We start from the raw sequence: 50,333 nt of genomic DNA, 5'->3' as shown, positions 1-50,333 counted from the left end.
TGACTGGTGCAGTAAGCCTGTCCGAAGGCGTGGAAATGGTAATGCCGGGTGACAACGTGGAAATCACCGTAGAACTGATCGCTCCGATCGCTATGGAAGAAGGTCTGCGTTTCGCCATCCGTGAAGGTGGCCGTACTGTTGGCGCCGGCGTTGTTGCCAAAATCATCGCCTAATCGGAGCAGATAATATGCAAAGCCAGAAAATCCGCATCCGCCTGAAGGCCTTCGATTACAACCTGATCGATCGTTCCGCCCAGGAAATCGTTGAAACCGCCAAGCGTACCGGCGCAGTTGTGAAGGGCCCGGTTCCGCTGCCGACCAAAATCGAGCGTTTCAACGTGCTGCGTTCCCCGCACGTGAACAAGACTTCCCGCGACCAGCTGGAAATCCGTACTCACCTGCGTCTGATGGACATCGTAGATCCGACCGACAAGACTGTTGATGCTCTGATGAAGCTCGACCTGCCGGCCGGTGTGGATGTGGAAATCAAGCTGCAGTAATTGCTGGAAACTTGGTAATTGTGAGCTAAGTGCTTGCGATTGCTAAATTTCTTGTGATACATTAGCGGACTCGCAATTTTGCGAGTCCGCTTTTGTTTTTGTATGCCGGTCAATCGTAATCGGCGCCTGCAAAAGGAAATAAACATGAGTTTAGGTCTTGTCGGTCGCAAAGTCGGCATGACCCGCATTTTTGCTGAAGACGGTGCTTCCGTCCCGGTAACTGTGCTGGACATGTCTGCTAATCGCGTCACGCAAATCAAAACCGCTGAAGTTGATGGCTACTCCGCCGTTCAAGTAACCTTCGGCACCCGTAAGGCAAACCGCGTTAATAAGGCGGCTGCCGGTCACTTTGCCAAGGCTGGCGTTGAGGCAGGTCTGGGTCTGAACGAATTCGTTCTGTCCGTAGAAGCCCTCTCCACCCTGAAGCCGGGTGATGCACTTTCCGTTGAAATCTTCGCCGTAGGCCAGCTGGTTGATGTAACCGGTACCTCCAAGGGTAAGGGTTTCTCCGGTGTGATCAAGCGTCACAACTTCTCTTCCAACCGTGCTTCCCATGGTAACTCGCGTTCGCATAACACGCCGGGTTCCATTGGTCAGGCTCAGGATCCGGGTCGTATTTTCCCGGGTAAGCGCATGGCTGGTCAGTACGGCAACGTCAAGAGCACTGTTCAGTGCCTGGAAGTTGTTCGTGTTGATGCCGAGCGTCAGCTGCTTCTGGTTAAGGGTGCCGTTCCTGGCGCCAAGAACGGCGACGTAGTCGTTCGTCCTAGCGTGAAGGCAGGTGCGTGATGGAATTGAAAGTAATCAATAGCCAAGGTCAGGCTGCTGGCAGCCTGCAGGCATCCGAAACTCTGTTCGGTCGCGAATACAACGAAGCCCTGGTTCACCAGGTTGTGACTGCATTCCTGGCGAATGCACGCAGCGGTAACCGTGCCCAGCTGACTCGTGCCGAAGTGCATCATTCCACCAAGAAGCCTTTCAAGCAGAAGGGCACTGGTAATGCGCGTGCTGGTATGACCTCCACGCCGAACCGTCGTGGTGGTGGTCGTGCTTTCCCGAACAGCCCGGACGAGAATTTCTCGCAGAAGGTTAACCGCAAGATGTTCCGCGCTGGTATGGCAGCCATTCTGTCCCAGCTGGTTCGCGACGAACGTCTGGTCGTGGTTGATTCGCTGTCGGTTGAATCGCCGAAAACCAAGGAATTCGTAGGTGTGGTTAAGTCCATGGGTCTGGAACAGGCTCTGTTCATTACCCGTGAACTGGACGAAAACCTCTATCTGTCTTCGCGCAATCTGCCGAACGTGCTGGTGATCGAAGCACAACAAGCTGACCCGTACAGCCTGCTGCGTTTCAAGAAGATCGTCATCACTCGTGAGGCGGTGCAGCATCTGGAGGAGCAGTGGGCATGAATCAAGAACGTCTGTTGCAAGTAATTCTGGCCCCGGTTGTTTCCGAAAAGAGCACCATGGTTGCTGAGAAGCATCAGCAAGTTGTATTCCGTGTTGCTACCGATGCTACCAAGCCGGAGATCAAGGCTGCGGTTGAAATGCTGTTCAATATAAAAGTTGAAGGCGTATCCACCGTTAACGTCAAGGGCAAAGTCAAGCGCTTTGGCCGTACCTTTGGCCGTCGTAAAGACTGGAAAAAGGCTTACGTTAGCCTGGTTCAGGGTCAGGAAATCGATCTGACCGCCACCCCGGCCGCTGCGGAGTAAGGAGATAGAGCATGCCTATCGTTAAAGTAAAACCGACTTCCGCGGGTCGTCGTGCAGTTGTCAAGGTGGTTCACCCTGATCTGCATAAAGGCGCTCCGCACGCCGCTCTGGTAGAGAAAAAATCTTCCACTGCTGGCCGTAACAACAATGGCCGTATCACTACCCGTCACATGGGTGGTGGTCACAAGAAACATTACCGTCTGATCGACTTCCGTCGCAACAAGGATGGCATCCCGGCAAAAGTGGAACGCATCGAATACGATCCGAACCGCACTGCCCACATTGCTCTCCTGTGCTACGCCGATGGCGAACGCCGCTACATCATCGCTCCGCGCGGTGTGAAGCCGGGTGCTGTTCTGCTGTCCGGTGCCGAGGCTCCGATCAAGGCTGGTAACACTCTGCCGATCCGTAACATCCCGGTGGGTACCACTATCCACTGCGTTGAGCTGCAACCTGGCAAGGGCGCCCAGATGGTTCGTTCCGCTGGTGGTTCCGCCATGCTGCTGGCTCGCGAAGGCGTTTACGCTCAGCTGCGTCTGCGTTCCGGCGAAATCCGCCTGGTGCATGTCGATTGCCGTGCGACTGTTGGCGAAGTGAGCAACGAAGAGCATTCCCTGCGCAAGCTGGGTAAGGCTGGTGCCAGTCGCTGGCGTGGTATTCGTCCGACCGTTCGCGGTACGGCGATGAACCCGGTTGATCACCCGCATGGTGGTGGTGAAGGCCGTACTGGTGAAGGCCGTGTGCCGGTTAGCCCATGGGGCACTCCGACCAAGGGCTTCCGTACCCGTCGCAACAAGCGTACCGACAATATGATCGTACGCCGTCGCTATTCTACTAAAGGGTAATTGACAATGGCACGTTCGCAGAAAAAAGGCCCGTTCGTTGATCTGCACCTTCTGAAGAAGGTCGACGCGGCGCGTGCAACCAGTGACAAACGTCCGATCAAAACCTGGTCGCGTCGTTCGACCGTCCTGCCGGACTTCATTGGTTTGACCATCGCGGTTCACAACGGTCGCACCCATGTGCCTGTTTATGTTTCCGAAAACATGGTCGGTCATAAACTGGGCGAATTCTCGCTGACTCGTACCTTCAAAGGCCACGCGGCCGATAAGAAGGCGAAGAAGAGATAAGGTGAAGCGATGAGAGTATCTGCAAATCTGAAAAGCGTCCGCCTGTCGGCACAAAAGTGCCGCCTGGTGGCCGATCTGATCCGCGGTCAATCCGTTGGTCAGGCTTTGAATATCCTGGCCTTCTCCCCGAAGAAGGGCGCGGTTATTGTGAAGAAAGTGCTGGAATCTGCCATCGCTAACGCCGAGCACAACGAAGGCGCTGATATCGACACCCTGCGTGTCACCAGCATCTTTGTTGACAAAGGCGCTAGTCTGAAGCGTTTCACTGCCCGTGCTAAGGGTCGTGGCAATCGCATCGAAAAGCAGACCTGCCACATCTCGTTGACCGTTGGCAATTAAGGGGTAAGAAATGGGTCAGAAGATTCATCCGACGGGATTCCGTCTTGCCGTTAACAAAAACTGGTCTTCCAAGTGGTTCGCCAATTCGAAGAATTTCCCGGAAATGCTGATGCAAGACCTGGAAGTTCGCGAATACCTGAAGAAGCGCCTGGGTCATGCGGCTGTTGGTCGTGTCACCATCGAGCGTCCGGCCAAGTCGGCACGCATTACCATTCACAGCGCCCGTCCGGGTGTGGTGATCGGTAAAAAAGGTGAGGACATCGAAGTTCTGAAGCGCGAACTGCAAGCTCGTCTGGGCGTGCCGGTTCACGTGAATATCGAAGAAGTTCGCAAGCCGGAACTGGACGCGCAAATCATCGCCGACGGTATCGCTTCGCAGCTGGAAAAGCGTGTGATGTTCCGTCGCGCCATGAAGCGTTCCATGCAGAACGCCATGCGCATGGGCGCCCAGGGCATCAAGATCATGTCCTCCGGCCGTCTGAACGGTATCGATATCGCTCGTAGCGAATGGTATCGCGAAGGCCGCGTGCCGCTGCATACCCTGCGTGCCGATGTTGACTACGCTACCTCTGAAGCCAAGACCACCTACGGTATCATCGGCATCAAGGTATGGGTTTACAAAGGTGAGCTGAAGCCGGGTCAAGTAGCGCCGGCTCCGGTTGCGACCGAGAAGAAAACGAGAAAGGGCCCACGCAATGCTGCAGCCAACTAGACTCAAGTACCGTAAACAGCATAAAGGCCGCAACACTGGTATCGCTACCCGTGGCAACAAGGTGAGCTTTGGTGATTTCGGTTTGAAGGCTGTTGGTCGTGGTCGTCTGACTGCACGTCAGATCGAAGCGGCCCGTCGTGCCATGACTCGTCACATCAAGCGTGGCGGTCGTATCTGGATCCGTATTTTCCCGGACAAGCCGATCACTTCCAAGCCTGCTGAAGTCCGTATGGGTGGGGGTAAGGGTTCTCCGGAATACTACGTGGCCGAAATCCAGCCTGGCAAGATGCTGTACGAAATGGACGGTGTTAACGAGGAACTCGCTCGTGAAGCTTTCCGTCTGGCCGCAGCCAAGTTGCCGATCGCCACTGTGTTTGTAACTAGACAGGTAGGTCAGTAATGAAAGCGTCCGAACTGAAAGCCAAAACTGTTGACGAGCTGAAAGTGGAACTGCTGAGCCTCCTGAAGGCCCAGTTTGCCCTGCGCATGCAGCACGCTACTCAGCAACTCGCCAAGACCTCTGAACTGAAGAAAGTACGTCGCGATATCGCTCGTGTACGTACCGTTCTGAAAGAAAAGGCAGTTTAAGATGAGCGAAACCAAAGTTGTACGTACGCTGACCGGCACTGTCGTCAGCGACAAGATGGATAAGACTGTAACCGTTCTGGTCGAGCGCAAGGTTAAGCACCCGATCTACGGCAAGATTATCCGTCGTTCCAAGAAGTTCCACGCACACGACGAGAACAACGAGTTCAAGGCCGGTGACATCGTAGTAATCAGCGAGTCCCGTCCCCTCTCGAAGACCAAGTCGTGGGTGGTAACTGCCCTGGTCGAGAAATCTCGCCAGGTATAAGACTTGCAAGGGACGAAAGTCCCTTGTATAATGGCCATCTTCTTATCCGTGTCGGATAGGAATTCCGCCCTTACGGGGTCCAAAACTGGCCGTTTGACACGCCACAGTCTTGCTGTGGCGTTTCGTCTGTTTGGTCTTGCTCTTATGCGAGAAACCGGCAGGTGAAAGTGACGGATAAAGTTGGATTAGAAAGGTAATCATCAAATGATCCAAATGCAGACCATGCTTGAGGTCGCTGACAATACTGGTGCGCGTCACGTTATGTGCATCAAGGTATTGGGCGGTTCCAAGCGTCGCTATGCAAGCGTTGGCGACATCATCAAGGTGAGCATCAAGGATGCTGCTCCGCGCGGTCGCGTCAAAAAAGGCGACGTGTACAACGCAGTAGTAGTACGCACCGCCAAGGGCGTGCGTCGTCCGGACGGCTCGTTGATCAAGTTTGATAGCAACGCTGCCGTTCTGCTCAACAACAAGCTTGAGCCGATTGGCACTCGTATCTTCGGACCCGTGACGCGTGAACTGCGTACCGAGCGTTTCATGAAGATCGTGTCGCTTGCTCCTGAAGTGCTGTAAGGAGGTCGCATGCGCAAAATTCGTAAAGGTGATGAAGTCGTAGTAATCACCGGTAAAGACAAGGGTAAACGCGGCACCGTACTGCGTGTTCTGGAAGAGAAGCTGGTTGTTGAAGGCGTGAACATCGCCAAGAAGCACCAGAAGCCGAATCCGGTACGTGGTGTTGCTGGTGGTATCGTCGAAAAGATCATGCCTGTTGACGCTTCCAATGTCGCTATTTTCAATCCGGCTAGCCAGAAGGCTGACCGCGTGGGCTTCAAGACTCTTGAAGACGGCCGCAAGGTACGCGTGTTCAAGTCCAACGGCGAAGTTATCGGCGCGTAAGGAAAAGCAAACATGGCACGTTTCTACGATTTCTACAAAGACAGCGTAGTGCCGGAACTGATGAAACAGTTCGGCTACAAGTCGATCATGGAAGTACCGCGCATCGAGAAGATCACCGTCAACATGGGTGTGGGCGAAGCTGTTGCCGATAAAAAGGTAATGGAATTTGCCGTGGGCGATATGGAAAAGATCGCCGGCCAGAAGCCGGTTGTCACCACCGCTCGCAAATCCATCGCTGGCTTCAAGATTCGCGATGACTATCCGGTCGGCTGCAAGGTAACCCTGCGCCGTGAACGCATGTACGAATTCCTGGACCGTCTGGTGACCATCGCGTTGCCGCGTGTCCGTGACTTCCGTGGTGTTTCCGCCAAGTCTTTCGACGGCCGCGGCAACTACAACATGGGCGTCAAGGAACAGATCATCTTCCCGGAAATCGAGTACGACAAGATCGATGCTCTGCGTGGTATGAACATTACTGTTACCACTACGGCGAAGACTGACGAAGAGGCCCGCGCTCTGCTGGCTGCGTTCAAGTTCCCGTTCAAGGGTTAAGCACATGGCAAAACTTGCACTGATCAAGCGTGAAGAAAAGCGCGTTAAGGTGGCTGAAAAATTTGCCGCTAAGCGCGAAGCCCTCATCGCTACCATCAACAATCAAAGCCTCTCGGAAGAAGAACGCTTTGCCGCTCGCCTGCAACTGCAGCAGCTGCCGCGCAATGCTTCCCCGGTTCGCCAGCGTCGTCGCTGTGCCATCACCGGTCGTCCGCGTGGCGTGTTCCGTAAATTCGGTCTGGGTCGTAACAAACTCCGTGAAATCGCCATGAAGGGCGAAATTCCGGGTGTTGTTAAGGCCAGCTGGTAATAGGAGAACCATAAATGAGCATGCACGATCCTATTTCCGATATGTTGACCCGCATCCGTAACGGCCAAATGGCTTCCAAGGTGGCTGTTGCAATGCCGTCTTCCAAGCTGAAAATTGCGCTGGCACAGGTGCTGAAAGAAGAAGGCTATATTGAAGATTTCGCCGTTGCCGGCGAAGCCAAGAAGCCTGTTCTTGATATCCAGCTCAAGTACTACGCTGGCCGTCCGGTGATCGAGCGCATTGACCGCGTTTCGCGTCCTGGCCTGCGCGTATACAAGGGCTCCACCGAAATCCCGAAGGTGATGAATGGTCTGGGCGTAGCGATTCTGTCTACCTCCAAGGGCATCATGACCGATCGCAAAGCACGCGCTGCCGGTATCGGCGGTGAGCTGCTGTGCGTAGTGGCATAAGGGGGTCAAATGTCTCGCGTAGCTAAGAATCCCGTAGCCATTCCGGCTGGCGTCGAAGTGAAATTCGGTGCTGCAGAAGTGACCGTAAAGGGTGCCCTGGGCTCCCTGAGCGCCGCTCTGTGCAATGACGTTGAAATCAAGTTCGACAACAACGAACTGACTTTCGCGGCTAAAAACGACAGCAAGTTCGCACGTGCCATGTCCGGTACCCTGCGTGCTCTGCTGAACAATATGGTTATCGGTGTCTCCAAGGGCTTCGAAAAGAAGCTGCAGCTGGTAGGCGTGGGCTATCGTGCCCAGGCTCAAGGCGACATCCTGAACCTGTCTCTGGGTTTCTCTCACCCGGTAGCTCACCAGATGCCTGCTGGCATCAAGGCTGAGACTCCGACTCAGACCGAGATCCTGATCAAGGGTGCTGACAAGCAACTCGTTGGCCAGATCGCTGCCGAAATCCGCGCATACCGTTCCCCGGAACCCTACAAGGGCAAGGGCGTTCGTTACGCTGATGAGGTTGTGGTTCTGAAAGAAACCAAGAAGAAGTAACTGAGGCACTGACATGGACAAGAAACAAGCTCGACTCCGCCGTGCACGTAAAACCCGTGCTCGGATTGCGGAGCTCAAGATGGTGCGTCTCACTGTTTACCGCACCAACAGCCACATTTATGCCCAGATCATTGATGAAACTGGCAGCAAGGTACTGGCAAGCGCTTCCACTCTGGAAGCCGAAGTACGCGCTGATGTTTCCAATGGTGGCAATGTGGCCGCTGCAGCCGTAGTCGGTAAGCGCATCGCTGAAAAAGCCAAGGCAGCCGGTATTTCGACCGTGGCATTTGACCGTTCCGGTTTCAAATACCATGGCCGTATGAAGGCTGTGGCAGACGCAGCCCGTGAACACGGTCTCGTATTCTAATTCGGAGTGAAGAATGGCTAAGCACGAAATGGAAGATCGTGGCGACGGTCTGGTCGAGAAGATGATCAGCGTCAACCGCGTCACCAAAGTGGTTAAGGGCGGCCGTATCATGGCTTTCTCCGCCTTGACCGTCGTTGGTGATGGCGATGGCGGCATCGGTATGGGCAAAGGTCGTTCCAAGGAAGTTCCGGTTGCCGTACAAAAGGCAATGGAACAGGCCCGCCGCAATCTGGTAAAAATCCCGCTGCGCAACGGTACCCTGCACCACACCGTATCGGGTAAGCACGGTGCTACTACCGTCTTTATCCAGCCGGCTAAGGAAGGTACTGGCGTTAAGGCCGGTGGCCCGATGCGTGCAATTTTTGACGCAATGGGTATTCACAATGTTTCGGCCAAGATTCATGGTTCCACCAACCCGTACAACGTGGTTCGTGCAACTCTGGACGGCCTGAGCAAGATTAGCACCGCCTCTCAGGTTGCCGCCAAGCGCGGTCTGACCGTAGACGAGATCCTGGGGGTTAATCATGAGTAACGCCAACACTGTTAAGGTAACTCTGGTAAAGAGCCTGATCGGTCGTCTGGAATCCCACAAGGCTTGCGCCCGTGGCCTGGGTCTGAAAAAGATCCGCCAGACTGTGGAAGTGCTCGATACCCCTGAAAACCGTGGCATGATCAACAAGATCAGCTACTTGCTCAAATTCGAGGGCTAAGAGATGCTGCTGAACACCATTCAACCGGGTGACGGCGCCAAGCATGCGAAGCGTCGTGTAGGTCGCGGTATTGGTAGCGGCCTGGGTAAGACTGCCGGTCGTGGCCATAAGGGTCAGAAGAGCCGCGCAGGTGGTTTCCACAAGGTCGGTTTTGAAGGCGGTCAAATGCCGCTGCAACGTCGTCTGCCGAAACGTGGCTTCAAGTCGCTGACTGCTCGCTTCAATGCTGAAGTGCGTCTGTCCGAACTGAATCTGCTGCCGGTTGACGAAATCGATCTGTTGGCACTGAAGCAAGCTGGTCTGGTAGACGCACAGGCTCTGGTAGCCAAGGTCATCCTGTCCGGCAAGATCGAGCGTGCTATCAAGCTGCGTGGTATTGCAGCGACTGCCGGCGCTCGCGCTGCCATCGAAGCTGCCGGCGGCAGTATTGAATAAGGCGCACTTACGTGTCGAAACCTTCTCTAGTGGGAAATGCCAATAAATTTGGTGATTTGAAGCGCCGCATCATGTTTTTGATCGGAGCTTTGATTGTTTACCGCATCGGCGCGCATATTCCGGTGCCTGGTATCAATCCTGCCGAACTAGCGAAGTTGTTCCACACGTCGCAGACGGGCCTGCTCGACATGTTCAACATGTTCTCGGGCGGCGCCCTCTCGAGATTCACGGTATTTGCCCTGGGCATCATGCCGTACATCTCTGCTTCCATCATTCTTCAGCTGGCTTCCGAGGTATTGCCTAGCTTGAAGCAGCTGAAGAAGGAAGGCGATGCGGGACGTCGTAAGGTAACCCAGTACACACGTTATGCAACCGTATTGCTGGCCTCGTTTCAGAGCTTCAGTATCGCGGTAATGCTGTTTAAGCAGCCTAACCTGGTGGTGACTGCCCAGTGGGAGTTCTACCTGACAACCGTGGTAACCCTGGTTACCGGCACCATGTTCCTCATGTGGCTGGGTGAGCAGATTACCGAACGCGGTATCGGCAACGGTATCTCGCTGATCATCTGTGCAGGTATTGCATCAGGTGTTCCGGCTGCCATTGGCAAGACGCTCACGCTGACCAGTCAAGGCTCGCTGCCCATCCTGTTTACCATCGTGCTGTTTGTCGGTGTTGCATTGATGACCTACGTTGTCGTGTTCGCAGAACGCGGTCAGCGCAAGGTATTGGTCAACTATGCCAAGCGTCAGGTTGGTAATCGTGTCATGCAGGGCCAGAGCACGCACATGCCGCTCAAGCTCAACATGGCAGGGGTGATCCCGCCGATTTTTGCATCCAGCATCATCCTGTTTCCTGCCACCATTCTTGGCTGGCTGGGCAACAATGAAAGCCTGGGTTGGCTCAAGGGCGTGGCTGACAAGCTGCATCCCGGACAGCCCATCTATGTGCTGCTGTATGCAACGGCCATCATTTTCTTCTGTTACTTCTACACCGCTCTCGTTTTCAATCCGAAAGAGACGGCAGATAACCTGAAGAAGAGTGGTGCTTTCATCCCAGGTATCCGTCCAGGTGAGCAGACTTCGCGTTACATCGAGAAGATCATTCTGCGGCTGACACTTATCGGTGCGATCTACATTACGCTGGTTTGTCTGTTGCCGGAATTCCTCATCTTGAAGTGGAATGTACCGTTCTACTTCGGTGGTACATCACTGCTGATCATCGTGGTGGTCACCATGGATTTCATGGCTCAGGTCCAGTCCTACGTACTGTCGCATCAGTATGAGAGCTTGCTGAAGAAGGCTAACTTCAAAGGCAATGCCCTTACCCGCTGACACACGTGTTCTCGCTGGGTTATATGGCTAGGTAAGACACCATCCAGATGCAGGGTGAGATCAGGCAGTAGTACCTGGGTGCTGCTGCAGGATCAAACTTGAGAATGGACACGTAGTAATTGGGCGTAAACAGAAATGACACGGATGTTTTCATCTGTGTCCTGGCTGTTTACAAGGTTACGGTGGAACTCATTCCATCCGATTCGACCTCTGCCCGTATCGTGTTCCGTGCGAAATAACGCACTCGCTCTTTTAGAGTAACGAAAGGAACTGACATGCGAGTACAGCCTTCGGTAAAGAAGATTTGCCGTAACTGCAAAATCATCCGTCGCAATCGCGTAGTTCGCGTGATCTGCACGGACCCGCGTCACAAGCAAAAGCAAGGCTAACATTTGTTAGACCTGACTTTGCGTGTTACAATCGCAAACTTTTCAAGGTCTTAAGGCTTAAGGAAAGAGTATGGCCCGTATTGCAGGGGTAAATATCCCCAATCATGCGCATGCCGTTATCGGCCTGCAGGCAATTTTCGGCATCGGTCAGACTCGCGCCCAGCAGATTTGTGTTGCTGCCAGCGTGAATCCCTCCACCAAGGTGAAGGATCTGACGGAAGCTGAGATGGAAACTCTGCGTGAAGAAGTGGCGAAGTTCACCGTTGAAGGTGACCTGCGTCGCGAAATCACCATGAGCATCAAGCGTCTGATGGACATGGGCTGCTATCGCGGTCTGCGCCATCGTCGTGGCCTGCCGTGTCGCGGTCAGCGCACTCGCACTAACGCTCGTACCCGCAAGGGACCGCGTAAGGCGATCGCCGGCAAGAAGTAACTAAAGGAACACAGAAATGGCTAAAGCAAACACAGCTGTCCGTGTACGTAAAAAAGTGCGCAAGTCTGTTAGCGAAGGTATCGTGCACGTGCACGCTTCGTTCAACAACACCATCATCACTATCACCGACCGTCAAGGCAATGCACTGTCTTGGGCTACCTCTGGCGGCGCTGGTTTTAAGGGCTCGCGCAAAAGTACACCCTTTGCTGCTCAGGTAGCAGCAGAGCACGCTGGTAAAGTTGCCCAAGAATACGGTGTGAAGAACCTCGAAGTTCGTATCAAGGGCCCGGGTCCGGGTCGTGAATCCGCTGTTCGCGCACTCAACGCGCTGGGTTTCAAGATCACCAGCATCTCCGACGTGACGCCGGTACCGCACAACGGTTGCCGTCCGCCCAAAAAACGTCGTATTTAATTCGGAGAGTGTGAGAACATGGCACGTTATATCGGCCCGAAATGTAAGCTCGCTCGTCGTGAAGGCACCGACCTTTTCCTGAAGAGCGCGCGTCGTGCACTGGATTCCAAGTGCAAACTGGACACCCCTCCTGGCCAGCATGGCGCTCGCAAGAGCCGCCTGTCTGACTACGGTGTCCAGCTGCGTGAAAAGCAGAAAATCCGCCGTATCTATGGCGTACTCGAGCGCCAGTTCCGCAATTACTTTGCGGAAGCTGTGCGTCGTAAAGGCTCCACTGGTGAAAACCTGCTGAAGCTGCTCGAGGCGCGTCTGGACAACGTTGTATATCGCATGGGCTTTGGCTCCACTCGTGCAGAAGCACGTCAGCTGGTAAGCCACAAGGCTATCGTTGTGAACGGCCAGGTAGTTAACATTCCGTCGTTCCAGGTTAAAGCTGGTGACGTTGTGTCTGTCCGCGAAAAGGCCAAGAAACAGGCCCGTATCGTAGAAGGTCTGGCTCTGGCTGAGCAAGGTGGTTTCCCTACTTGGGTGTCGGTTGACTCCAAGAAAATGGAAGGCGTCTTCAAATCTGCTCCGGAACGTTCCGAACTGTCTAGCGATATCAACGAACAACTCGTTGTGGAATTCTACTCCAAGTAATCGCTAGCTCTTAGGGAATGACTATGCAAAACAGCGCTTCGGAATTTTTGAAACCTCGTCTGATTGACGTGCAGCCGGTCTCCGCGACCCATGCACGCGTATCGATGGAGCCGTTCGAGCGTGGGTATGCCCACACTCTGGGAAACTCGCTGCGCCGCATTCTGCTGTCGTCGATGCCGGGCTTTGCTCCTACCGAAGTGACTATCGCTGGCGTTTTGCATGAGTATTCCGCACTTGATGGCGTGCGTGAGGATGTCGTAGACATCCTCCTCAACCTCAAGGGCGTAGTGCTTAAGCTGCATGGTCGTGACAGTGTTGTGCTGACCCTGAAAAAGGAAGGCGAAGGCGCTGTCTTGGCTGGCGATATCGAGTTGCCGCATGACGTGGAAGTGATCAATCCGGAACACGTGATTGCTCATCTCTCCGTTGGTGGCAAAATCGACATGGAGATCAAGGTCGAAAAAGGCCGTGGCTATCAGCCTGTGTCTGTTCGGTCCATGCATGAAGAAAACCGTTCCATCGGTACCATTCAACTGGATGCTTCCTTCTCGCCGGTTCGCCGTGTGAGCTTTGCAGTGGAAAGCGCCCGTGTTGAGCAACGTACCGACCTCGACCGCCTGGTTCTCGATATCGAGACCAATGGCGTCATCGAACCGGAACAGGCCGTGCGTAATGCTGCACGTATTCTGATGGATCAGCTGTCGATCTTTGCTGACCTCCAAGGCACAGCGGTTGAAGAAGTCGTTGAAAAGGCGCCGCCGATCGATCCGATCTTGCTGCGTCCGGTAGACGATCTTGAACTGACGGTTCGTTCGGCCAACTGCCTGAAGGCAGAGAACATTTACTACATCGGCGATCTGATCCAGCGTACTGAAACCGAGCTTCTGAAGACTCCGAACCTCGGTCGCAAGTCGCTGAACGAGATCAAAGAAGTTCTCGCTTCGAAGGGCCTGACTCTCGGCATGAAGCTCGAGAATTGGCCTCCGGCTGGTCTGGAAAAGCCGTAAGTTTGAGACTAAAGGACATTAACAATGCGTCATCGTTACAGTAATCGTAAACTGAACCGCACGACCAGCCATCGTCTGGCGATGCTGCGCAACATGGCGAATTCGCTGCTGAAGCACGAAGTTATCGTGACCACGCTGCCGAAAGCCAAGGAACTGCGTCGTGTGGCCGAGCCGCTGATTACGCTCGGCAAAAAGCCGTCTCTCGCCAACCGTCGTCTGGCGTTTGACCGCACTCGTGACCGCGATATCGTGGTTAAACTCTTCGACGAACTCGGCCCGCGCTTCTCCGCCCGCAATGGTGGTTATGTGCGTATCCTGAAGTACGGTTTCCGCAAGGGCGACAATGCCCCGTTGGCTCTGGTTGAGCTGGTGGATCGTGCTGAAGATGCCGTCGCAGTCGTGGATGACTCCGCTGAGTAATCTTCAGTGAAGTTGTGAAAAAAGCCAGCGCAAGCTGGCTTTTTTCATTGTTGGCCGCCTTCTCCTGCCAGCGCTGCTTGTCTGGCGTGGGCAAGCAGGCGGAAAGCCTGCCGCTACCCTGTTAGCCTGAGCAGAATGCGCCCGTGCTGCGGTATCGCTTAGAAGGTGTAGCGGGACTCCACCACCTCCACTGCAGCACCCAGCTGCAGTATCCCTTCACTACGCGCGATCAGGTTGACCCCAAAGCAGATGCCCTCGGGCAGCTGACGGGTACGAATCAAGGTGCGCATCGGCTCATTGTCTGCAGAAAATTCGCCGGTGAGTGGATTCACCGTGGTCAACTGGCAGCGGGTGCAGGGTTTTGCCACCTCAAACAGGATGTCGCCAATACGGAGCAGGCTCCAGTCGTCTTCTTCATAAGGCAAGGCATCGCTGATCACCAGATTCGGGCGGAAGTGACGCAGGCTGACGGGCTGTGCCAGTTCCTGATTCAAGGCATCCAGCGAAGCCTGATTGACCAGCAGATAAGGATAGCCGTCGGCAAACGACATCGGCGTGCTGGCCTCTTGCAAGACACGACGCGATTGCATGCCCAGCCACAGCAACTTGCAAGGCACACCCATGTACCGGCTCAAGCACTCATCCACATTGGGGTCACCGTGCAGCGCGCTGAATTCATCCTTCCATACTGCCGTGACCACTGGCTGGGTATAGACCTGGGTCATGGCCATCACCGGGGTCATGCCGGGTGCTTTGAGCAGCATGCCGCCGGGAATCAGATCCATCTCGATCAATACCATGCGCGGAAATTCGCGCGCAGTCAGAAAACGGCCCTCCGGGGTGACCAGCAGCCATTCGCGGTCGTGCAGCAGACCTTGCTGGCTGGCATAGGCACGGCCGTAGCTGATACCGCGGGCCGATTTCATCGGATGCACAAACATCTGGCTCAGTTGCATGGAAACTCCGCTAAAAATGGTGGATTGCCGCCCATGCTAGCATTGCCGGCCGGTGCTGGCACGGGGTGGATCCTGCAGGAAATGCCACAAGCGTTCATCCTGGCTATAGGCAACATTAAAGCGCAGCCAATTGCTGGCTTCGCCATAGGGGCGGAACAGGTGGCCTGGCGCCAGCAGGATGTCCTGTTTCAAGGCCTGCTCGGCCAGCTGCATGCTGTCGATGGCTTGTGGCGGCCTGGCGCACAGGAACAGCCCGTTGGCAGGACGGGTAAACAGCTCCCATCCCAGTGCCTGCAAGCGCTCGGCGGCGAGAAACTGCGCCTCGGCCAGCCGTGACTTCAGCTTTTCCACCTGACGGCGGTAGCGCCCTTCATTGAGCATTTCCAGCACCACGCGTTCATTCAGCTCCGGCGTGGTCAAACCGGACATCATTTTGTAGCGCAGCAGTTTTTCCACGCAGTCGGCCGGGCAGGCGATAAAACCCACGCGCAAGCCTGGCGACAGGGTCTTGGAAAAGCTGTCGATATAGATGACGCGGCGCAAGCCATCCAGCGCTGCCAGCGTGGGTTGGCGGCCATGGGTGAAGTCGCCCGAGACATTGTCCTCCACCAGCAGCAAATCGTATTGCTCGGCCAGTTTGAGCACCTGATGCGCGGTTTGTACGGAATAGCTGGCACCGGTGGGATTCTGCAACCAGGGATTGGTGAAAAAAGCGCGCGGCCGGTGTGTTTCGAGCAAGGCCTGCAAGGCGGTGATATCCGGTCCTTGCTCGGTCCAGGGCACGCCCACCAGATTGAAACCGCGAAAAGCCAGGCAGGACAGGAGATTGCAGTAGCCCGGATCATCGACCAGGATGGTATCGCCCGGGCGCAGCAGCGCACAGGCCACCATATCCAGCGCCTTGCTGGCACCCTGTGTCAGCAGGATGTCATCACCCTGTACCGGTACACCTTTTTCTGCCAGCTGTTGTGCCAGTTGCCGGCGTAATACCGGATAGCCCTTGGGATCGCCGTAGCGCAGATTCATGTCACCATGCCGCGCCAGCGCCCGCAGGGCTTTCTGCTGGGCTTCGATGTCGTACCAGGCGGGTGGCAGCCAGCCACAACCGGCTTGCAAGGCCTGTTCCGAGTGCTCGTAGACATTGCGCAACAGCCAGTGCTCATCGATGGGCAGATCTTCCAGTCGCGCTGCCTGACGCAGGTTGCTCGCTCGCTGGCGTACTTCCACATAAAAGCCCGAGCCGGGCCGCGAGCGCAGATAGCCTTGTGACAGCAAGCGGTCATAGGCCTCGACCACGGTAAAGGGGCTGACGCCATTTTCGGTGGCGAAGCGCCGTATCGAGGGTATGCGTGTACCGGGACGCCAGTGTCCGGCGTCGATGGCCTGGCTGATGGCGCTGACAATGGCGTCGACCAGGGTCTGGCCGGCTTGTGGGGTGATGCTCAGGCTGGTCATGGGCTTTTCCATCGCAGGCAAGGGGGCTGCTGCTTGAACTGTACTGGTGATTTGACCTGTACGGTCCCGGCAAATATCTGCATAACTGTACCTGTAATTGTATTGGTGTGATGACTAAATTGTCAGACATCAGGCAGAGACGACTGCCGTCAGGAGGAAGAACACATGACCGAACTCAATATGGACGCATTCTGGATGCCGTTTACGGCCAACCGCCACTTCAAGAGCGCACCGCGCATGCTGGTGAGTGCGGATGGCATGTACTACAAGGACGATGCCGGCCGCGAGATCATGGACGGCTGTGCCGGCCTGTGGTGCGTGAATGCCGGTCACAATCGCAAGCCGATTGTGGAAGCCATCCAGAAGCAGATTGCCACCCTGGACTATGCGCCGCCCTTCCAGATCGGCCATCCCAAGGCTTTCGAGGCCGCGGAAAAGCTGGCGGCCATGGCACCCAAGGGTTTGTCCAAGGTGTTCTATGTCAACTCCGGTTCTGAAGCAGCCGATACCGCGTTGAAGATGGCAGTGGCCTATCACCGCGTGCGCGGTGATGCAGCCCGCGTCAAGCTGATCGGCCGCGAGCGTGGTTATCACGGTGTCAACTTCGGTGGTATTTCGGTGGGCGGTATTGCCGGCAACCGCAAGCTGTTCCCGGTGGCGCTGCCGGCGGTCGATCACCTGCGCAGCACCCACGACCTGTCGCGCAATGCCTTTAGCCGTGGTGAGCCGGAATTCGGTGCCGAATTCGCCGACGAGCTGGAAGCGCGCATTACCACCCTGCATGACCCGTCCACCATCGCTGCCGTGATGGTCGAGCCGATGGCCGGTTCCACCGGTGTGCTGATTCCGCCCAAGGGCTATCTCAAGCGCCTGCGCCAGATCTGCGACAAATACGGCATCTTGCTGATTTTTGATGAAGTGATCACCGGTTTCGGTCGTCTGGGGGCGGATTGGGCTGCCAACAAATTCGATGTGCTGCCCGACATCATCACCTGCGCCAAGGGCCTGTCCAATGGCGTGGTGCCGATGGGCGCGCTGCTGGTCAAGCCGGAAATTCACGATGCCTTCATGGCAGCGGCGGCTGATCGTGCCATCGAGTTTCCGCACGGCTACACCTATTCGGCACACCCGCTGGCCTGCGCCGCCTCCATTGCCACGCTGGACCTGTACCAGGAAGAGGGCCTGTTCCAGCGCGCCGCCGCCTTGTCCGGCCTGTTCGAAAGCAAGGCGCACCAGCTCCAGGGGGTGAAAAACGTCAAGGACATCCGCAACCTGGGCCTGGTGGCCGGTATCGAGCTGGACAGCCGTCCGGGTGCGCCGGGTGCGCGTGGCTTCGATGTCTTCCTCAAGTGTTGGGAAGCCGGGGTACTGGTGCGCTTTACCGGTGACATCATCGCGGTATCGCCGCCGCTGATCATCAGCGAAGCCGAGATCGACCGCTTGTTTGCCGTGATTGGCGAAGCCATCCAGGCCACGGCCTGAACCTATACCTCCAGCAAGAACGGACAGGATTCAAGATGAAAACCATTGCACATTTTATTGGCGGTGAGCTGTACCAGGGCCAAAGCGGCCGCGTGGCCGATGTTTACAATCCGGCGCTGGGCGAAGTGGTGGCGCAGGTCGGTCTGGCCAGTGTGGATGAAGTGAACGCCGCCGTTGCCAATGCCCGCCGCGCCTTCCCCGCCTGGGCGGAAACCTCGCCGCTGAAGCGGGCGCGGGTGATGTTCAAGTTCAAGGAGCTGCTGGAAGCCAATCAGCGCCAGCTGGCGGAAATCATCTCTGCCGAACACGGCAAGGTGGTGTCGGATGCGCTGGGCGAAGTCACCCGCGGTCTGGAAGTGGTGGAGTTTGCCTGCGGTATTCCGCAGCTGCTCAAGGGAGAGTTCACCGAGCAGGTGGGCAGCGGCATCGACAGCCACTCCATGCGCCAGCCGCTGGGGGTGGTGGCCGGTATCACGCCGTTCAACTTCCCGGCCATGGTGCCGCTGTGGATGCTGCCGGTGGCCATTGCCTGCGGTAACTGCTTTGTGCTCAAGCCCTCCGAGCGCGACCCCTCTGCCGCGCTGTTCCTGGCCGACCTCCTCCAGCAGGCAGGCTTGCCGGACGGGGTGTTCAATGTGGTGCACGGTGACAAGCTGGCGGTGGACACGCTGTTGACCCACCCGGATGTGGCGGCCATCAGCTTTGTCGGCTCCACGCCGATTGCCCAGTACATCTATGAAACCGGTGCCCGTCATGGCAAGCGCGTGCAGGCACTGGGCGGCGCCAAGAACCATATGGTGGTGATGCCGGATGCCGATCTGGATGGCACGGTGGAAGCGCTGATGGGGGCGGGTTACGGTTCGGCCGGTGAGCGTTGCATGGCGATTTCGGTTGCGGTGGCCGTCGGCGATGTCGCGGACAAGCTGGTGGAGCGGCTGAAGGCGCGTGCCGCCACGCTGAAAATCGGCGTGGGTGCCGATGCCGCTGCCGAGATGGGGCCGCTGGTGACCCGTCAGCATCGCGACAAGGTCAAAGGCTATGTCGACCAGGGTGTGGCCGAAGGCGCAACATTGTTGCTGGACGGGCGTGATTATCAGCACCCGGGCCATGAGAACGGTTTCTTCCTCGGCCCCTGCCTGTTTGATCACGTCACCCCGGAAATGACCATCTACAAGGAAGAAATTTTCGGGCCGGTATTGTCGGTGGTCCGGGTGCCGGATTTCGATAGCGCGGTCAATCTGATCAACGCGCATCCCTATGCCAATGGCACGGCCATCTTCACCCGCTCCGGCGGGGCAGCGCGCGAATTCTCCCACCGCATCCAGGTGGGCATGGTCGGCGTGAATGTGCCGATTCCGGTGCCCATGGCCTTCCACAGCTTTGGTGGCTGGAAAGCCTCGCTGTTTGGCGACCATCACATGCATGGTCCGGAAGGGGTGCGTTTCTACACCCGCATGAAGACCATCACCAGCCGCTGGCCGGAAAAACTGACCGCCGAATTCGTGATGCCCACCATGAAATAAGGACGACCCAGAGGCGGCGCCTGCGGGCGACCCATCTCTTTTGACCCGGCTAAAGGCCGGGTTTTTTTATGTCTGGTCTCGGCGCTGGGCGTCAGAAAAAGCCGGATTTGATGAAATTGCGAATGTATTCTGCAAGATAATCCGCTAATTTGAAATAAATCCATGGGTAAACCCCTGTGGCTTGTTGTCGGCATCACGGTAGAATGACGACGTACTGATATTTAGAGCAGTTGCTTGCTAGAAACACTGCCAACGGGACTAGAGAGAAAACCATGGAAACAAATAGCGGAATGAGCTTGCGCGCTCGACTGATCGCCTGGCTATTGCTGGTGGCCTTGCTGATCTGTGCCTTGAGCGGACTGGCCCTGTTCAACCAGCGCAATGCCATGCTGCATGACCGCCAGGACAAGACGCGCAATCTGACGGAAAGCGCGCTGGGCATCATCAGCAGCTACGAGGCACTGGAAGCCAGCGGCAAGCTGAGCGAGGCCCAGGCCAAGCAGATGGCCGCCGCCGCCCTGATGGCCAGCCATTACGACAAGAAAGAGTATTTTTTCGGCTACGACCAGAACTGGAATTACGTCATCCATGGGGCCAAGGCCGCCATGCTGGGTAAAAACGTGCAGGGGATGAAAACCCCCACCGGTGTCGATCTGGGGCAACTGTTCCAGGACACGGTCAACAAGGGCAATGGTCAGGGTTTTGCCGAATATGTCTGGGACAAGCCCGGCTTTGACCAGCCGCAGCCGAAGATTTCCTATCTGATGACCAGCGCACGCTGGCACTGGGTGATCGGGACCGGCATCTACCTGGACGATGTCCACGCCGCCTTTATGCAGCAGCTATGGCTCACCCTGCTGGAAGTGGCGGCCATCCTGCTGTTGCTGCTGATTGCCGGGATATTCCTGATGCGCAGCATCCTGGGACAGCTGGGGGCCGATCCCGGCGATACCATGCGCGTGGTGCGCCGTATTGCCGATGGCCACCTGGATACCACCGTGCCCTTGCAAGCCGGTGACCAGCGCAGTGTGATGGCCGCGGTGGCCGACATGCAGCAGCACCTGAAGCAGCTGGTGCGCGAGATTGCCGACGAGGCCGGCCGCTTGTCGCAGATGAGTTCGGATGTGGCGCGCCGCTCCGATGCCGTGGTCAGTGGTTCTGACCGGCAAAGTGAAGCAGCGGCTGCCATGGCAGCATCGATCGAACAGTTGACGGTCAGCATCAATCATATTGCCAGCCATGCGCAGGACGCGCGCAATCTGTCACAGGAATCAGGCCGCCTGTCGCAGGAGGGGGGCGAAGTGATTTCCAGTGCGGTGAGCGAAATGCACCGCATCAATGAGTCGGTGGATCAGGCAGCGGTCACCATTGCCGATCTGGCCAGCAAGACCCAGACCATTTCCAGCATCATGCAGGTGATCAAGGATATTGCCGATCAGACCAATCTGCTGGCGCTCAACGCGGCCATCGAAGCGGCTCGCGCCGGCGAGATGGGCCGAGGCTTTGCCGTGGTGGCGGATGAAGTACGCAAGCTGTCGGAACGAACTGGCCAGGCGACGCAGGAAATCGCCGGCATGATCCAGGAAATCCAGACCAGCTCCGATCAGTCACGGGCCTGTATGGAAGAAGCGGTAGGCCGGGTGAAAACCGGTCTGCAACTGGCGGTGCAGGGCGGCGAGGCCATCTCGCACATTCGCGACAGCGCCACCGGGGTGGTGAATGTGGTGAACGAGATTTCGCATGCGCTGAAAGAGCAGGGCAGTGCCAGCAATGAAATTGCCCAGCAGGTGGAATTGATTGCGCGCAGTGCCAGCAGCAATGCCGCAGAATCGGCCGGCACCTCGCAGGAAGTGCAGGCCATGCATAGCCTGGCCAGTGATCTGCGCCAGCTGGTGTCGCGCTTCCACGTCTGACCCGCTGCTGAGCCAAGGAAAAAGCCCTCGTGTGAGGGCTTTTTTGTTATGCCGCTGCTTCAGGCGGGCGGCTGCTTTGCCACCGCTGCCAGGCACCCAGGCCGATGGCCAGCAGTACAAGGGCGATACAGCCGGCAATCACCGGCAGGTTGCCGCACTGCATATAGGGGGTGAGGCCCTGATAGTCCTGCACCATGCCTTCCAGCACCTGCTGGGTGAATGGTGCGGCCACGCTGGCGATCTCGCCATCGGGGCGGATGATGGCGGTCATGCCGGTATTGGTGGCGCGCAGCATGAAGCGGCCGGTTTCCAGTGCCCGTGCCTGTGACAGCTGCAGATGCTGGCTCATCGCCACGCTTTTGCCAAACCAGGCCAGATTGCTGACATTGGCCAGCACGCCGGCCTGGGCCGCCGGGCCGATCAGCTCTTCGCCAAAGCTGTCTTCATAGCAGATATTGAAGGCGATCCTGTGGCCGGCCAGCAGCAGTGGAGCCAGGTTGGCACCGCCGCGGCTGAAGCCGGACAGCGGCATGTTCATATACTGGTAAATCCAGCCTATCAGTGCCGGCAGCGGAATGAATTCGCCAAACGGTACCAGGTGATCCTTGGCGTAATAAGGCTGGGCCGCATCGGTAAGCGTGACCACCGCGTTCAGGTAGCCGCGGCCATCGTTGGTGCGGCGTGGAATGCCGGTGGCCAGCGCCATGTTCTTGCGCTGGGCATCGCCGGCAATCATGGTGAGGTAGCCGGAGGGCAGGTCGTCCAGGAACACCGGCAGCGCGGTTTCCGGCAGGATCATCACCTCGGCCCGGGTACTGGCCACCTGCTGGTAATAAATCTTCAGGGTTTCCTCGAAGGTGGCCGGATCCCATTTGATGGCCTGGGGAATGTCGCCCTGGGCCAGCGCCACCCGGTAGGGCTTGCCGGTCGGGGTGGTCCAGCTGAGGGATTGCAGCCAGAAGCCCGCGCTCCACAGCAGGATGATGCCGACCACCGCCGACAAGCGTTGCAGGCGGCTGCCACTGGCAACCAGGACCAGCGCACCGGCGGTGAGCGCCACCAGCCAGCTGGCCAGATGCACACCACCGATGGGAATGAAGCCGGACAGCGGGCTTTCCGTTACCTGCGAGTAGCCGATGGCACCCCAGGGAAAGCCGGTCATCACCCAGCTGCGCAGCCATTCGCCCAGTTCCCACAGCGCTGGAAAAGCCAGCAGCCAGCGCACCCAGGGCCGCTGGTCGATGCGTGTTGTCAGCCAGCAGGCCAGGCCAGGCCAGATGGCCAGATAGGCCGGTAGCAGCAGCAATAGCGGCGCGGCCAGCAGCGCCGGCAGGCCGGCGACATCGTGCAGGCTGTGGTAGATCCAGTTGAAATTGCTGGTGTAGGCGGCCACCCCCCAGACATAGCCTGTGCGGAAGGCTAGCTGGGGGTTGCGCTGTACCAGTTGTGCCAGCGCCGCCAGCGACAGTGGCAGCAGACCATAGAAGCGGTAGGGCGCGAAGCCGTACAGGGTCAGGGCGCCGGCGATGGCGGCGGCAATCAGCACAAACAGGGTGCGCATGTCAGTCGTGGCTGCTTTCGGTGGTATTGCGCGGCAGGCGTTCCACCAGCAGGGTCTGCAGGCGGCGGCTGTCGGCACGCAATACGGTGAAGCGCAGCGAGCCGGATTCCACGGTTTCGCCACGCTTGGGCAGATGGCCGATCAGCGAGATCACCAGGCCGCCCACGGTGTCGACGTCGTCGTCGGCGTAGTCGGTGGCGAAGTATTCGTTGAAGTCGGCCACTTCGGTGAGGGCGTTGACGCGGTAGCGCTGGTCGCGTACCGGTACGATATTGTTGTCGTCTTCTTCGAAGTCGTATTCGTCTTCGATGTCGCCGACGATCTGTTCGATCACATCCTCGATGGTCACCAGACCGGACACGCCGCCGTATTCGTCCACCACGATGGCCATGTGGTTGCGGTTGGAGCGGAATTCGCGCAGCAGCACGTCCAGCGGCTTGGATTCCGGCACAAACACGCCGGCGCGCAGCGTGGCACGCAGATCGAAGGTTTTGGGCGCATGGAAGTAATGCAGCAGATCCTTGGCCAACAGAATGCCCAGCACGTCGTCCTTGTTGTCGCCGATCACCGGAAAGCGCGAGTGGCCGGTGCGCAGCACATCCGGTAGCAGGCGCTCGATGGGGTCGTCGATGCGGATGACGTCCATCTGGCTGCGCGGAATCATCACATCGCGGGCGGTCAGGTCACTGACTTCCAGCACGCCTTCGATCATGGCCAGCGCTTCGGCGTCCAGCAGATTGCGTTCAAAGGCGGAGTGCAACAGGGTAATCAGCTCCTCGCGGTCTTCCGGTTCGCGCAGGAGCATGGCGGACAAGCGTTCCAACAGGCTGGGCTTGTGTTTACTGGGGTCTTCCATGGGGTTAGCGTTTTTCCTCAAGATAGGGGTCGGGATATCCTAACTTCGCAAGAATGACAGTTTCAAGCGTTTCCATGATTTCCGCTTCTTCGTCATCCTCATGATCAAAGCCTTGCAGGTGCAGCATGCCGTGTACCAGCAGGTGGGCATAATGGGCCATCAGGTCAATGCCTTGCTCGGTGGCTTCTTTTTCCACCACCTCGGTACACAGCACCAGATCGCCAAACAGCGGCAGATCGGCAATGTTCTCGCCTTCATTCAGCGCAAACGACAGCACATTGGTGGCGTAGTCCTTGCCGCGGTAGGTGTGGTTGAGGCTGCGGCCTTCTTCACTGCCCACCAGCAGGATGCTGACCTGGGCCTGCTGCACATCGGCCTGCAGGGCGGCCTGGCAGCAACGGCGGATCAGTTTGGCATCGGGCAGTAACTGTGCCTGGCTGCGGTCTTCCAGCGTCAGTTGCAGACGGGCGGCTAGGCGCAGCAGCGGGTTATTTCGCTTGGCTTGTTTCATCGTTTTTCAATTGATAGTGGTCGTAGGCATCGACGATTTTCTGCACCAGCGGGTGGCGCACCACGTCTTCGCTCTGGAAATGGTGGAAATGAATGCCGCGCACCTGGCCCAGGATTTTTTCCACTTCCACCAGCCCGCTTTTCTGGTGGCGCTGCAGGTCGATCTGCGTCACATCACCGGTAATCACCGCGCGCGAGCCAAAGCCGATGCGGGTGAGGAACATCTTCATCTGTTCCGGCGTGGTGTTTTGCGCCTCGTCCAGAATGATGAAGGCGTTGTTGAGCGTGCGGCCACGCATATAGGCCAGCGGTGCAATTTCAATCAGGTTCTTTTCGAACAGGCGGGTGACGCGGTCGAAGCCCATCAGGTCGTACAGGGCGTCATACAGCGGGCGCAGGTAGGGGTCGACTTTTTGCGCCAGATCACCGGGCAGGAAGCCCAGCTTTTCGCCGGCTTCCACCGCCGGCCGTACCAGCACGATGCGCTTGATGGCATCGCGCTCCATGGCATCCACCGCGCAGGCCACCGCCAGATAGGTCTTGCCGGTGCCGGCCGGGCCGATGCCGAAGGTGATGTCATGCTGGCTGATGGCCTTGATATAGCCGCTCTGGCGCGGGGTGCGCCCGCGCAGGTCGCCGCGACGGGTCAGCAGCACCGGCACATCGCCGTCCTGCTGCTCGTGCTGGCGTACTTCCACCAGTTCCAGCTGCACGTCGTCGATGGAGATATCGCGCTTTTCCGCCAGCAGATACAGCCGGGTCAGGCTGTATACCGCCAGATCGGCGTGTTCGCCGCTGCACTTGAAGTGCTCGCCACGGCGCTGGATCTGCACATCCAGACCGGTTTCGATCTGCTTGAGGTTTTCATCCAGCGGGCCGCACAGGCGGGCCAGCCGTTCGTTATCGACCGGATTGAAACTGAGAGGAGTGGTATTCATCGTGTAGGCGAAAGGTGGTTCAGAGGCTGAACAGCAAGGCAAACCAGAAACTGGCTTCCAGAACAAGCAGCACGCTGGCCAGCAAGGTCAGCAGCATGAACAGGCCATTGCGCAGGCCATCCAGGGTGAGCTTGTCCAGCAAATACAGCAGCAGGGCATACAGCGCCAGCGTGCCGCCAATGGCCGCCGGGCCAATCAGCAGCAACAGGGAACGGCTACCCCAGCCGCCATTCACTCCCGGCTGACCCAGCAACAGGCTGGGCAAGAGTAACAGCGGCAGGATGATGAGGCAGGCCAGGGCCGCCCGGCGGGCGTGACGGCTGAGCGGACGGGGAGCCGGCAGCAGCTGGCTGGCGGTGGGCTGGTTCAAGGTGCAGGCTCCCCGGCAGGGGCAAGTAGCGCTTCCAGCCCGGGGGCGGTCATGCTGGGGTGAAATTCGGTGATGTCGTAACGCGCCAGTCCGGCCAGGGCAAACGGGTCCTGTGCCAGCCTTTGCTGCAGGGCATGGCGGTCGCCTCTGGCCAGGATGATGCCGCCAGTGCGCGGTTCCTTGCGGCCGGAGGCGAGAAACAGCCCGTCGGCGTAGCACTGTTTCAACCACAGCACATGCTGTGCCAGCCGGGCGTCGATCTCTTCCAGCGGGGCGATATAACTGAGTGCAACGATAAACATGACGGGCCTTTGCGCGCGGGTGTCACGCGGTTTCTTGAGTCAGGATTTCACCCATCAGCGAGTGCGGACGGGCATCGGTAATCACCACGTCCACCATCTGCTTGAGCAGGCGCGGCTGGCCGACAAAATTCACCACCCGGTTGTTGGCGGTGCGGGCGGCCAGCATGTTCGGGTCTTTCTTGGAGATATTCTCCACCAGCACGCGCTGCACGCTGCCGACCATGCTCTGGTTGATGGCATAGCCGCGGGCCTCGATGACTTCGTTCAGTGCTTCCAGCCGGCGCACCTTTTCCGTGTGCGGGGTGTCGTCGAGCAGATTGGCCGCCGGCGTGCCGGGACGGGCGCTGTAGATGAACACATAGCTGAAGTCGAATTCCAGGTCCTTGACCAGCTTCAGCGTCTGTTCGAAATCGGCCGCGGTTTCACCGGGGAAACCGACAATGAAGTCGGATGACAGGCACAGGTCCGGGCGCAGCGCACGCAGCTTGCGGATGATGGACTTGTATTCCAGCGCGGTATAGCCGCGCTTCATGGCGGTCAGGATGCGGTCGGAACCGCTTTGTACCGGCAGGTGCAGGTGCGACACCAGTTTGGGCAGCTTGCCGTAACAGTCGATGATGCGCTGGGTGAATTCACGCGGATGGCTGGTGGTAAAGCGCAGTCGCTCCACGCCCGGCATTTCGTGTACGTATTCCAGCAGCAGGGCGAAGTCGGCAATTTCACCATCGGCCATCAGCCCGCGATAGGCGTTGACGTTTTGCCCCAGCAGGGTGATTTCCTTCACCCCTTGCTGGGTGAGGCCGGCGATTTCGGTCAGTACGTCTTCAAACGGACGCGATACTTCCTCGCCACGGGTGTAAGGCACCACGCAGAAAGAACAGTATTTGGAGCAGCCTTCCATGATGGAGACAAAGGCCGCCGCACCGTCGACCTTGGCCGGCGGGATGTGGTCGAATTTTTCGATTTCCGGGAAGGAAATGTCCACCTGCGCCGCACCGCTGTGCTGGCGGGCACGGATCATTTCCGGCAGCCGGTGCAGGGTTTGCGGGCCGAACACCACATCCACATAAGGCGCGCGCTTGACGATGGTGTCGCCTTCCTGGCTGGCCACGCAGCCACCGACGCCGATGATCAGGTCGGGGCGGGCTTCTTTCAGCGGGCGGATGCGGCCCAGATCGGAGAACACCTTTTCCTGTGCCTTTTCGCGCACGCTGCAGGTGTTGAACAGGATGACGTCGGCGTCTTCCGGATTGTCTGTCTTGATCATGCCTTCGGCATCGCCCAGAACGTCGACCATCTTGTCAGAGTCGTATTCGTTCATCTGGCAGCCAAAGGTCTTGATATATACCTTCTTCATTGCTACGCGGATTCCAGCTGGTTCATTGGGTGCGCCTTACTGCTGGCGCTGCTGCAGCAGCTCGATTTCAGCATCGCTCAGCACCCAGATACGGTTGATATTGCCTTGCAGGTCCAGCGTGATGCCAACCGTCTGTCCCACCAGGGTGGGCAATTGACCGGTCAGCAGGAAGCGGTTGTCGCCGTCATAGATGCGCAGGCCCGGTGCGGTGGCGTAGCTCTGACCAGTGGGGATCAGTGTTGCCAGCAGCGAGCGCAGCAAGGAGCTTTCGCTCTTCACGAAAGTGACGGTGTTGTTGTCCACGCTGGAGATGGTGCCGGCCAGGATATTGGCAGGCAGCAGTCTGTTCACGGCCATGGCTGGCAGTGACAGCAGGCAGAGCAAGAGGGCGGTGATGAGTGTTTTCATAATCAAATGAATGTGTTGGCCGATTTTAGCACAGCCGGCTGGCTGGCGCAGGGGACTTGTCGGCAGCGCGGGCGCGAAGTTTTCCTGCTGCGGTGCCGCAGAGATTGGCCGTCATCCGCACCGGACAAGGGCTGGGTGATTTGTGCGCTGCAACTACATGACAAGGGCCGGCGGCACCGCAGTGGTGCGTGCCAGGGGCCGTAGCCGGCGTCTGGCTGGCGCTCCTGCACCATGGTGTGGTTTTTTTTCGCTGCCATGTAGTTGAAAACTTACATTTATTGCGTGTTGTGCTTCCACCGACATGCCGGCTCTGCTATAAGTTCACCCAATTGCTGAGTACGTTTTAGCCTTTGATGAACAGCAGCCTGCCACGGCCTGTGCCCGCAGTGTCAAATGACACCGCCGTGCCAGCTCACCCTGGTGGTGCTGCGCCTGGAAAGACAAGACATGAGCCGAGTTTTGCTGATCGGTAGCATCAACATGGACCTGGTGGTGGAAGCGGACAGCTTTCCGCGCCAGGGTGAAACCCTGTTCGGCCACCGCTTTGCCACCTATCCCGGTGGCAAGGGTGCCAATCAGGCGGTGGCGGCGGCCCGGCTGGGGGCGACAGTGAGCCTGATTGCCTGCCTGGGCCAGGATGCGTTTGGCGAGCAGTTGCTGGCCGGCCTCAAGGCCGAGGGCATCGATACCCGCTGGATCAGCCGGGTGGATGCAGCCACCGGCATGGCCAGCATTACCCTGGCCGGCAGCGACAATGCCATCCTGGTGGTGCCGGGAGCCAATAATGCCGTGTCAGCGGCGCAGCTGGATGCGGCCGAGCAGGCCTTTATCGATGCCGACGTGGTGCTGGCCCAGCTGGAGGTGCCGTTGGCCACCGTCGAGCATGCCGCCATGCTGGCAGCGCGTCACGGCAAGCCCTTCATCCTGAATCCGGCACCGGCCCAGCCGCTACCGGCCACCTTGCTGCAACAGGTCAGCCTGCTGACACCCAATGAATACGAGCTGGCGGTGGCACTGGCCAGCCAGCAGCCCTGGCAGCAGCTGCTGGCCAGCCGCCCGGCTGGCATCGTGATGACCCAGGGCAGCAAGGGCGCCAGCTATGCCGACGCCCAGGGCGGTCTGCAGCAGATTGCCGGCTTCCCGGTGGCCGCGGTGGACAGCACTGGTGCCGGCGATACCTTTAATGGTGCGCTGGCAGCCTTCTGGAGTCTGGGTCTGGCCGAGGCCGTACGCCGGGCCAATGCCGCCGCCGCACTGTCGGTCACCAGGCAGGGCGCACAGAGCGGCATGCCGACGCTGGCCGAACTGCAATCTTTTCTGGATCAACAAGCATGAAAAAACTGGGACATCTGAACCGCGACATCGCCCGTGTGCTGGCCGGCATGGGCCATACCGACAGCCTGGTGATTGCCGACTGCGGCCTGCCGATTCCGCCTGGCGTGGAATGCATCGACCTGGCGCTGGCGCTGGGCGAGCCGGGTTTTGCCCGCGTACTGGAAACGGTACTGGCGGATTTCCAGTGCGAACGGGCGGTGTTTGCCGACGAATGCCGCGCACACAACCCGGCGGTGGTGGAAACCGCTGCCGCCCTGTCACGACAGGGCGTGGCGCTGGAGTGGGTCAGTCATGAAGCATTCAAGCAACGCTGTCAGGCTGCGCGGGTGGTGATCCGCACCGGCGAGTGCACACCCTACGCCAATGTGATTTTGCATTCCGGCGTGATTTTCTGAGGACCTGACCATGAATGTCGTGATGCAGGGCATCAGCAAGGCTTTTGGCCCGGTCCGCGTACTGGAAGAGGTCGACTTTGCCATTGCTGGCGGCGAAATCCACGCGCTGATGGGGGAGAACGGTGCCGGCAAATCCACGCTGATGAAAATCCTCAGCGGGGTATACCGCAGCGATGGCGGTGCCATCAGCATTGATGGCCAGCCGGTGCAGATCCGCTCCACCCGTCAGGCCGAAGCTTGCGGCATTGCCATCATCCACCAGGAACTGAACCTGATTCCGCAGCTGTCGGTGATGGAAAACCTGTTCCTGGGGCGCGAGCCGGCACGCTTTGGCGTGATCGACCATGCCCGCATGCGGCGCGAGGCCGCCGCACAGCTGGCAGCGCTGGGGGCTGACAATATCGATCCGGAAGCGGAAGCCGGCCTGCTGTCCATCGGCCAGCAGCAGATGGTGGAAATCGCCAAGGCGCTGGCCATGGATGCACGGCTGCTGATCATGGACGAGCCGACAGCGGCACTGACCGAACGCGAGATCGACACCCTGTTCGGCCTGATGCGCAGCTTGAAGGCGCAGGGCGTGGCCATCGTCTATGTGTCGCACCGCATGGAAGAAATCTTCCGCATCTGCGACAAGATCAGCGTGCTGCGCGATGGCCGCTTTGTCGGCGAGCGGGTGATTGCCCGCACAGACTTTGATGAAGTGGTACGCATGATGGTGGGGCGTGAGATCGGCGATCGCTTCCCCCGTCGCAGTGCCGCACCCGGTGCCGTGCGCTTGCAGGTCAAGGGGCTGGCCGACGAACACCATGTGCGTGACATCAGCTTCGAGGTGCGTGCCGGCGAAGTGCTGGGCGTGGCCGGGCTGATGGGGGCAGGGCGCAGTGAAATCCTCAAGACCCTGTTTGGGCTGAACCGGCGCTGTGCCGGTGCGGTGCTGCTGGATGGCGTGGCCTTGCAGCTGGACAGTCCGGGCGCGGCCATTGCCGCCGGCCTCGCCTTTGTGACGGAGGACCGCAAGAGCCAGGGCCTGGTGCTGGGCATGTCGGTACGCGAAAACGCCACCCTGGTGCATCTGCCGCAGTATGCGCGGCTGGGCGTGGTGTCGGACGCCGCCGAGCAGCAGGCGGTGGCCGGGCTGATCGAGCAATTGCGCATCCGCACCCGCGATGCCGAGCTGGAAGTGAAATCGCTGTCCGGTGGCAATCAGCAAAAAGTGGTGTTTGCCAAATGGCTGGCGCAGCCGCCCAAGGTGCTGCTGCTGGACGAACCCACCCGCGGGGTGGATGTGGGCGGCAAGGCCGAGATCTATCACATCATCAACCAGCTGGCCGCGGCCGGTGTCGCCATCGTGATGGTGTCGTCGGAGCTGCCGGAAGTGATGGCCATGAGCAACCGCATCCTGGTGATTCATGAAGGACGCCAGACCGGTCTGTTCGAGGCGGCCAGCGCTACCCAGGAAAGCATCATGGCGGCCGCCACCGGCACCGCGCATGCCGCCTGATTTCAGAGCAAGGAATACATCATGACTCCAAAACAAAAAGCCACCCTGCAGCGTCTGGGCCCGTTCATCGCCCTGGTGCTGGTGTCGGTGGGACTGGCCGTGCTCAGCCCGGACTTTCTGACCGTGGCCAATCTGCTGAACGTGATGCGCCAGGTATCGATCAATGCGCTGATTGCCTTTGGCATGACGCTGGTGATCCTGCTGGGCGGCATCGACCTGTCGGTCGGTTCCATTCTGGCGCTGTCCTCGGTGGCCATCGCCACCCTGATCCAGGCGGGGGTCGATCCGCTGCTGGCCACGCTGCTGGGGGTGCTGGGGGGCGGGCTGATGGGCCTCTTTAACGGGCTGGTGATCAGCAAGGGCAAGGTGGCCCCGTTCATCGCCACCCTGGCCTCGATGACCATTCTGCGCGGCTTGGCGCTGGTGGTGTCCGGCGGCAGCCCCATTACCGGTTTCAACAGCGATCTGTTCTCCATGCTGGGCGGCGGCTATGTCGCCGGCCTGGTGCCGATTCCGGTGGTGTGGATGCTGATCATGTTCGGCCTGTTTGCCTTCCTGCTGAAGAAAACCGTATTCGGCCGCCATGTGTACGCCACTGGTGGCAATGAAGAAGCGGCCCGGCTGTCCGGGGTGAAGGTGGATCAGGTCAAGCTGTGGGTCTACACCCTGTCCGGAGCCATGTCGGCCATGGCCGGGGTGGTGCTGACCTCGCGGCTGAATTCGGCCCAGCCCACTGCCGGCAGCGGCTACGAGCTGGATGCCATCGCCGCCGTGGTACTGGGCGGCACCAGCCTCACCGGCGGCCGCGGCTGGATCTTCGGCACGCTGATGGGCGCGCTGCTGATCGGCGTGCTCAATAACGGCCTCAACCTGCTGGGCGTATCGTCCTTCTATCAGCAGGTGATCAAGGGCGTGGTCATTCTGCTGGCGGTGCTGATCGACCGCAGCGGCAAGAAGTAAGGACTGTTTTTCGCATCAACAATGGCCCTGCGCCAGGGCCGGTCAACGCAAGCTCAATCATCAATCAGGGAGACTCACCATGAATCGCATTGTTCACCCGCTGCTGGCCAGTCTGCTGGTAATCGGCATGGCCGCCTGTTCCAAGCAAGGCCCGGACAGCGCTGCCCCGGCAGCCGCCAGCGCCCCGGCAGCTGCCGCCGCCGATGGCCAGCTGACGGTCGGCCTGGCGGTATCCACCCTCAACAATCCTTTCTTTGTTTCGCTGCGCAAGGGTGCGGAAGACGAAGCACAGAAGGATGGCATCAAGCTGATCACCGTGGATGCGCAGGACGACCCGGCCAAGCAGCAGGCCAGCGTGGAAGACCTGATCCAGAAAAAGGTGAACGTCATCCTGATCAACCCGACTGACTCCTCCGCCGTGGCCAATGTGGTGAAGGAAGCGACCGGCAAGGGCATCAAGGTGGTATCGCTGGACCGTAGCGTGAACGGTGCCGAAGTCAGCGCCCACATTGCCTCGGACAATGTGGCCGGCGGCAAGATGGCCGGCGAGTTCCTGCTGCAAAAGCTGGGTGGCAAGGGGCGTATCGTCGAGCTGGAAGGCATTGCCGGTTCTTCTGCCGCGCGTGAGCGTGGCGAAGGCTTCCACAAGGTGGTGGATGGCAAGGCCGAGGTGAAACTGCTGGCCAAGCAACCGGCCGATTTCGACCGCGCCAAGGGCCTGACGGTGATGGAAAACATCATCCAGGGCAACAAGGACATCCAGGGCGTGTTTGCCCACAACGACGAAATGGCCCTGGGCGCGCTCAAGGCCATTCAGGCGGCTGGCCTGAAAAACGTGGTGGTGGTGGGCTTTGATGCCACTGCCGACGCCGTTGCCGCCGTGAAGGCCGGTACCCTGGCTGCCACCGTGCAGCAGCAGCCCGAGCTGATCGGCCAGTATGGCATCCAGACCGCCAAGAAGCTGGCTGCTGGCCAGAGCGTGGACAAGTTCATCCCGGTACCGCTGAATCTGATCAAGCAGTAAACCGGCCATCTGCCGGGGCGGGCGCTGCCTCACCCCGGCCGGCTTGTAATACAATCGCTACATCGCGCACCCCCCCGCTGCTGACATGGTTGCCGGGGGTTGTTGCCATTTGTGATCAATTGCTGACAGGAAAGCCTGCCGTGACTGCCTACAAGCGTCTCACCATCGATGATATTGCCAGTCTCGCCGGCGTTTCGCGCACCACGGCCAGCATGGTGCTGAACGGCCATGCCGAACGCTACCGCATCGCACCGGCCACGGTGGAGCGGGTGGAAAAAGTGGCACGCGAGCATCACTTCAACCCGTCGCAGTCTGCCCGCTCGCTGCGCAGCAAACGCAGCAACAGCATCGGCCTGGTGATTCCCGACCTGACCAACTCGGCCCATGCCGCGCTGGCGCAGGCCATGGAAAACCTGTGCCGCGCGCGCGATTACCAGCTGGTGCTGGTGACCAGCGACGAGGACCCGGCGCGCGAAGCGGAGGGCATGGCACATCTGGTGGCGCGGCAGGTGGATGGCATGGCGGTAGTGCCCTGTAGCAGTGATGCTGCCCGCTATCTGCCATGGACCACGCGGCTGCCGCTGGTGTTTGTCGACCGGCGCATCGACGGCAGTGGCATCCCTTCCGTGGTGACCGATGCCACCGATACCGTGGCACGGCTGATCGGCAGCAAGCTGGCAGAGGGCGTGCGCGAGGTGGTGTATTTCGGTGGCCAGCCCACGCTGTCGCCCAGCCGCGACCGCCTGGCCGGCTATCGCCAGGCCTTGCAGGCACAGGGGCTGACCGAGCAGGCGCACTGGGTGCAGGAACGGGATTTCCAGCGTGCCTCCGGCTTTGCCATGATGCAGCAGTGGCATGCCCGCGAAGGGCGCTATCCACAGGCGCTGTTCACTGCTTCCATCACCCTGCTGGAAGGGGTGCTGTCCTTTATGAGCCAGACCCACCGCCTGCGCGAAGCACCATCCTGTCTGATGACCTTTGACGATCATCCGCTGCTGGACTGCCTGCCGATTCCGGTGGATGCCATCGTGCAGGATGGCCAGTCGATGGCGGATCATTGCCTGCAGCAGATCTTTTCCCTGCTGCAAGGCCAGCCCCCGCTGCAGGCCGGGGTGGCGGTTCCCGCCAGCATCACCCGCCGTTAAGAACCGCTAACAAAACCCCCGCTCCTGTGTCGCGCCTCCTTGCCGTACTACTTGCACTGTCTGCGTCGGCGCGCCTTGGCCCGGCTTCTCTACGAGGTTTTGTTAGCAGCTCTGAAGCGCCACGTGCCCGGCTATGGCATGGCGGGTGGCGCCATATGCCATTCTCATCAATTTTCAGCGCGATGAGTGACGCTCCGTTCACGGCATGCTAATGTCGGGCGGCTGTCATTTATCTGCAAGGACGTCCCGTGTCTGCTCGATTTCCCGCCATGTTGCGGCTGGCTGTGGTCTATGCCCTGATCGGCGTTCCTTCCCTGTACAGTGCCATTCCGCCGGGCTATACCGCCCCGGTGTTTCCGGCGGCCGGCATCGCCATGATGTTCTTGCTGCTATGGGGGCGTGCGCTGTGGCCAGGCGTGTTGCTGGGTTCGCTGCTGGTGCAACTGGTGGCCAGCTGGCAAACCGGTGTGCACGGCTGGGCCTATCTTGCCCTGCTGGTGGTGCCGTTGGCAGCGACCCTGCAGGCGCTGGCCTCCTGCTGGCTGATCCGCCGCTGGATAGGCTGGCCCAACCCGCTGGATCGTGCACACAGCGTGATCCGGCTGATGCTGCTCATCATTCCACTGACCTGCCTGATAAACAGTGGCATCAGCGTGCCGGCGCTGGCCGCACTGGGAGTGTTGCCGGCCAGCGACCTGCTGTTCAATGGCTGGAACTGGTGGCTGGGCGATACCTTTGGCTGCCTCATCATGCTGCCCCTGATGCTGGCGTGGTTCGGCCGCCCGCGCAGTGAATGGCGCGCCCGCAGCGCAGCCTTGCTGTGGCCCATGCTGCTGACCGCACTGACCATGATCGGTTTCAGTGCGCTGATTCATCACTGGGAAGCGCTGCGGGTGCAAAGCCAGTTCAACCGTGATGCCGGCCAGATCGAGCTGGCGCTGAAAAAGCGCCTGGAGATGCAGCTGGATGGCATGCTGGCCTTGCAACAATTGCAGACTTACTCCCCGGCCGCTTCGGCCAGCCAGTGGCGCGAGCTGACCGCCTCCTGGCTGGTGCGTTTGCCGGGTACGCAAAGCCTGGGCTGGTCGCCGCTGGTCAGCGATGCCGAGCGCGCAGCATTCGAAAACAGTGTACTGGCCGGCTCTGCCATTCTGGCGCGGGATGGTGCAGGGCATGTTGCACCGTCGCCGCAGCGTCCTTCCTATTTGCCGGTGCGCTATATCGAGCCCTTGGCCCGCAACCGGCGGGCACTGGGGCTGGATATCCTGTCCTCCCCCGAGCTGGCCACCACCATCCGCCACAGCCTGCAAAGCGGGCAGCCAGTGGTCAGCCCGGCCATCCGCCTGGTGCAGGAGCCACAGCAGCAGAAGGGGGTGGCACTGTATCAGGCGGTGTACGCCCCGGCAGACGATAGCCAGCGCCTGCTGCTGCGCGGGGTGGTGTCCAGCCTGTTCCGCATGGATGACATCGTGGCCAGCACGCTGCAGCATGGCGTGCGCCGCGATATCGAAGTCTGCCTGATCGATCGCGATGGCGCGCCCGGTTTCCATCGCCTGTCCGGCCCGGCAAATTGCGGCAAGGATGGCTGGTTCGGCCAGCGACCGCATTTGCTCAGCCAGTTTGCCTTTGCCGGGCGCAACTGGGCCTTGCGCTTGCGCGCCAGCGAAGATTATCTGTCCGGCTTGCGCAGCTGGCTGGAGTGGATCACCTTTGTGCTGGGGCTGGCCATGACCGGCCTGTTCGGCGGTTTCCTGCTGATTGTCACCGGCTATACCCGGCGCATGGAGGGCGAGGTGCAGCAGCGTACCGCCGAGCTGGCCGATACCAACCAGCAACTGCAAACCCAGCTGGATGCCACGCGCAAGGCCGAGGCCAATGTGACTTACCTGGCCTTGCACGACAGCCTGACCAGCCTGCCCAACCGTGCCTGCTGGCTGACCATGGCCCGCCATGCCATGGCCGGGAACGAGCAGCGCCAGCTGGCGGTGCTGTTTCTGGACATGGACGAATTCAAGACCGTCAACGACAGCCTGGGTCATCCGGTGGGCGACCAGTTGCTGGTCGGCATTGCCCGTCGTCTGCAACAGCCGCTGCCGCCGGATGCCATGCTGGCGCGACTGGGTGGCGACGAGTTCGTCATCCTGCTGCCTTACCAGCAGCAGGCACAGCTGGATGCACTGGGCGAGCAATTGCTGGCGCTGTTCGACCCGGCGGTGGTGGTGGAACAGCACGAACTGCGCTGCACGGTCAGCATCGGGGTGGCCCTGTTCCCGCAGGACGGGCAAGACCCCGATACCCTGCTGCGCCATGCCGACATGGCCATGTATGCGGCCAAGGAAGCCGGGCGCGACACCCTGCGTTACTTCACGCCGGAAATGAACACCCAGGCCATGGAGCGGCTGACGCTGGAGCGCGATCTGCGCCGTGCGCTGCAGGACGATCCGGCACAACTGCTGCTGTACTACCAGCCGCAGCTGGACGCCGACAGTGGCCGCTGCATCGGCTGCGAGGCACTGGTACGCTGGCGGCATCCGCTGCGCGGGCTGATGTTGCCGGGTGAGTTCATCGGCCTGGCCGAGCGCAGCGGGCTGATTGTCGAGCTGGGGCGCTGGGTGCTGGCAGCTGCTTGCGCCGAACAGGCCGGCTGGGCCGCGGCCGGGCTGCAGCTGCCGGTATCGGTGAATCTGTCGCCGGTACAGCTGGAGCGCAGCGATCTCACGCCCTATGTGAGCGGACTGCTGCAACGCTACCAGATCGCTCCCGGCATGCTGGAGCTGGAGCTGACCGAAGGGGCGCTGATGAACGATGATGTGCGCCATCTCGCGGTATTCAATGCGCTGATGCAACTGGGTTGCCGCTTTGCCCTGGATGATTTCGGTACCGGCTATTCCTCGCTGTCCCGGCTCAAGCGTTTCCCCATCAACCGGCTGAAGATAGACCGGGCATTTGTCAGCGCCCTGCCCGGCAGTGGCGATGACGAGGCCGTGGTACGGGCCACCCTGTCGATGGCGCGCGACATGGGCATGGATGTGGTGGCCGAGGGGGTGGAAACCGCGGAACAGCAACAGAGCCTGCTGGCCATGGGCTGCACGCAGATGCAGGGCTACCGCTTTGCCCGCCCGATGCCGGCGGCCGAGCTGTACCGCTTTGTGGTCCGGTTGTCGCAGTCGCAGGATGCTGGCTGATACGGCTGGCACCGGGCGCGGCCTGCCGCTGGTGGCATCACCACTGCCGTTACATGATTCCTGCCGTTGAAGGGAGTGTCTTGCTGTGAAAATTCCATCTTCTGTTGCCCTGCAGCTGATGCATGGCAGCCATTACGCCACGCTGGCCAGTCATTCCATCCAGCTGCCCGGCTATCCCTATGCCACGGTACTGCCCTATGTGCTGGACCAGGCGCACCGGCCCTTGCTGCTGATCAGCGCGCTGGCCGAGCACACCCGCAATCTGCTGGCCGATGGCCGCTGCAGCCTGTCGATTGTGGCGGACGGGGTGAGCGATGTGCAGGCTGGCGCCCGCTTGACCCTGCTGGCCGATGCGCAGTGTATCGAGCCGGAACCGGCACTGCTGCAACGCTTTTGTCGCTATCAGGCAGCCGCCGCCGACCTGCTGCAGCTGGATTTCATGTTTTTCCGCCTGCAGCCGCTGCGGCTGCGCTATATCGGCGGTGTCGGCCGCATGGGCTGGCTGGAAGCTCCGGAACTGGATGGCTGGCCACAGCTGAGTCTGATCGACGAGGCGGCGCTGTTGCGCCAGGCGGAGGTGGCCGATGGCATCCAGCTCTTGGGGCTGGATGCGCTGGGGGCCGATTACCGGGTGGCCGATGGGCCGGGGCATCGGCGGCTGCCGTGGCCGGACAGCATGCCGGGCGGCGAGGGTTTTGCCGCGGCGGCCTTGCAGGCACTGGCCGCGCTGACGCCAGGCTAGTGGCCGCCGGCGCAGCCAGCAGGCTGTGCTAGAAGGACTCCATCGGCAGCAGATAGCGCCATTGTCCGGCGGGCAGGTTGCCCACGCCCAGCTTGCCGATGCGGATGCAGCGCAGCGCCAGCGGCTGCAAGGCCAGACCCTGGCAGATGGCAGCCAGCTGGCCGGGCTGTGCTGCGGTCAGCACCAGCCGCAGCTGGCGGTCGCTCTGGCGGCTCACTTTCAGGCCGCGTGGCGCCTTGCCCGGCAGTTGCAGCTGCTGCAGGCGCTGTTTCAGTTGTTCTGCACTGGGTGCCGCCTCCAGCTGGACCAGGTATTCCTGTTCGGCATCGGCCAGCTTGCGCGCCAGTTTCTTGTCCAGTGTCAGCGCCACCAGGCCATGACAGCCCGGCTCCAGCGCACCCGCCTGTTGCAGCGGTTTCAGATGGCGTGGATTGAACACCAGTTCGCTGCCATCGGCAGCGGCATGATTGTCCGGCGTAATCAGCGCGGCAAGCGGCAAGGGCTCGGTGGCGGCGCGATGCAGCAGCAGGCTGATGCTGAGTTCGCCCAGTGTCATGCGTGGCTTGTCCAGTTCGATGCGCTGTTCCGGCCGCACGCGGCTGCCCAGTTGTTGCACCAGCTGGCCGTCCACCCTGACCCGTCCCTGTTCGATAAAGGCATCGGCTTCACGGCGCGAGCACAGCCCCAGTTCGACCATGCGTTTGGACAAACGCATTTCCTGTTCACTCATAGCGGTACTCCAGTGGGATCGACGCAGGGTCGGGGTCGGCGATTATCCGCCTGCAGCCCCGCTGCTGGCAATCGTGTCACCAGACTCAGGCGGCTTTCCCCGCCGGCAGTGCCGCCGCCATGGCGGCCGTCATGTCGCGCGCCGCGATGGCCAGAATGGCCGGGTCGATGCGCTGCTGCGCCGCCAGTTGCTGCAGGGTGGCCAGCACCGCCTCGGCACTGAGGCCGGGGCGGTAGGGCCGGTCCTGGGCCAGTGCCTGGAAAATGTCCGCCACGCGCAGGATGCGCGCCTCGATGCACATGCGGTCTGCGCTCAGGTGGAAGGGGTAGCCGTGGCCATCCGGCTCTTCGTGGTGATAGGCCGCCCAGCAGGCGATTTCTTCAAAGCCGCGGATATGGCGCAGGATCTGGTAGGTTTCAAAGCTGTGGGCATTGATCAGGCTGCGCTCACGGCTGGTGAGGCCGGCTGGCTTTTCCAGGATTTCATCCGGCACCCGCAGCTTGCCCAGATCATGCAGCAGGGCGGCGATTTCCAGCTGGTCGCAGCGTCCCGGCGTCAGCCCCAGTCGCTCGGCCAGCCAGCGTGACAGCCCGGCCACGCCTTGCGAATGGCGCGCGGTAAACGGGCTCTTGGCGTCGACAATGCAGGAAAACAGCGTGGCCAGCTGTTTGAGCTGGGCGGTGCTGGCCTGGCAGGGCAGGCTCAGTTCGCGCATGTCCTGCAGCATGCCGGCAATGCCGCGTGGCTCCAGTTGCAACCAGAAGGCTTCGGCTTGCGAGGCTTGCAAAAAGGTCTCGACCAGCTGCGGTGCAAAGTACTGGCCGCTGCGCTGGGCGATCTGCTGGCGGATGCCCGGGGTATGGGTGAGTAATTCGCCATTGCTGTAAAAGGGCGCGGCCATGGCGTCTACCCGGTCTACCAGATAGATCAGGTTGGCTTGCTCGGCGACTTCGCGGCTGAGGCCGGGCATGCTGGCCAGTGTTTCCCACGGCGTGTGGTGATGGCGAACCGGCTCGGCCATGGCGGCCAGCGGGCTGAAACTTGCCAACAGGGTGGCGCCGGTCTGGCAGTGCTGCTGGGAGCCGGCCCAGTCGAATTCGCTGACCAGATGCTGATGGGTGCGGGTGGACGACACGCCGATATCGTGCAGCAGGCCCAGATCAAACAGAAAGCTGGCCTGGCTGCGGCTCTGGCCCCGCGTCAGCGCGCAGTGGTAGGCCATGATGCCGACCCGCTTGCCGTGGGCCACGTCATCGATGCCGACCAGGTCAAGCGCATCGGACAGCGCGTGGATCACTTCGCGCAGGTCGACATGGATGCTGCAGTCGTCGTGGAGGCTGCGGCTGGCGGTGGTATGGGACATGGCGGGCTTTCGCAGGCAGGGGAAGGACTGGCCCCCATGCCAGCCCCTGCTCTCAATCTAATCCATGGCGGCGGCGGGCGAAAGCCAGACAAGCCGCTTACAGCCGGTAGGCCGCCACAATCTCCTGCATGCGCCGCGCCGATGCGTCCAGCGCCTGTGCCGCCGTGGACGCTGCCGAGGCGTCGTTGTTGGCGCTTTGTGCCATCTGGGCGATGTGGTCGACCTGCACGGCGATATCGGTGCTGGCGCTGGCCTGCTCGCGGATGGAAGCGGTGATGTTGCCGACCAGGCCCACCAGGTCGCGGGTGGTGTCGCCGATGCGGACAATGGCTTCCTGCGCCATATCGGCCCGCTGCATGCCGCTCTCTACCCTGGCCACGGTGGCGGCCATGGCCTTGCCGGTTTGCTCGTTGCTGCCGGCAATGGCGCTGATCACGCTGTTGATCTCGCTGGTCATGCTGCTGGTGCGTTCGGCCAGCTTGCGCACTTCGTCCGCCACCACGGCAAAGCCGCGTCCCTGCTCGCCAGCCCGTGCCGCTTCGATGGCGGCGTTCAGTGCCAGGAGATTGGTCTGGTCCGCCACATCCTTGATCACCGACACCGCTGCCACGATGGAACGCGCCTGTTCGCCCAGCTGGCGCACGCTATGCGAGGCGGTGCCCACCGTGCCGGCAATATCGCGGATGTCGCTGACCGTGCTGCTGACCACCTGGCCGCCGCTGCCGGCCAGCTCACCGGCATTTACCGCCTGCTGGTTGGTGGCGGCTGCCTGCATGCCGACATGATTGATGCTGACGGTCAGCTGCTGCACGGTGGCGGCCACGCTGGCCGAGATATCGCTCTGCCGGGCGGCGGTGCCGGCCACTTCGCCTGAGGCGCGCGCCACATCGGCCGAGGCTGTGGTCAGCTGGCGGATATTGCCGGTCAATTCGCTCAGGCTGCCTTGCAGTCTGCCAATCAGGCTGTTGAAGGCGCTGGCGGTGGCTCCCAGCTCATCATCGCTGTCCTGTGGGGCGCGGCGGGTGAAGTCGAGCGAATCGGCGATGCCGCTAATGGCATTCTGCAAACCGTTGATCGCCCGTGACAGCGAACGTGCCAGCGACCAGCTCATGCTGCCCACCACCAGCAGGCAGAGCAGCACGGTGGCGAGGCTGAGCCGCTGCACGAACTGCAGCAGCCCGGTGGCATGGCCGGCCTCCTGTTGTGTCAGCTGGTAGTTGTAATGCAGATGGCTTTCGCCGGCAGCCAGCACGGCGCGGGCGGTGGGCACCAGCTGCCGCAGCGCCGATTTGGCCGCCACGATATCGCCGTTTTCGGTGGCTTCAAGATAGGGCTTGAGCACGCGGGCATAGTCGTCCAGCCGGGCCTGGTCCTGTGCCAGCAGGCGCTGGTCTTCACTGCTGAGGGCCAGTGCGTGATAGTTTTTCAGCGCGGCACGGGCATCCTGCTCCTCATCGGCAATGGCCTTGGGCAAGCGTTGCAATTCATTGGCATTGTCGGTGGCCCCCAGCAGCAGCGAGTCGACAGTCATTTTCAGGGTGTCGGTCTGAAAGCGCTGCAGGGTCTGCACACTGGGCAGGTCGCCTTCCAGCAGGTGCTGGATGAATTGCCCCAGACTGAACTGGGTATAAGCCATGACACCTCCCAGCATGCACAGCCCCGTCGTGGTAACGATGGCCAGCATGGTAAGCCTGGACTTGATCTGCATGATGCACTCCCTGTTGTGCGCTACTTCGCCAGCGGCTGCCGGCAGGCAGCCGTTCCCGCTGCCTGTAGCGCAAGGCTGCAGGCATGATTTGATCTGAAACTGTTCAGGCGAGGGGAGTCGTAGCAGAAAAATCATCGTCGGCTTTTCGCCGCTCTTTATCGTTTTTTGCTGTTATTGGCCATTTTTGCCGTTTTTTCCGGCATTGTGCTGCCTTGTTTTGTTATGGCTCTGGGCAGGCAAGGCAGTAGTTATGCATAGGTTTGATCAAACATGCAAGATATTTTGCCGGCCAGGGCGGGGATGGGGCGTGCCGGCTGCAGCGCGGGCGCAACGCACTGCAAGCTGTTGTGGCTGGCGGGCGCTGAAAAGCAAAAAGGCCAACTCGTGGGAGCTGGCCTTTCTGGTAATGCTGGTGGCGAATCAGGGACTCGAACCCCGGACCTGCGGATTATGATTCCGTCGCTCTAACCGACTGAGCTAATTCGCCATGAAGCCTGACAGGTCAGACTTCGCAAACTGTGGTGGCGAATCAGGGACTCGAACCCCGGACCTGCGGATTATGATTCCGTCGCTCTAACCGACTGAGCTAATTCGCCACGTTTCTCGATGCGCTTGCACCGAGACGCGAACTATACGCAGCGTTTTTTCGGCTGTCAACCAAAAATGCGTGCGGCCTAGGGCGGGCTTGTCGTCTTACAGGGTGTGGCAGCGGTCGCCCTGGGTAAAGCCCAGCCAGTCGATGCTGACGCCACGGCCAAAGCCGATCACCTTGAACAGCTCGCCCATCTCCTGCATCGACAGCAGTTTTTGCACCATGGCCACCACCGGCAGATAGCTGGCGCTGTCGTCGGCATCCAGCTCGCCCAATAGCTGGGTGATGCCGGCATTGATCAGGAACTGCGCCTGCGTGGTGTAGCCGATCAGGTCCAGCCCGGCGTCGATGCCGGACTGGGCGATGGCGGTGAAATCCACGTGGCAGGTGAGGTCCATCAGGCCGGGCAGGAAGAAAGGGTCGTCCACCGTGTGGTGACGGTAATGGCCGATCAGGGTCCCCATATGGCGTTGCGGATGGTAGAACTCGCCCGCCGGATAGCCGTAATCCACCAGCAGGATGGCCCCGCGCACCAGATGCCGTGCCAGGGTGTGGATAAAGGCGGTGTTGCTCAGGCTCAGCTCGCTGATATAGCCCGCCTGCCGGATGTTCAGTGCCGCAGCCTGTTGCAGCAGTGTCGGGTCCTGGATCGGGCGGTCCTGCCAGACGAAGTTGTCGCCATCCAGCGCCACGCCGCGTTGCAGTGGTTCCGGAGTCCAGTGCAGCAGCTCGCAGGGCATGGCATCCAGCACTTCATTGCCGATCACCACGCCGTCCAGCTCGGCCGGCAGCACGCTCAGCCATTGCAGGCGGTCGGCCAGATGGGGCAGGGCGCTGCGGATGGCCGTTTGCTGGCGCTCGATCAGGTCGGCCGACAGGTCGATGATGACGTAACGCTGCGGCAGGCAGTCCAGCGCTTGCAGTTCGGTCAGGATATCAATGGCCAGCTTGCCGGTGCCGGCGCCGAATTCGTATACCGTGCCGCCGGTTTGCGGCAGCAGTTCGGCAATCTGCCGCGCCAGGGTACGGCCGAAAAACGCCGACATCTCCGGCGCGGTGGTAAAGTCGCCGGCACTGCCCAGCTTGTGGCTGCCGGCCGAGTAATAGCCCAGGCCCGGCGCGTACAGCGCCAGCTCCATATAGCGGGAAAAGGGAATCCAGCCGCCGGCATCGCTGATGGTCTGACGGATAAGGGCGCACAGCGCCTGGCTGGTGGCCAGCGCATCGGCGCTGGGGGCGGGGAGAGTGGTCATGACGTGCATCCTGCTACAATGTGCGGCGATTGTGGGCGAAAGCAGGGCGCGGGAGAAGAGGGCCTGCGCATTTTGTCGCCGTCTACCGCTGGCCGGGAGGTGTCGCCGGCAGTGGGCAACCATTCGGAGATGAACAGCAGATGGCGCTACAGCAAGAAACAGCCGGGCAGGTGGTCGAGCAGCGCGTGGTATTGATTACCGGTGCCGCGCGCCGGGTGGGAGCGGGCATTGCCCGCCTGTTGCATGCGCGTGGTGTGCGGCTGGTGTTGCATTATCGCGGCTCGCGCGGCGAGGCCGAGGCGCTGGCGGCCGAGCTCAATGGCCAGCGGCCGGATTCGGTGCGGCTGCTACAGGCCGATCTGCTGGATACGCAGGGTTTGCAGCAGCTCGCGGCGCAGGCCATTGCCGCGTTCGGCCGGCTGGATGGGCTGGTCAACAATGCCTCCAGCTTTTTCCCCACCGAGCTGGGCGAGATCGATGAGCTGGCCTGGCACGACCTGATGGGCAGCAATCTCAAGGCACCGCTGTTTCTCAGCCAGGCGCTGGCTCCCGCGCTGCGGCGCAGTGGCGGTGCCATTGTCGGCATTTCCGATATCCATGTAGAGCGGCCGATGAAGCGCCACGTGGTGTATAACCTGGCCAAGGCCGGCCATGCCCAGCTGATCCGCAGCCTGGCGCTGGAGCTGGCACCGGAGGTGCGGGTGAATGGCGTGGCACCGGGGGTGAATCTGTGGCCGGAGGACGATGCCTCGTTTGATGCCGCCGAGCGCGCCGCCATCGAGGCCACCATTCCGCTGCAACGCACCGGCCAGCCGGACGACATCGCCCGCGCCGTGGCTTTTCTGCTGCTGGATGCCAGCTATGTCACCGGCCAGATCCTGGCAGTGGACGGCGGGCGCAGCATCGTGCTGTAGGTCTGGCCGCCACAGCCGCAGGCCCCGGCGGGAAAGAGCGTGGATTTTGGCGGGGAAAAACAGTAAAATCGCCTGTTTTTCAATTTCTTAGCCGTACCCCATGTCCGAACAGAACGCCGTACTCGACGACAAGGCCAAAAAGGCCGTGTTCGAGGGCAACAAACTGGCCAAGCGCCTGCGTCACCATGTGGGTGATGCCATCAATGATTTCAACATGATCGAGCAGGGCGACCGGGTCATGGTGTGTCTGTCCGGCGGCAAGGACAGCTATACCATGCTGGACATCCTGCTGGGTCTGCAAAAGTCCGCCCCCATCGATTTCTCCATCGTGGCGGTGAATCTGGACCAGAAACAACCCGGCTTCCCGGAAGACGTGCTGCCCGGCTATCTGGCTTCCATCGGGGTGGAATACCGCATCATCGAGGAAGACACCTACTCCATCGTCAAAAAGCTGGTGCCGGAAGGCAAGACCACCTGCAGTCTGTGCTCGCGCCTGCGTCGCGGCATCCTGTACCGTGTGGCCGACGAGCTGGGTGCCACCAAGATTGCGCTGGGTCACCATCGCGACGACATCCTGCATACGCTGTTCCTCAATATGTTCTACGGCGGCAAGCTCAAGTCCATGCCGCCCAAGCTGGTGTCGGACGACGGCAAGCACATGGTGATCCGCCCGCTGGCCTACTGCCGCGAAAAAGACATCATCCGTTACGCCGACTTGCGCCAGTTCCCCATCATTCCCTGCAATCTGTGCGGCTCGCAGCCCAATCTGCAGCGCCAGGTAGTCAAGGAAATGGTCAACGACTGGGACAAGCGCTTCCCCGGCCGGGTGGAGAGCATGTTCCGCGCGCTGCAAAACGTGGTGCCCTCGCATCTGTGCGATACCGATCTGTTCGATTTTGCCGGCCTGCAAACCGGCGACAGCCCCTTCGAGAACGGCGACACCGCCTTTGACAAGGAAGAATTCCGCGATCCGCCCCTGCCGGTCGAGGATGGCGAAGACGCAGCGCAGACGCCTGCACGACGCACCATCAGCATTCTGGATTCCCGCAAGCCGGGCGAGGGGAGCGCTTGTGGCGCGTAGAGCCTTGCATCCTTTCCGTCGCCGCGTGCGCGCGGCGGTAGAGGACATGCCGGAAGTGGAAATCTCCGAAGCCGGCAATATCCGCTCGCTGCACCTGGGCTCGGAAACCATCCAGAGCTCCATGGACATGGACGAGCCGGCCGAGCTGGTGCTGTCCTACAGCCGCGCCATGATGGCCTTTTTGCTGTGGAACGACGACCCGCGCCATATCCTGCAGATCGGCCTGGGCGGCGGTTCCTTTGCCCGCTTCATCGACGAATACCTGCCGGATGCGGTCAGCGTGGCGGTGGATATCAATCCGCAAGTCATCGCCGTGGCGCGGGCCTTTTTCAAGCTGCCGCCCGAGGGCGATTTCTTTGAAATCGTCGAGGCCGACGGCGCGGATTACGTGAAGATTTTCCGTGGTTCCACCGACGCCATCCTGGTGGATGGCTTTGACGGGCTGCAGATCGTCGACGAACTGACCACCGAAGACTTCTTCGAAGACTGCAAGCGCGCGCTCAGCCCCCATGGTGTTTTCGTCACCAACTGGTGGAGCGGCGACAAGCGCTATCACAGCTTTGTCGAGCGTCTGCTCAAGGTATTCGAAGGCCGCGTGCTGGAACTGCCTTCAGCCAGTCATGGCAATGTGGCGGTGCTGGCCTTCCGCCAGAGCCCCGCGCTCACCCAGTGGGAGGCGCTCAAGGAGCGGGCCGACCGCATGGAGTGCCGCTTCGGGCTGGAGTTTGGCGATTTTGTCCAGCGGCTGAAACAGAGCAACCAGAGCACGGCCGGGCATCTGCTGATCTGAGTGTGCTGCCCCGTGCGTAGTCGGGCGGTTTGTCACGTTTGGTAACCCCAGCGGCGTGACAAGCAGGCGTATAATGTGCCGCGCCAGTGTCAGGGCAGGGTGATGCGCCAGATCAACAAGCCTGGCGGCAAGCTTCGCTACACTGCCGCACTTTACCGAATTCAGTGCATGGTCGCCGTGGGCGGCCATGGCAGGTTTTTACTTTGTTGGGACTATCATTGTGATCAAGCAGCAACTGCTTAACCGTATCGCGGACAAATCCGCCGTCATCGGCATCGTGGGTCTGGGCTATGTCGGCCTGCCGCTGATGCTGCGTTTTGCCGAAGTGGGCTACAAGGTACTGGGCTTTGACATCGACCAGAGCAAGGTCGATGCCCTGACTGCCGGCAAGAGCTATATCGAGCATATCAGCGCCGACAGCATTGCCACCGCGCTGGAGCGTGGTTTTGAAGCCACCACCGATTTTTCCCGCGCGCCGGAAGCCGACACCCTCATCCTGTGCGTGCCCACCCCGCTGAACAAATACCGCGAGCCGGACCTGAGCTTCGTGCTGGACACCATGGACAGCCTGCTGCCCTATCTGCGCGAAGGCCATCTGGTCTCGCTGGAATCCACCACCTACCCGGGCACCACCGACGAAGAACTGCTGCCGCGCATGCAGTCCCGTGGATTGAATGTCGGCACGGATGCCTTCCTGGTGTTCTCGCCGGAGCGTGAAGATCCGGGCAACCCCAATTTCACCACCCGCACCATTCCCAAGGTATGTGGCGGCTACAGCCCGGCCTGTCAGGAAATCGGCGTGGCACTGTACAGCGCGGTGATCGACAAGGTGGTGCCGGTCTCCTCCACCCGCGCTGCGGAAATGACCAAACTGCTGGAAAACATCCACCGCGCGGTCAATATCGGCCTGGTCAACGAAATGAAGATCGTCGCCGACAAGATGGGCATCGACATCCACGAAGTGATCCGCGCTGCCGCCACCAAGCCCTTCGGCTTTGTACCCTACTATCCGGGTCCGGGCCTGGGTGGCCACTGCATCCCGATCGACCCGTTCTACCTTACCTGGAAAGCGCGTGAATACGGGGTGAATACCCGCTTCATCGAGCTGGCCGGCGAAGTGAACAGCAATATGCCTGACTGGGTGGTGGCGAAAGTCGCTGCCGCGCTGAACACCAGCAAGAAAGCCATCAATGGCAGCCGCGTGCTGGTGCTGGGCATTGCCTACAAGAAGAACGTGGACGACATGCGCGAAAGCCCGTCGGTATTCCTGATGGAAAAACTGCGCGATCTGGGCGCGGAAGTATCCTACAGCGACCCGCACGTGCCGGTCTTCCCCAAGATGCGCGAACACCACTTCGAGCTGTCCAGCGTGACGCTGGATGCGGCCACCATCGCCAGCTACGATTGCGTGCTGCTGGCCACCGACCATGACAAGTTCGACTACGCCGCGCTGAAGGAGCATGCCCAGCTGATTGTCGATAGCCGTGGCAAGTATCTGGAACCCGCCGACCACATCGTCAAGGCCTGACCCTGACGGCATGACGCAAGCAGGCGACCCCATGGTCGCCTTTTGCCGTTTAAGCACAGAACGGAAACCACCATGAAAACCGTACACCACGCCCCGATTACCGACCGCAAGATCCGCTTCGCGCTGGTCGGCTGCGGCCGCATTGCCAACAACCATTTCGGCTCGCTGGAAAAACATGCCGACCGCGCCGAGCTGGTGGATGTCTGCGATGTAGACCCGGCCGCGCTGCAAGCTGCCGTCGAGCGCACCGGCGCCCGTGGCCACAGCAATCTCACCGATATGCTGGCGATTACCAATGCCGACATCATCGTGCTGACCACCCCGTCCGGCCTGCACCCGAGCCAGAGCATCGAATGCTCGGAAGCCGGTTTCCACGTGATGACGGAAAAGCCGATGGCCACCCGCTGGGAAGACGGCCTGGCCATGGTGAAGGCCGCCGATAAGGCCGGCAAGCGGATGTTTGTGGTGAAGCAGAACCGTCGTAACGACACCCTGCAACTGCTCAAGCGTGCGATGCAGGAAAAGCGTTTCGGTCGCATTTACATGGTGAACGTCAATGTGTTCTGGAGCCGTCCGCAAAGCTATTACGACCAGGGTGGCTGGCGCGGCACCTGGGAATTCGACGGCGGTGCCTTCATGAACCAGGCCAGCCACTATGTGGACCTGCTGGACTGGCTGATCGGCCCGGTTGAAAGCGTACAGGCTTACACCGCCACCCTGGCGCGCAATATCGAAGTGGAAGACACCGGCACCGTCAGCATCAAGTGGCGCTCCGGCGCGTTGGGCAGCATGAACGTGACCATGCTCACCTACCCGAAGAACCTGGAAGGCTCCATCACCATCCTCGGTGAAAAGGGTTCGGTACGCGTGGGCGGGGTGGCGGTGAATGAAATCCAGCATTGGGAATTTGCCGAGCCGCACGCCATGGATGACGAAATCAAGAACGCCAGCTACGCCACCACCAGCGTCTATGGCTTTGGTCACCCCTTGTACTACGACAATGTGATCAACGTGATGCAGGGCAAGGCCGAGCCGGAAACCGATGGCCGCGAGGGTCTGAAGTCGCTGGAACTACTGATTGCCATGTATCTGTCGGCCCGCGATGGCCGCCGTGTCAGCCTGCCGCTGGATTACTAAGCCTCACCCCGGCCCGCCGCAGGCGGGCCGGACTGTCATGCCGATGGACAACTTGCACTACTGAAACACACTCATGGCTGAAGAAAAGAAAGAACCCTGGCTGAATTATTTGGCGCTCACCACCGTCATCCTGGCGGTATGCGCCACGCTGTCCACCTTCAAGGGCGGCGGCTTTTCCACCCGTAGCGTGATCGCCCAGGCCCAGGCCTCGGACCAGTGGGCCTATTACCAGGCCAAGGGCATCAAGGGCAATTTGTACGATGTCGAGCGCGAACGGCTGCAGTTCGAGCTGGACCAGCTGCCGGCCAATGCCAGCCCGGCCCAGCGCGAGCACTATCAGGCGCAGTTGAAGAAAGTGGGCGACAAGGCGGCCCGCTATGCCGCCGAGCGCAAGGAAATCGAAAAAGAAGCGCGCCGGCTGGAAGCCGAGCGTGATGCCGCCCAGCGTCAGGGCAAACCGTTTGGCGTGGCGGTGATTTTCCTGCAAGTGGCCATCCTGATTTCCTCCATCGCCGGCCTGTTCAAGCGCAAGATCATCTGGCTGGCGGCACTGCCGGTCGGCCTGTTGGGCCTGGTGTATTTTGCCGATGGCTTTTTCCTGTTTTTCTGAATCTGAGCACGAGGCCCGGACATGACCCAATACACCGTACACCCCACTGCCATCGTCGATGATGGCGCGCGCATCGGCGCCGGCACCCGCATCTGGCACTGGGTGCATATCTGCAGCGGTGCCAGCATCGGCGAGCGCTGCTCCTTTGGCCAGAACGTGTTTGTCGGCAACGACGTGGAGATCGGCAACAACGTCAAGATCCAGAATAACGTCTCCATCTACGATGCGGTCACGCTGGAAGACGACGTGTTCTGCGGCCCGTCCATGGTGTTCACCAATGTCAACAATCCGCGCAGCCACGTCAGCCGCAAAGACGAATACCGCCGCACCGTGGTGAAACGTGGTGCCTCCATCGGCGCCAATGCCACCATCGTCTGTGGCCACCATGTGGGCGAATATGCCTTTATCGGTGCCGGCGCCGTGGTCACCCGCGATGTGCCGGCCTATGCGCTGATGGTGGGTACCCCGGCCAAGCGCATCGGCTGGATGTGTGCCTGTGGCGAACGCCTGCCCAATGATATCGGCACCCATGCCTGCCCGGCCTGCGACAGCTTTTACCAGATTGGCGGAAATCACTGCACACCGGCCTGAACCGGACCAGTCTGCA

At 60.3% G+C, this 50,333-nt stretch carries 60 protein-coding genes, 2 tRNA genes and 1 pseudogene; 47 read left to right on the top strand and 16 right to left on the bottom strand.

Features of this window, described 5'->3' with window-relative positions:
- From tuf to rplQ, 29 genes and pseudogenes are all read left to right on the top strand, one after another.
- Window positions 1-173, top strand: a pseudogene (gene tuf / locus JHD64_RS13560) (elongation factor Tu); the annotation flags it as partial.
- 14 nt (window positions 174-187) lie between these two features.
- On the top strand, window positions 188-499 hold the full coding sequence (gene rpsJ / locus JHD64_RS13555) for a 30S ribosomal protein S10 (RefSeq protein ID WP_017507377.1): 312 nt from the start codon (window positions 188-190) through the stop codon (window positions 497-499).
- A gap of 144 nt (window positions 500-643) precedes the next feature.
- A complete protein-coding gene (rplC, locus tag JHD64_RS13550) occupies window positions 644-1,288 on the top strand; it encodes a 50S ribosomal protein L3 (protein WP_199053541.1) in 645 nt (214 codons plus the stop codon).
- A complete protein-coding gene (gene rplD, locus JHD64_RS13545; protein WP_059287127.1) occupies window positions 1,288-1,908 on the top strand; it encodes a 50S ribosomal protein L4 in 621 nt (206 codons plus the stop codon). Before rplC ends, rplD begins: the two co-directional genes overlap by 1 nt.
- Window positions 1,899-2,213 carry a 50S ribosomal protein L23 gene (gene rplW / locus JHD64_RS13540; RefSeq protein ID WP_199053540.1) on the top strand — a complete coding sequence of 105 codons (315 nt, stop codon included), beginning with the start codon at window positions 1,899-1,901 and terminating at the stop codon, window positions 2,211-2,213. Before rplD ends, rplW begins: the two co-directional genes overlap by 10 nt.
- Window positions 2,214-2,224: 11 nt before the next feature.
- Window positions 2,225-3,058, top strand: coding sequence for a 50S ribosomal protein L2 (gene rplB, locus JHD64_RS13535; protein WP_059287128.1), 834 nt, complete (start codon window positions 2,225-2,227; stop codon window positions 3,056-3,058).
- A gap of 6 nt (window positions 3,059-3,064) precedes the next feature.
- Entirely contained in the window at window positions 3,065-3,343 is a 279-nt protein-coding gene (gene rpsS / locus JHD64_RS13530) for a 30S ribosomal protein S19 (protein ID WP_008955640.1), read from the top strand.
- A 9-nt stretch (window positions 3,344-3,352) separates the two neighbouring features.
- Window positions 3,353-3,682: a 50S ribosomal protein L22 gene (rplV, locus tag JHD64_RS13525; protein ID WP_045846869.1), complete on the top strand. Its 330-nt coding sequence runs from the start codon at window positions 3,353-3,355 to the stop codon at window positions 3,680-3,682.
- A 10-nt stretch (window positions 3,683-3,692) separates the two neighbouring features.
- Complete coding sequence (rpsC, locus tag JHD64_RS13520) at window positions 3,693-4,394, top strand: 30S ribosomal protein S3 (RefSeq protein ID WP_045846870.1); 702 nt, start codon at window positions 3,693-3,695, stop codon at window positions 4,392-4,394.
- Window positions 4,378-4,794 (top strand): 50S ribosomal protein L16, encoded by a 417-nt coding sequence (gene rplP / locus JHD64_RS13515; RefSeq protein WP_045846871.1) that lies wholly within the window; start codon window positions 4,378-4,380, stop codon window positions 4,792-4,794. Before rpsC ends, rplP begins: the two co-directional genes overlap by 17 nt.
- Complete coding sequence (gene rpmC, locus JHD64_RS13510) at window positions 4,794-4,982, top strand: 50S ribosomal protein L29 (RefSeq protein WP_021478360.1); 189 nt, start codon at window positions 4,794-4,796, stop codon at window positions 4,980-4,982. Before rplP ends, rpmC begins: the two co-directional genes overlap by 1 nt.
- Window position 4,983: 1 nt before the next feature.
- Complete coding sequence (gene rpsQ / locus JHD64_RS13505) at window positions 4,984-5,247, top strand: 30S ribosomal protein S17 (RefSeq protein ID WP_045846872.1); 264 nt, start codon at window positions 4,984-4,986, stop codon at window positions 5,245-5,247.
- 204 nt (window positions 5,248-5,451) lie between these two features.
- Window positions 5,452-5,820: a 50S ribosomal protein L14 gene (rplN, locus tag JHD64_RS13500; RefSeq protein WP_043579386.1), complete on the top strand. Its 369-nt coding sequence runs from the start codon at window positions 5,452-5,454 to the stop codon at window positions 5,818-5,820.
- A gap of 9 nt (window positions 5,821-5,829) precedes the next feature.
- Window positions 5,830-6,144, top strand: coding sequence for a 50S ribosomal protein L24 (gene rplX / locus JHD64_RS13495; RefSeq protein WP_059287129.1), 315 nt, complete (start codon window positions 5,830-5,832; stop codon window positions 6,142-6,144).
- Window positions 6,145-6,156: 12 nt separating this feature from the next.
- Complete coding sequence (rplE, locus tag JHD64_RS13490; protein WP_045846874.1) at window positions 6,157-6,696, top strand: 50S ribosomal protein L5; 540 nt, start codon at window positions 6,157-6,159, stop codon at window positions 6,694-6,696.
- A gap of 4 nt (window positions 6,697-6,700) precedes the next feature.
- On the top strand, window positions 6,701-7,006 hold the full coding sequence (gene rpsN / locus JHD64_RS13485; protein WP_045846875.1) for a 30S ribosomal protein S14: 306 nt from the start codon (window positions 6,701-6,703) through the stop codon (window positions 7,004-7,006).
- Between the two features lie 14 nt (window positions 7,007-7,020).
- Entirely contained in the window at window positions 7,021-7,416 is a 396-nt protein-coding gene (gene rpsH / locus JHD64_RS13480; protein WP_059287130.1) for a 30S ribosomal protein S8, read from the top strand.
- Window positions 7,417-7,425: 9 nt separating this feature from the next.
- On the top strand, window positions 7,426-7,959 hold the full coding sequence (rplF, locus tag JHD64_RS13475; protein WP_059287131.1) for a 50S ribosomal protein L6: 534 nt from the start codon (window positions 7,426-7,428) through the stop codon (window positions 7,957-7,959).
- A gap of 13 nt (window positions 7,960-7,972) precedes the next feature.
- A complete protein-coding gene (gene rplR / locus JHD64_RS13470; protein ID WP_045846878.1) occupies window positions 7,973-8,326 on the top strand; it encodes a 50S ribosomal protein L18 in 354 nt (117 codons plus the stop codon).
- Window positions 8,327-8,339: 13 nt separating this feature from the next.
- Window positions 8,340-8,858, top strand: a complete 519-nt coding sequence (rpsE, locus tag JHD64_RS13465; protein ID WP_059284788.1) for a 30S ribosomal protein S5 — start codon at window positions 8,340-8,342, stop codon at window positions 8,856-8,858.
- Window positions 8,851-9,036: a 50S ribosomal protein L30 gene (rpmD, locus tag JHD64_RS13460; RefSeq protein WP_059284787.1), complete on the top strand. Its 186-nt coding sequence runs from the start codon at window positions 8,851-8,853 to the stop codon at window positions 9,034-9,036. Before rpsE ends, rpmD begins: the two co-directional genes overlap by 8 nt.
- A gap of 3 nt (window positions 9,037-9,039) precedes the next feature.
- A complete protein-coding gene (gene rplO, locus JHD64_RS13455) occupies window positions 9,040-9,471 on the top strand; it encodes a 50S ribosomal protein L15 (protein WP_059284786.1) in 432 nt (143 codons plus the stop codon).
- Between the two features lie 11 nt (window positions 9,472-9,482).
- Window positions 9,483-10,802 (top strand): preprotein translocase subunit SecY, encoded by a 1,320-nt coding sequence (gene secY / locus JHD64_RS13450; RefSeq protein ID WP_059284785.1) that lies wholly within the window; start codon window positions 9,483-9,485, stop codon window positions 10,800-10,802.
- 275 nt (window positions 10,803-11,077) lie between these two features.
- Window positions 11,078-11,191, top strand: a complete 114-nt coding sequence (gene rpmJ, locus JHD64_RS13445; protein WP_011137711.1) for a 50S ribosomal protein L36 — start codon at window positions 11,078-11,080, stop codon at window positions 11,189-11,191.
- A 70-nt stretch (window positions 11,192-11,261) separates the two neighbouring features.
- Window positions 11,262-11,624, top strand: a complete 363-nt coding sequence (gene rpsM / locus JHD64_RS13440) for a 30S ribosomal protein S13 (protein WP_059284784.1) — start codon at window positions 11,262-11,264, stop codon at window positions 11,622-11,624.
- Between the two features lie 16 nt (window positions 11,625-11,640).
- Entirely contained in the window at window positions 11,641-12,036 is a 396-nt protein-coding gene (gene rpsK, locus JHD64_RS13435) for a 30S ribosomal protein S11 (protein WP_008955659.1), read from the top strand.
- A gap of 18 nt (window positions 12,037-12,054) precedes the next feature.
- Window positions 12,055-12,675, top strand: a complete 621-nt coding sequence (rpsD, locus tag JHD64_RS13430) for a 30S ribosomal protein S4 (RefSeq protein ID WP_059284783.1) — start codon at window positions 12,055-12,057, stop codon at window positions 12,673-12,675.
- Window positions 12,676-12,698: 23 nt separating this feature from the next.
- Window positions 12,699-13,682, top strand: coding sequence for a DNA-directed RNA polymerase subunit alpha (gene rpoA, locus JHD64_RS13425; RefSeq protein WP_059284782.1), 984 nt, complete (start codon window positions 12,699-12,701; stop codon window positions 13,680-13,682).
- Window positions 13,683-13,706: 24 nt separating this feature from the next.
- Window positions 13,707-14,102 (top strand): 50S ribosomal protein L17, encoded by a 396-nt coding sequence (gene rplQ, locus JHD64_RS13420; protein WP_059284781.1) that lies wholly within the window; start codon window positions 13,707-13,709, stop codon window positions 14,100-14,102.
- A gap of 158 nt (window positions 14,103-14,260) precedes the next feature.
- Here rplQ and JHD64_RS13415 read toward each other — a convergent pair whose 3' ends face one another.
- On the bottom strand, window positions 14,261-15,058 hold the full coding sequence (locus tag JHD64_RS13415) for an MOSC domain-containing protein (protein ID WP_199053539.1): 798 nt from the start codon (window positions 15,056-15,058) through the stop codon (window positions 14,261-14,263).
- Between the two features lie 36 nt (window positions 15,059-15,094).
- On the bottom strand, window positions 15,095-16,513 hold the full coding sequence (locus JHD64_RS13410) for a PLP-dependent aminotransferase family protein (protein ID WP_233170489.1): 1,419 nt from the start codon (window positions 16,511-16,513) through the stop codon (window positions 15,095-15,097).
- Window positions 16,514-16,678: 165 nt separating this feature from the next.
- On the opposite strand from JHD64_RS13410, the gene JHD64_RS13405 reads away from it, so the two are divergent.
- From JHD64_RS13405 to JHD64_RS13395, 3 genes are all read left to right on the top strand, one after another.
- Window positions 16,679-17,995, top strand: a complete 1,317-nt coding sequence (locus JHD64_RS13405) for an aspartate aminotransferase family protein (protein ID WP_059284778.1) — start codon at window positions 16,679-16,681, stop codon at window positions 17,993-17,995.
- Between the two features lie 35 nt (window positions 17,996-18,030).
- Entirely contained in the window at window positions 18,031-19,518 is a 1,488-nt protein-coding gene (locus JHD64_RS13400) for a CoA-acylating methylmalonate-semialdehyde dehydrogenase (protein WP_059284777.1), read from the top strand.
- Window positions 19,519-19,808: 290 nt separating this feature from the next.
- Entirely contained in the window at window positions 19,809-21,431 is a 1,623-nt protein-coding gene (locus JHD64_RS13395) for a methyl-accepting chemotaxis protein (RefSeq protein ID WP_233170488.1), read from the top strand.
- A 46-nt stretch (window positions 21,432-21,477) separates the two neighbouring features.
- On the opposite strand, the gene lnt is transcribed toward JHD64_RS13395, so the two are convergent.
- The 8 genes from lnt to JHD64_RS13355 are packed head-to-tail and all read right to left on the bottom strand — an operon-like array spanning window position 21,478 to window position 27,733.
- Window positions 21,478-22,992 (bottom strand): apolipoprotein N-acyltransferase, encoded by a 1,515-nt coding sequence (lnt, locus tag JHD64_RS13390; RefSeq protein WP_199053536.1) that lies wholly within the window; start codon window positions 22,990-22,992, stop codon window positions 21,478-21,480.
- Between the two features lies 1 nt (window position 22,993).
- Complete coding sequence (locus JHD64_RS13385) at window positions 22,994-23,848, bottom strand: HlyC/CorC family transporter (RefSeq protein WP_059284774.1); 855 nt, start codon at window positions 23,846-23,848, stop codon at window positions 22,994-22,996.
- A gap of 4 nt (window positions 23,849-23,852) precedes the next feature.
- A complete protein-coding gene (gene ybeY / locus JHD64_RS13380) occupies window positions 23,853-24,359 on the bottom strand; it encodes an rRNA maturation RNase YbeY (protein WP_199053535.1) in 507 nt (168 codons plus the stop codon).
- On the bottom strand, window positions 24,337-25,296 hold the full coding sequence (locus JHD64_RS13375) for a PhoH family protein (protein WP_103526380.1): 960 nt from the start codon (window positions 25,294-25,296) through the stop codon (window positions 24,337-24,339). The genes ybeY and JHD64_RS13375 overlap by 23 nt, the downstream gene beginning before the upstream one ends.
- Window positions 25,297-25,315: 19 nt before the next feature.
- Window positions 25,316-25,666 carry a hypothetical protein gene (locus JHD64_RS13370; RefSeq protein WP_059284771.1) on the bottom strand — a complete coding sequence of 117 codons (351 nt, stop codon included), beginning with the start codon at window positions 25,664-25,666 and terminating at the stop codon, window positions 25,316-25,318.
- A complete protein-coding gene (locus JHD64_RS13365) occupies window positions 25,663-25,968 on the bottom strand; it encodes a YciI family protein (RefSeq protein ID WP_110313744.1) in 306 nt (101 codons plus the stop codon). The genes JHD64_RS13370 and JHD64_RS13365 overlap by 4 nt, the downstream gene beginning before the upstream one ends.
- A 22-nt stretch (window positions 25,969-25,990) precedes the next feature.
- Window positions 25,991-27,325 carry a tRNA (N6-isopentenyl adenosine(37)-C2)-methylthiotransferase MiaB gene (gene miaB / locus JHD64_RS13360; protein ID WP_199053534.1) on the bottom strand — a complete coding sequence of 445 codons (1,335 nt, stop codon included), beginning with the start codon at window positions 27,323-27,325 and terminating at the stop codon, window positions 25,991-25,993.
- Window positions 27,326-27,361: 36 nt separating this feature from the next.
- The gene (locus JHD64_RS13355) at window positions 27,362-27,733 is read right to left on the bottom strand and encodes a hypothetical protein (protein ID WP_059284768.1); all 372 of its coding nucleotides are present in this window, start codon (window positions 27,731-27,733) and stop codon (window positions 27,362-27,364) included.
- A 447-nt stretch (window positions 27,734-28,180) separates the two neighbouring features.
- On the opposite strand from JHD64_RS13355, the gene rbsK reads away from it, so the two are divergent.
- From rbsK to JHD64_RS13315, 8 genes are all read left to right on the top strand, one after another.
- Complete coding sequence (gene rbsK / locus JHD64_RS13350) at window positions 28,181-29,068, top strand: ribokinase (protein WP_199053533.1); 888 nt, start codon at window positions 28,181-28,183, stop codon at window positions 29,066-29,068.
- On the top strand, window positions 29,065-29,463 hold the full coding sequence (rbsD, locus tag JHD64_RS13345; protein WP_199053532.1) for a D-ribose pyranase: 399 nt from the start codon (window positions 29,065-29,067) through the stop codon (window positions 29,461-29,463). The genes rbsK and rbsD overlap by 4 nt, the downstream gene beginning before the upstream one ends.
- A gap of 10 nt (window positions 29,464-29,473) precedes the next feature.
- Window positions 29,474-30,964, top strand: coding sequence for a sugar ABC transporter ATP-binding protein (locus JHD64_RS13340; RefSeq protein ID WP_059284766.1), 1,491 nt, complete (start codon window positions 29,474-29,476; stop codon window positions 30,962-30,964).
- A 21-nt stretch (window positions 30,965-30,985) separates the two neighbouring features.
- Window positions 30,986-31,924, top strand: coding sequence for an ABC transporter permease (locus JHD64_RS13335; RefSeq protein ID WP_110313745.1), 939 nt, complete (start codon window positions 30,986-30,988; stop codon window positions 31,922-31,924).
- A 79-nt stretch (window positions 31,925-32,003) separates the two neighbouring features.
- A complete protein-coding gene (gene rbsB / locus JHD64_RS13330) occupies window positions 32,004-32,948 on the top strand; it encodes a ribose ABC transporter substrate-binding protein RbsB (RefSeq protein ID WP_110313746.1) in 945 nt (314 codons plus the stop codon).
- A gap of 140 nt (window positions 32,949-33,088) precedes the next feature.
- On the top strand, window positions 33,089-34,093 hold the full coding sequence (locus JHD64_RS13325) for a LacI family DNA-binding transcriptional regulator (RefSeq protein ID WP_059287476.1): 1,005 nt from the start codon (window positions 33,089-33,091) through the stop codon (window positions 34,091-34,093).
- 248 nt (window positions 34,094-34,341) lie between these two features.
- Entirely contained in the window at window positions 34,342-37,278 is a 2,937-nt protein-coding gene (locus JHD64_RS13320) for an EAL domain-containing protein (protein WP_199053531.1), read from the top strand.
- 85 nt (window positions 37,279-37,363) lie between these two features.
- The gene (locus JHD64_RS13315; RefSeq protein WP_199053530.1) at window positions 37,364-38,020 is read left to right on the top strand and encodes a pyridoxamine 5'-phosphate oxidase family protein; all 657 of its coding nucleotides are present in this window, start codon (window positions 37,364-37,366) and stop codon (window positions 38,018-38,020) included.
- A gap of 28 nt (window positions 38,021-38,048) precedes the next feature.
- On the opposite strand, the gene JHD64_RS13310 is transcribed toward JHD64_RS13315, so the two are convergent.
- From JHD64_RS13310 to JHD64_RS13285, 6 genes are all read right to left on the bottom strand, one after another.
- Complete coding sequence (locus JHD64_RS13310) at window positions 38,049-38,750, bottom strand: RNA pseudouridine synthase (RefSeq protein ID WP_110313749.1); 702 nt, start codon at window positions 38,748-38,750, stop codon at window positions 38,049-38,051.
- Between the two features lie 85 nt (window positions 38,751-38,835).
- On the bottom strand, window positions 38,836-40,113 hold the full coding sequence (locus JHD64_RS13305; protein WP_199053529.1) for an HD-GYP domain-containing protein: 1,278 nt from the start codon (window positions 40,111-40,113) through the stop codon (window positions 38,836-38,838).
- 97 nt (window positions 40,114-40,210) lie between these two features.
- Complete coding sequence (locus JHD64_RS13300) at window positions 40,211-41,821, bottom strand: methyl-accepting chemotaxis protein (RefSeq protein WP_199053528.1); 1,611 nt, start codon at window positions 41,819-41,821, stop codon at window positions 40,211-40,213.
- A gap of 410 nt (window positions 41,822-42,231) precedes the next feature.
- A tRNA-Met gene (locus tag JHD64_RS13295) sits at window positions 42,232-42,308 on the bottom strand.
- 32 nt (window positions 42,309-42,340) lie between these two features.
- Window positions 42,341-42,417 (bottom strand) — tRNA-Met (locus JHD64_RS13290).
- A gap of 97 nt (window positions 42,418-42,514) precedes the next feature.
- Window positions 42,515-43,666, bottom strand: coding sequence for a class I SAM-dependent methyltransferase (locus JHD64_RS13285; protein ID WP_199053527.1), 1,152 nt, complete (start codon window positions 43,664-43,666; stop codon window positions 42,515-42,517).
- Window positions 43,667-43,806: 140 nt separating this feature from the next.
- Between JHD64_RS13285 and JHD64_RS13280 the strand changes: the two genes are divergently transcribed.
- The 7 genes from JHD64_RS13280 (at window position 43,807) to JHD64_RS13250 (ending at window position 50,317) form a co-directional block, all read left to right on the top strand.
- A complete protein-coding gene (locus JHD64_RS13280) occupies window positions 43,807-44,580 on the top strand; it encodes a pteridine reductase (protein ID WP_059287210.1) in 774 nt (257 codons plus the stop codon).
- A 100-nt stretch (window positions 44,581-44,680) separates the two neighbouring features.
- Window positions 44,681-45,661, top strand: coding sequence for a tRNA 2-thiocytidine(32) synthetase TtcA (ttcA, locus tag JHD64_RS13275; protein ID WP_199053526.1), 981 nt, complete (start codon window positions 44,681-44,683; stop codon window positions 45,659-45,661).
- The gene (locus JHD64_RS13270) at window positions 45,651-46,451 is read left to right on the top strand and encodes a polyamine aminopropyltransferase (protein WP_370540956.1); all 801 of its coding nucleotides are present in this window, start codon (window positions 45,651-45,653) and stop codon (window positions 46,449-46,451) included. Before ttcA ends, JHD64_RS13270 begins: the two co-directional genes overlap by 11 nt.
- Before the next feature lie 223 nt (window positions 46,452-46,674).
- Window positions 46,675-47,979: a nucleotide sugar dehydrogenase gene (locus JHD64_RS13265; RefSeq protein WP_199053542.1), complete on the top strand. Its 1,305-nt coding sequence runs from the start codon at window positions 46,675-46,677 to the stop codon at window positions 47,977-47,979.
- Window positions 47,980-48,051: 72 nt separating this feature from the next.
- Entirely contained in the window at window positions 48,052-49,116 is a 1,065-nt protein-coding gene (locus tag JHD64_RS13260; RefSeq protein WP_199053524.1) for a Gfo/Idh/MocA family protein, read from the top strand.
- A gap of 73 nt (window positions 49,117-49,189) precedes the next feature.
- Window positions 49,190-49,726, top strand: coding sequence for a DUF4337 domain-containing protein (locus JHD64_RS13255; RefSeq protein WP_199053523.1), 537 nt, complete (start codon window positions 49,190-49,192; stop codon window positions 49,724-49,726).
- 21 nt (window positions 49,727-49,747) lie between these two features.
- Complete coding sequence (locus tag JHD64_RS13250; RefSeq protein ID WP_199053522.1) at window positions 49,748-50,317, top strand: acyltransferase; 570 nt, start codon at window positions 49,748-49,750, stop codon at window positions 50,315-50,317.
- The last annotated feature ends 16 nt before the right edge of the window (window positions 50,318-50,333 follow it).

Source organism: Aquitalea sp. ASV15, assembly GCF_016429115.1.
Classification (GTDB): Bacteria; Pseudomonadota; Gammaproteobacteria; order Burkholderiales; family Chromobacteriaceae; genus Aquitalea; species Aquitalea magnusonii.
The sequence above is the reverse complement of the archived record's forward strand: the minus strand, read 5'-3'. Positions and strand labels throughout refer to the sequence as shown.

Bases quoted from the DNA above. Each gene is read 5' to 3' on its own strand.
- JHD64_RS13410 (WP_233170489.1), bottom strand. From the start codon at position 16,513: ATGACCAGCCTGAGCATCACCCCACAAGCCGGCCAGACCCTGGTCGAC.
- rbsB (WP_110313746.1), top strand. From the start codon at position 32,004: ATGAATCGCATTGTTCACCCGCTGCTGGCCAGTCTGCTGGTAATCGGC.
- miaB (WP_199053534.1), bottom strand. From the start codon at position 27,325: ATGAAGAAGGTATATATCAAGACCTTTGGCTGCCAGATGAACGAATAC.
- JHD64_RS13385 (WP_059284774.1), bottom strand. From the start codon at position 23,848: ATGGAAGACCCCAGTAAACACAAGCCCAGCCTGTTGGAACGCTTGTCC.
- rplX (WP_059287129.1), top strand. From the start codon at position 5,830: ATGCGCAAAATTCGTAAAGGTGATGAAGTCGTAGTAATCACCGGTAAA.
- JHD64_RS13375 (WP_103526380.1), bottom strand. From the start codon at position 25,296: ATGAATACCACTCCTCTCAGTTTCAATCCGGTCGATAACGAACGGCTG.
- rplN (WP_043579386.1), top strand. From the start codon at position 5,452: ATGATCCAAATGCAGACCATGCTTGAGGTCGCTGACAATACTGGTGCG.
- ybeY (WP_199053535.1), bottom strand. From the start codon at position 24,359: ATGAAACAAGCCAAGCGAAATAACCCGCTGCTGCGCCTAGCCGCCCGT.
- rpsH (WP_059287130.1), top strand. From the start codon at position 7,021: ATGAGCATGCACGATCCTATTTCCGATATGTTGACCCGCATCCGTAAC.
- rpsM (WP_059284784.1), top strand. From the start codon at position 11,262: ATGGCCCGTATTGCAGGGGTAAATATCCCCAATCATGCGCATGCCGTT.
- rpsN (WP_045846875.1), top strand. From the start codon at position 6,701: ATGGCAAAACTTGCACTGATCAAGCGTGAAGAAAAGCGCGTTAAGGTG.
- ttcA (WP_199053526.1), top strand. From the start codon at position 44,681: ATGTCCGAACAGAACGCCGTACTCGACGACAAGGCCAAAAAGGCCGTG.
- JHD64_RS13300 (WP_199053528.1), bottom strand. From the start codon at position 41,821: ATGCAGATCAAGTCCAGGCTTACCATGCTGGCCATCGTTACCACGACG.
- rplP (WP_045846871.1), top strand. From the start codon at position 4,378: ATGCTGCAGCCAACTAGACTCAAGTACCGTAAACAGCATAAAGGCCGC.
- JHD64_RS13250 (WP_199053522.1), top strand. From the start codon at position 49,748: ATGACCCAATACACCGTACACCCCACTGCCATCGTCGATGATGGCGCG.
- rpsS (WP_008955640.1), top strand. From the start codon at position 3,065: ATGGCACGTTCGCAGAAAAAAGGCCCGTTCGTTGATCTGCACCTTCTG.
- JHD64_RS13310 (WP_110313749.1), bottom strand. From the start codon at position 38,750: ATGAGTGAACAGGAAATGCGTTTGTCCAAACGCATGGTCGAACTGGGG.
- rpoA (WP_059284782.1), top strand. From the start codon at position 12,699: ATGCAAAACAGCGCTTCGGAATTTTTGAAACCTCGTCTGATTGACGTG.
- rplQ (WP_059284781.1), top strand. From the start codon at position 13,707: ATGCGTCATCGTTACAGTAATCGTAAACTGAACCGCACGACCAGCCAT.
- JHD64_RS13305 (WP_199053529.1), bottom strand. From the start codon at position 40,113: ATGTCCCATACCACCGCCAGCCGCAGCCTCCACGACGACTGCAGCATC.
- rplC (WP_199053541.1), top strand. From the start codon at position 644: ATGAGTTTAGGTCTTGTCGGTCGCAAAGTCGGCATGACCCGCATTTTT.
- JHD64_RS13395 (WP_233170488.1), top strand. From the start codon at position 19,809: ATGAGCTTGCGCGCTCGACTGATCGCCTGGCTATTGCTGGTGGCCTTG.
- JHD64_RS13335 (WP_110313745.1), top strand. From the start codon at position 30,986: ATGACTCCAAAACAAAAAGCCACCCTGCAGCGTCTGGGCCCGTTCATC.
- rpmD (WP_059284787.1), top strand. From the start codon at position 8,851: ATGAGTAACGCCAACACTGTTAAGGTAACTCTGGTAAAGAGCCTGATC.
- rplR (WP_045846878.1), top strand. From the start codon at position 7,973: ATGGACAAGAAACAAGCTCGACTCCGCCGTGCACGTAAAACCCGTGCT.
- rpsQ (WP_045846872.1), top strand. From the start codon at position 4,984: ATGAGCGAAACCAAAGTTGTACGTACGCTGACCGGCACTGTCGTCAGC.
- rbsD (WP_199053532.1), top strand. From the start codon at position 29,065: ATGAAAAAACTGGGACATCTGAACCGCGACATCGCCCGTGTGCTGGCC.
- JHD64_RS13340 (WP_059284766.1), top strand. From the start codon at position 29,474: ATGAATGTCGTGATGCAGGGCATCAGCAAGGCTTTTGGCCCGGTCCGC.
- JHD64_RS13285 (WP_199053527.1), bottom strand. From the start codon at position 43,666: ATGACCACTCTCCCCGCCCCCAGCGCCGATGCGCTGGCCACCAGCCAG.
- rpsC (WP_045846870.1), top strand. From the start codon at position 3,693: ATGGGTCAGAAGATTCATCCGACGGGATTCCGTCTTGCCGTTAACAAA.
- rpsK (WP_008955659.1), top strand. From the start codon at position 11,641: ATGGCTAAAGCAAACACAGCTGTCCGTGTACGTAAAAAAGTGCGCAAG.
- rpsJ (WP_017507377.1), top strand. From the start codon at position 188: ATGCAAAGCCAGAAAATCCGCATCCGCCTGAAGGCCTTCGATTACAAC.
- rplO (WP_059284786.1), top strand. From the start codon at position 9,040: ATGCTGCTGAACACCATTCAACCGGGTGACGGCGCCAAGCATGCGAAG.
- JHD64_RS13255 (WP_199053523.1), top strand. From the start codon at position 49,190: ATGGCTGAAGAAAAGAAAGAACCCTGGCTGAATTATTTGGCGCTCACC.
- rplB (WP_059287128.1), top strand. From the start codon at position 2,225: ATGCCTATCGTTAAAGTAAAACCGACTTCCGCGGGTCGTCGTGCAGTT.
- rplD (WP_059287127.1), top strand. From the start codon at position 1,288: ATGGAATTGAAAGTAATCAATAGCCAAGGTCAGGCTGCTGGCAGCCTG.
- JHD64_RS13415 (WP_199053539.1), bottom strand. From the start codon at position 15,058: ATGCAACTGAGCCAGATGTTTGTGCATCCGATGAAATCGGCCCGCGGT.
- rplF (WP_059287131.1), top strand. From the start codon at position 7,426: ATGTCTCGCGTAGCTAAGAATCCCGTAGCCATTCCGGCTGGCGTCGAA.
- JHD64_RS13400 (WP_059284777.1), top strand. From the start codon at position 18,031: ATGAAAACCATTGCACATTTTATTGGCGGTGAGCTGTACCAGGGCCAA.
- JHD64_RS13405 (WP_059284778.1), top strand. From the start codon at position 16,679: ATGACCGAACTCAATATGGACGCATTCTGGATGCCGTTTACGGCCAAC.
- rpsE (WP_059284788.1), top strand. From the start codon at position 8,340: ATGGCTAAGCACGAAATGGAAGATCGTGGCGACGGTCTGGTCGAGAAG.
- lnt (WP_199053536.1), bottom strand. From the start codon at position 22,992: ATGCGCACCCTGTTTGTGCTGATTGCCGCCGCCATCGCCGGCGCCCTG.
- JHD64_RS13260 (WP_199053524.1), top strand. From the start codon at position 48,052: ATGAAAACCGTACACCACGCCCCGATTACCGACCGCAAGATCCGCTTC.
- rpsD (WP_059284783.1), top strand. From the start codon at position 12,055: ATGGCACGTTATATCGGCCCGAAATGTAAGCTCGCTCGTCGTGAAGGC.
- rplV (WP_045846869.1), top strand. From the start codon at position 3,353: ATGAGAGTATCTGCAAATCTGAAAAGCGTCCGCCTGTCGGCACAAAAG.
- JHD64_RS13280 (WP_059287210.1), top strand. From the start codon at position 43,807: ATGGCGCTACAGCAAGAAACAGCCGGGCAGGTGGTCGAGCAGCGCGTG.
- rpmC (WP_021478360.1), top strand. From the start codon at position 4,794: ATGAAAGCGTCCGAACTGAAAGCCAAAACTGTTGACGAGCTGAAAGTG.
- JHD64_RS13365 (WP_110313744.1), bottom strand. From the start codon at position 25,968: ATGTTTATCGTTGCACTCAGTTATATCGCCCCGCTGGAAGAGATCGAC.
- rplE (WP_045846874.1), top strand. From the start codon at position 6,157: ATGGCACGTTTCTACGATTTCTACAAAGACAGCGTAGTGCCGGAACTG.
- JHD64_RS13355 (WP_059284768.1), bottom strand. From the start codon at position 27,733: ATGAAAACACTCATCACCGCCCTCTTGCTCTGCCTGCTGTCACTGCCA.
- rbsK (WP_199053533.1), top strand. From the start codon at position 28,181: ATGAGCCGAGTTTTGCTGATCGGTAGCATCAACATGGACCTGGTGGTG.
- rpmJ (WP_011137711.1), top strand. From the start codon at position 11,078: ATGCGAGTACAGCCTTCGGTAAAGAAGATTTGCCGTAACTGCAAAATC.